Genomic DNA, 56,227 nt, shown 5'->3' with positions numbered 1-56,227 from the left:
CACTGCCCGCTGTCGAGGGCGAACCGCTCCTTGTAGACCGGCGAAGCGACCACCGGCACGCCGTCCGCGTCGCCGACGATGCCGCGCGAGAGCACCGCCGCGCCGCTGCACGGGTCCCAGTTGGACAGTGCGTACCACCGGTCGCCGGGCAGCCGGAAGATCGCCACCTGGACGCCGTCCAGCAGCGCGGCGACCCCCGAGTACTCCGGCACGACCTCCGCCGCGCACACCGCCGTCCAGGTTCGTTCGATCGACGTGGTCATCGCCGCACCTCGCTGTTCGAAAAGCCCGGAACTCCCAGCATGACGGGCACTTTCTGCTGCCGCTCCTCGCGGAACGAGATGGCCGGGTCGGGCGCGCCCGGCGCGTTGACGAAGGAGGTGAACCGGGCCAGCTTCTCCGGGTCCTCCAGGACGCCCTTCCACTCGTCGGCGTAGTTGTCGACGTGCTTGGCCATCGCCGCGTCGAGGTCCTCGCAGATGCCGAGGGAGTCGTCGACGATCACCGCGCGCAGGTGGTCGAGGCCGCCGTCCAGCTCCTCGATCCAGGGCGCGGTCCGCTGCAGCCGGTCGGCGGTGCGCACGTAGAACATGAGGAACCGGTCGATGGTCCGGATCAGCGTCTCGGTGTCCACATCGGACACCAGCAGCTCGGCGTGGCGCGGGGTGGTGCCGCCGTTGCCGCCGACGTAGAGGTTCCAGCCGTTCTCCGTGGCGATGATGCCGAAGTCCTTGCTCCGCGCCTCGGCGCACTCCCGGGCACAGCCCGAAACCGCCGACTTGAGCTTGTGCGGCGAGCGCAGGCCGCGGTAGCGCAGCTCCAGCTCGATCGCCAGCCCGACGCTGTCCTGGACGCCGTAGCGGCACCACGTCGACCCGACGCACGACTTGACCGTGCGCAGCGCCTTGCCGTAGGCGTGCCCGGACTCGAACCCGGCGTCCACGAGCCGACGCCAGATCAGCGGCAGCTGGTCCACCGTCGCGCCGAACAGGTCGATCCGCTGGCCGCCGGTGATCTTGGTGTACAGGCCGAAGTCGCGCGCCACCTCACCGATCACGATCAGCTTGTCCGGGGTGATCTCGCCGCCGGGGATCCGCGGCACGACCGAGTACGTGCCGTTGCGCTGCAGGTTCGCCAGGTACCGGTCGTTGGTGTCCTGCAGGGTCATCTGCTCGCCGCCGAGCACGTGCCCGTTGCCGAGGGTGGCCAGGATGGACGCCACCGCGGGCTTGCAGATCGCGCAGCCGCTGCCCGAGCCGTACCGGCCGATCAGCTCGCTGAACGTCGTGATCCGGGTGGCCTGGACGATCTCGAACAGCTCGGCGCGCGACTGCGGGAAGTGCTCGCAGACGGCCTTCGACTGCTCGACACCGGCCGCGCTGAGCAGCCGGCCCAGCAGCGGGACGCACGACCCGCAGGCGGTGCCCGCCCGGGTGCACGCCTTCAGCTTCGGGACGGTGTCGCAGCCGTCCTCGTGGATGGCCTGGGTGATCGCGCCCTTGGACACCGCGTTGCACGAGCAGATCTGCGCCGCGTCGGGCAGCGCGTCGACGCCGACCGCGGCGCCGCCGCCCGCCGGGGCGAGGATCGCGCCCGGCTCGGCCGGCAGCGGCCGCCCGACCAGCGCGCGGAGGGTGTTGTACTCGGTGGCGTCGCCGACGAGCACGCCGCCGAGCAGCGTCTTGCCGTCGTCGGTGACCACGAGCTTCTTGTACGTCCCGGCGACCGCGTCGTTGACGGCGACTTCCAACGCGCCCTCGGTCTTCGCGTGCGCGTCGCCGAAGGAAGCGACGTCGACGCCCATCAGCTTCAGCTTCGTGGACGTGTCCGGCTCCGGGAACGTCCCGGCACCGCCGGTGAGCTGCGCGGCGACGATCTCCGCCATCGCGTAACCGGGCGCCACGATGCCGTACACCTTGCCCTCGACCGCGGCGCACTCGCCGATCGCGTAGATCGCCGGGTCGCCGGTGCGGCAGGACGCGTCGGTCAGCACGCCACCGCGCGGGCCCAGCTCCAGGCCGGACTGCCGGGCGAGGTCGTCGCGCGGCCGGACGCCGGCGGAGAACACGACGAGGTCGACGTCGAGTTCGGTGCCGTTGCCCAGCTTGGCCAGCAGCCGCGAGCCGTCGGCCTCGATGGCGTCGGTGGACGTTCCCGTGTGGACGGTGACGTCCAGCGCCGTGATCATCCGGCGGAGCATCGACCCGCCGCCCTCGTCGACCTGCAGCGGCATCAGCCGCGGCGCCATCTCGACGACGTGCGGGGACAAGCCCATGTCCCGCAACGCCTTCGCGGCCTCCAGGCCGAGCAGGCCACCGCCGATGACGACGGCCGAGCGCCGGCCGCGGCCCGGCTTGTCGACCGCGGCCGCGCGGATCGCGTCGAGGTCTTCGATGGTCCGGTAGACGAAACAGCCGTCCAGGTCGTGCCCGGGCACCGGCGGCACGAACGGCCGCGAGCCGGTGGCCAGCACCAGAGCGTCGTACGCGACGACCGCGCCGGACGCCGTGGTGACCGTGCGGGCGTCCCGGTCGACCGATACGGCCGGCTCGCCGAGCCGCAGGTCGACGTGCTCGTCGCCCGCGTAGTCCGAACCGGGCAGGGCCAGCGTGGCCGGGTCCCAGGTGTCCACGTAGGACGTGAGCGCCACCCGGTCGTACGCCGGGCGCGGCTCCTCGGACAGGACGACGATGTGCCAGTTACCGGAAGGGTCTTCCGCGCGCACCGCCTCCACGAGCCGGTGGGCGACCATGCCGTGTCCGGCGACGACCAAGGTGGGCATCTCAGACCTCCGCTCCCGCGAGCGCCAGACCGCGCTCACTCGTGGGCTGTTCGGCGGGCTTGCGCAGGTAAACCGCCCAGGTGACGGCGAAGCAGAGCCCGTAGAAGACCAGGAATCCGATGAAGGCGGGCACCCCGCTCTTGGCGTCGGCGAACGACTGCCGGAACGCGAGGTTGATGAACAGGCCACCCTCGGCGCCGATCGCGCCGGCCAAGCCGATCAACGCACCGGAGAGGCGTCGCGCCTTGAGCAGCTCGGCCGCCTCTTCGGCGCCGTTCGCGATCGCCACCTTCGCCTTGGCGCGGAAGATCGCCGGGATCATCTTGTACGTCGAGCCGTTGCCGATGCCGGTGAGCACGAACAGCACGATGAAGGCGATCGTGAACAGCGCCAGGGACTTCGACGTCGAGGCGAGGATCAGGACGACCGTGGCCAGCGCCATCCCGATGAACGTGAAGAAGGTGATCTTGCCGCCGCCGATCCGGTCGGCCAACCAGCCGCCGGTCGGGCGCGAGAGCGAGCCGAGCAACGGGCCGAGGAACGTCACCGCGGCCGCCTGCAGCGGGGTGCGGCCGAACTGGTTCTGCAGCACCAGGCCGAAGGCGAAGCTGTAGCCGATGAACGAGCCGAACGTGCCGACGTAGAGGAACGACATCACCCACGCGTGCGGATCCTTGACGACCTCGCGCATCGCCTTCGTGTCGCCCTTCACGGTGGCGAGGTTGTCCATGTAGAAGTACGCGCACACCGCGGCGACGACGATGAGCGGGATGTAGACGTAGAGCACGATCCGCGGTGCGGTCGCCCCCGCCGTGCCGATCACCAGCAGGCCGATCAGCTGGATGGCCGCGACGCCGAGGTTGCCGCCACCGGCGTTGAGGCCCAGCGCCCAGCCCTTGTGCTTCTCCGGGTAGAAGGTGTTGATGTTCGTCATCGAGGAGGCGAAGTTGCCGCCGCCGACACCGCCGAGGGCCGCGACCAGCAGGAACGTGCCGAGTGACGTCCCGGGGTGCAGCACGATCGCGGCCAGGATGGTCGGGATCAGCAGCAGCGCGGCGGACACGACCGTCCAGTTGCGGCCGCCGAACTTCGCCACGGCGAACGTGTAGGGCAGCCGCATCAGGCCGCCGATCAGCGTCGGCGTCGAGACCAGGAGGAACTTGTCGGCGGCGGAGAAGCCGTAGTTCTTGCCCATGAACAGGACGATGACCGACCACAGGGTCCAGACGGAGAAGCCGATGTGCTCGGCGAAGACCGAGAACCACAGGTTGCGGCGGGCGATCTTCTTGCCCGTGGACTCCCAGAACTCCTCGTTCTCCGGTTCCCAGTGCTCGATCCAGTGCTTACCTTGGTGGGCCACGGCGTTCTCCTTCGTGCGGCGGTTCGTGGTCATTGCGCGGCGAGCCAGTTGGCGATGCCGCCGACGGTGTCGGAACACCCGCCGCATCCCGTCGTGGCCCGCGTGGCCCGCGCCAGTGCGGGGGTGTCGGTCGCCCCGGCCTTCCAGGCCTCGATGAGCCGGCCCTTGGTGACGTTGTTGCAGCGGCAGATCACGGCCGCGGCGGGCAGGTCGGCCGGGCTGGCCGCCGGGGTCGCGCCGGTGGGCAGCGCGCGGCCCAGCAGGACGCCGAGCCGGTCCTCGGGCAGCAGCGTGCCGCGGTCGTGGAACTGGGTGATCGTCGCGGCCGCGTCGGGCAGGCCGAGCAGGATCGCCCCGGTGACGCGGTTTTCGCGGACGACGAGCTTGCCGTACCGGCCGCCGGTGGGGTCGTTGAACGTCAGCACCTCGACGTCCGGGTTACCGGCGTCGAGCTGCGTCTCACCCAAGGCGGCGAGGTCGATGCCGCGGGCCTTGAGCCGGGTGACGGCGGTCGTGCCGCGGTAGCGGGCGGCCGCGTTCGTGCCGGTCAGGACGTCGGCCAGCACCGACGCCTGCTCCCACGCGGGCTGGATCAGCCCGGCCGGGGCGCCGGGGTGGCGGGCGCAGTCGCCGAGAGCGTGGATGCGGCCGTCGCTGGTGCGCAGGGTGTCGTCGACCAGGATTCCCAGGTCCACGTCGAGGCCGGCCTCGACGGCCAGGCTCGTCTCGGCGCGGACGCCGGCGGCGACCACGACCAGGTCGGCCGGGACGAGGCTGCCGTCGTCGAGCTTGAGCCCGTCGCCGGGCAGGTAGCGGGCGGCGGTGGCGCCGAACTTGAACGTCACGCCCATGTCGGTGAGCTGGCGGGCCAGCACGTGCCCGGCGGCCGGGTCGAGTTGGCGTTCCATGACGTGCCCCAGCGGGTGCACGACGGTCACCTGGTTGCCGCGCCCGGCCAGGCCGCGGGCGGCTTCGAGGCCGAGCAGGCCGCCGCCGAGCACCGCGACCGGCGCGCCGAAGCGAGCCGCGTCGAGGATCTTGGCGCAGTCGTCGAGGCTGCGGAAGGCGACCACACCCGGCCCGGCTTCGAGGCCCTCCACCGGCGGGATCCACGGGTTCGCGCCGGTGGCGAGGACGAGCGCGTCGTAGTCGATCGAGGAACCGTCGGCCAGCTCGACACAGCGCTTCTCGCGGTCGATGCGGGCGACGTCCACGCCGAGCCGCAGGTCGATGTTGTGGCGCTGAGCCCACTCGTCGTCGTGCAGGCGCACGCTTTCGGCGCTCATCCCGCCCGCGACGACGGCGGACAGCAGCACCCGGTTGTAGGCCGCGTGCTTCTCCGCGCCGAGCACGGTCAGCCGGACCCGCTCGGCGATCGGGTCGCGACGGCGGATCTCGTCGGCCAGCCGGGCGCCGGCCATGCCGTACCCGACGATGACGACTTCACGGGGGCTCATGCGGCACCATCCACAGTAGACAGGGAAACGGCACACACCTTGAACTCCGGCATCCGGGAGACCGGGTCGAGCGCCGGGTTGGTGAACAGGTTGGCGCGCTGCTCACCGGGGAAGTGGAACGGGAGGAAGATCAGGTCGGGCTTCAAGGACTGCGTGAACCGGACGCGCGCCACCGTTTCGCCGCGGCGGGACCGGACCACGGCCCGGTCGCCTTCCTCCAGCCCGGCACGCTTGGCGGTGTCCGGGTGGACCTCGACGAACACCTCGGGCACGACGTCGTTCAGCTCGCCGATCAGCCGCGTCTGCGCGCCGGACTGGTAGTGCTGCAGCACGCGGCCGGTGGTGGCCTGCAACGGGAACTCGTCGTCGGGCAGCTCGGCCGGGCCGGTGTGCTCGACCGGCACGAACCGCGCGCGGCCGTCCGGGTGGGCGAAGGATTCCAGGAACATCCGCGGCGTGCCGGGGTGGTCGTCCGCCGGGACCGGCCAGTGCAGGGCCTCGCCCGCGCGCAGCCGGTCGTAACTGACGCCGGAGTAGTCGGCGATGCCGCCCTTCGACGCGATCCGCAGCTCCTCGAACACCGTCTCGGCGTCGGCCGGAAACCGGTTTTCCGGCTGCCCCAGCCGGAGCGCCAGTCCGTTGAGGACGTCCAGGTCGGACCGGACGCCCGGCGGCGGCGTCAACGCCTTGCGCCGCAGCAGGACCCGGCCTTCGAGATTGGTGAGCGTGCCGTCCTCTTCGGCCCACTGGGTCACCGGCAGGACGACGTCGGCGAGCGCCGCGGTCTCCGACAGCACGAAGTCGGCGACGACCAGGAAGTCCAGTCCGGACAGTCGATCTTGGACTCGCTGCGAGCGCGGCGCCGAGACGACCACGTTGCTGCCGAACACCATCAGTGCCTTCGGGCCGTTCTCCTGGCCGAGCGCTTCGAGCAGTTCGGTGGCCGAACGGCCGGGGCCGGGCAGGCTGTCCGCGTCGACGCCCCACACGCTCGCGACGTACTCGCGCGCGGCCGGGTCGTCGAGCTTGCGGTAGCCGGGCAGCTGGTCGGCCTTCTGGCCGTGCTCACGCCCGCCCTGGCCGTTGCCCTGGCCGGTGAGGCAGCCGTAACCAGAGCCCGGCCGCCCGGGCAGGCCGAGGCTCAGCGCGAGGTTGATCCAGGCGCCGACGGTCGCGGTGCCGGTGGCGTGCTGCTCGGTACCCCGGGCGGTGAGGACGTAGGCGTTGCGCGCGGCAGCGAGTTTTTCCGCGGCGAGGCGCATGTCGGCGGCCGAGACGCCGGTGACGCGCTCGGCGCGCTCCGGCCACCAGCTCGCGGCGATCCGCCACATCTCGGCGAACCCGCTCGTCCGGTCGTCCACATAGGACCGGTCGAGGTGGCCGCTTTCGACGACGGCGTGCAGGATGCCCAGGGCCAGCGCGAGATCCGTGCCGGGTGCGGGCGCGAGGTGGAGACTGGCCAGCTCGGCGGTCGGGGTGCGCCGCGGGTCGACGACGATCAGGTCGGTGCCGCGCAGGTGCTGGGTGAACGGCGGCATCGTCTCGGCCGGGTTCGCCCCGGCGAGCAGCACGACGTCGGCGTTCTTCAGATCCGTGACGGGGAACGGCATCCCGCGGTCGGCCCCGAAGGCCTTGATCCCGGCGGCAGCGGCCGAGGACATGCAGAACCGGCCGTTGTAGTCGATCTGCGAGGTGCCGAGCGCGACGCGGGCGAACTTGCCGAGCAGGTAGGCCTTTTCGTTGGTCAGCCCGCCGCCGCCGAAGATCGCGACGCCGTCCGGGCCGTGTTCACCCTGGATTTCGGCGAGTTTCCGGGCGACGTGGTCGAGGGCGAAGTCCCAGCTGACCGGCTCGAGCGCGCCGTTCACGCGCAGCATCGGGGTGGTCAGCCGCCTCGGGCTCGTGAGGAGGCTGCCGGAGGTCCAGCCCTTCTGGCACAGCCCGCCGGCGTTGACCGGGAAGTCGCGCGGCGTGACGCGGGTGCCCTCGAGGCTCATCCCGCACTGCAGCGCGCAGTACGGGCAGTGGGTTTCGACCTGCGTCATCGGGCACCTCCTCGGCGGTTCGGGCTTGCCCTGACGCTAAGGAGGCCGTGTTAACCGGATTCGACCGAATGTTTCAGGCAGTTGACATTGCAGCGGTTTACGCGGCGCCCGGCCGGTGAGATCGGCGTCCACGGAGCGGGAGTCCGGAGGTCAGTGGCGCCTTGTCGGAAGTGACGCCGGAGGGCTTGCGACGTGGGTCACAGGGGGTCCCGGCCGGCCTGGTCGCCGAAACCCTCATCGGCCCCACCATCCCGAAGCCCGATTGTGACTACGGCCGGCTTCGGATCGGGGTGGGGAGGGGAGTCTGGGTGGGGTGCCCCGGTCACAAGACTCCGGAGACCTCGCGGGCCGCTGCGCGCAGGCCGTCCAGTGATGCCTGGGTCGACCTCGGGTTCAGTGCGTTGGACGCCAGGCGGAACAGGACCGCGCGCAGCAGCAGCTGTGGCCACTCCGGCAGGTGCGCCCAGCGTTCCAGCAGGTCGCGGCCCGCGCCGCCCCATGCCAGGGCGTCGACCGCGACGATTGCCGCGCCGTACTCGCCCGGGCGGTAGTACGGGACGAAGTCGACGACGCCCGGGATGTCGTCGCCGTCGAACAGCAGGCCTGCCAGCAGCTCGCCGTGGGCCACCTGGTGCGGGAGGGTGATGCGGCGGCGGGCGCCGGCGAGGACCTCGAACCAGCGGCCGCCCTTGGTCTCGTCCAACGGGACCTCGAGTTCCTCCCAGGCGATGCGGTCGGCGACCGCGTCGACGTCGGTGCGTGCGTCGAGGAAGTCCGGGCGCGGTAGGCCGGCCGTGGCCCGGTGCAGCTTCACCGCCGCCAGCACCGACGCGTCACCGCGGTGCTCCGGCGTGCCGGGGATGAACCGCGACGCCGTCCAGCCGCCGACGATCCAGCGGCCGTCGGTGGAGCGGACCGGCTTCCCGACCCGCAGCCCCGGCTCGCGGACGTAGTCGAGCGCGTGGGCGGTCCACAGCGTCTTGACCTTGTCGGTGACCGGCTTGAGCACGAGGTCGCCGCAGCGCCACGCCGTCGAGTCCGGCAGGCGTTCGCCGCCGTCGGCGGGGCCGCCGAAGGCCGCGCAGACGTGCGCCGGAGGACGTTCGAGGGTTGACCGCACGGCCGTGACGTTACCCGGCCGGGTGTTTCCCGAACGAGAAGACGCGCTGGTCACACAGGGTTTTGGAACAGGGATCCCGGCTCCGCCGAAACGCCGTGAAGGCCGCCTCCGAACCGGAGGCGGCCTTCACGGGCACCACTGTCAGTAGGTCGGCAGGCTCGGGTCGATCTGCTTGGCCCAGGCGAGCACGCCGCCGCCGAGGTGGGTCGCGTCCTTGAAGCCGGCCGCGTGCAGCGCGGCGAGGGCCTCGGCGGACCGGCCACCCGACTTGCAGTGCAGGACGATCGGCTTGTCCTGCGGCAGCTCGGCCAGCGCCTCGCCCGAGAGGATCCGGTCCTTCGGGATCAGCGTCGCGCCCTTGATGTTGACGATCTCGTACTCGTGCGGCTCCCGGACGTCGATCAGGGCGAAGTTCTCGCCGCTGTCGAACTTGGCCTTGAGCTCGGCCGGGGTGATGGTGCTCCCCGACGCCGCCTGGGCCGCCTCGTCGGAGACGACCCCGCAGAACGCCTCGTAGTCGATCAGCTCGGTGATCTTCGGCGTGTCCGGGTCCTTGCGGATCTTGACCTCGCGGTACTTCATGTCCAGCGCGTCGTAGCTGATCAGGCGGCCGAGCAGCGGCTCGCCGATGCCGGTGAGGAGCTTGATCGCCTCGGTCACCATGATCGAGCCGATGGACGCGCACAGCACGCCCAGCACGCCACCCTCGGCGCAGGAGGGGACCATGCCCGGGGGCGGCGGCTCCGGGTAGAGGTCGCGGTAGTTGAGGCCCTTGCCGTTCGGGGCGTCCTCCCAGAACACGCTGACCTGACCCTCGAACCGGAAGATCGAGCCCCAGACGTACGGCTTGCCCAGCAGCACCGCGGCGTCGTTGACCAGGTAGCGGGTGGCGAAGTTGTCGGTGCCGTCGACGATCAGGTCGTACTGCTCGAAGATCTCGAGCGCGTTCGACGAGTCGAGCCGGTCGGTGTGCAGGTGCACCTTGACCAGCGGGTTGATCTCGGCGATCGACTCCTGCGCGGACGCGGCCTTGAGCTTGCCGACGTCGGACTGGCCGTGGATGACCTGGCGCTGCAGGTTCGACTCGTCCACGACGTCGAAGTCGACGATGCCGAGCGTGCCGACCCCGGCCGCGGCCAGGTACAGCAGTGCGGGGCTGCCGAGGCCACCGGCGCCGATCACCAGGACCTTGGCGTTCTTCAGCCGCTTCTGCCCGTTCACCCCGACGTCGGGGATGATCAGGTGACGGCTGTACCGGGCCACCTCTTCCTTGGTGAGCTCGGCAGCCGGCTCGACGAGCGGCGGCAGTGCTGACATGGGTCCTCCATCTCGCGCGGATCGCGTCCATCCCACTATGCACAACGCGCGCGGGCAAATAAGCCTTCCCGCGTCCGGATGCTGGGACAGCTGCGTGGCCGGGGGCTATTGCGGAGTGGGGTTCGGCCAGGAGTTGGTCTTGCAGATGCGGCCGTCCTTGGCCACCTTGCCCTTGTCGCCGCCGGGGATGTCGTTGAGCATCGCGACGTAGTCGTCGTTGACGCCGAAGGACTGCTGCATCATCACCGGCGCCGGCTGGTCGGTGCCCCCGCAGCCGACGTGCTGGTTGCCCAGGGCGTGCCCGACCTCGTGGTTGATGGCGTACTGCCGATACCCGGTCATGTCGGGGCCGTAGGCCTTGGCGCCCCGCACCCAGCGGGCCAGGTTGATCAGCACGCGGCCGAGGCTCTTGCGGTAGCAGGAGGCCTCGAACTTGATCTGGAAGCCGCAGGCGTCCGGCCGGTGGGTGGTCTCCGGCGTGGTCAGGCTCACCCGGAAGGACGGGTTCGGGAAGTTGGCGTCCACCCGCTGGAACGCGATCTTGCCGTCCCAGGTCCAGCCCTGGGTCGGGTTCGACAGCGTGCCCTCGACGGTCGAGGCGAAGGCGTCGTCGCCGGCGTAGCTCGCCGGGTCGACGCCGTCTTCGACCTCGATGGTGTAGGTGTAGAGCTTCCCGTTGCCGATCTTCGGGCCGCTGCCCGGCACGACGTGCCACTTGCCGGCGCCGGCCTGGGTGAACGGGATGCCGTTCGGCAGGTCCGCGGTCGGCACCTTGAGGTCGACCGGAGTGGCCGGGTTCTCCGGGATGGGCTGCTCGCCGTTGCCGTCGATGGCGCCGCCGGAAGTGTCGCCGCCCGCCGACTCGACGCCGGGCCCGGCGGCACCCGCGCCCTGCTCGGCGATCGGCTGAGCCGGGCTGTTGGCGGTGTTGACCACGACGAGCACGGTCAGCACGACCAGGATCGGCAGCGCGTAGACGCGCCAGCCGTAGGTCTTCGTGAGCTTGGCGATGCCCGCCTTCGGCGCCGCCTCGGCCGGCTTTTCCCGCGGGGTTTCGACGTGCGGCTTCCAGGAGGCGCTCAGCGGCTCGGCACTCGTCCGCCGGCCACCCGGCCGGTAGCGGTCCTCCTCGACGCGCTGGGCCGGCGCCTTCGACGGGCGGTACTGCCCGGTGCGGGGGTGGTCCTCGGCGTCCGGCGTCCGGCGGGCCGAGGCGCGGTGGGGCGTCCGCCGATCTTCGGCTCGCGCGTCGTGCTTCACCCGGTCCACCGCACCAGGGTGCCACAGCGGCGAGGCACCGCTCTCGCCGACTGGCGGATCATCGAGTGAACTCGCCATCCCCCGATCGGGCTACCAAGTGCCCGCTTCCACGTGCTCCCACATGCCCAGCACGGCCTTCGCGACGACGACCGGGCGCTCCATCTGCGCCACGTGCCCGGTGCGCGGGAGCACCAGCAGCCGGGCACGCGGGATCGCCCGCGCGGTCCGGACCGCGCGTTTCACGGAGATGACCCGGTCCTCCCGGCCCCACACGACCAGCGTCGGCGCCTTGACGAGCGGCGCGACCGACCACAGCGACGCCTTTCCCAGCGTCGACCAGGCCCGGAAGATGGCGAACGTGCTGCGCGCCATCGCGGGCGCGGCCCAGGCGAACCCGGCGCGGGCGCCGTGCTCCTCAGTCAGCTCGTCGAGCCGGCTCTCCGGGAACCGCGACGGATCGGCGAAGCACAGCTTGATGACCTGCGCGGCGCGTTCCCGTGGCCCGAGCGCGGCCAGCTGGGCCCGCACGCGCGCGCCGACCAGCGGCAGGTAGGCGAACGCCATCCGCGGGTCCGACAGCCGCCGCGGGTCGAGGCGCAGGTCCGGCACGGCCGGTGAAATGAGCGTCAGCGTTTTCACGAGCTCCGGCTTCCGGGCCGCGACCAGCAGGGCGATCGCGCCGCCCATGGAGTTGCCGAACAGGTGCACCGGCCCACCGCCGGCGGTGACATCCGCGGCTTCGCCCCGGGCCGGGGGCTTCGCCACCCGGGCCCCCGAAAAGCCGGTTTCGATGTGCCTCGTGACGACGTCGGCGTGCGCCTGGAGCGTGAAGTCGAAGCCCGCTTCGGGCTCGGAGTAGCCGAAGCCGGGCAGGTCGAGGGCCGTCCCGCCGGCGACCGGCGCGAGCAGCGCGGCCAGGTCCGTCCAGTTCGTCGACGAGCCGCCGAGGCCGTGGACGTAGACGGCGGGCACGCCGTCCGGGCCCGGCGTGCGGCGGATGTGCAGCCGGGCGGTGCCGACCTCTTCGAACGCCGCCGGCCACGGCGGCGGGACGGGGTCCAGCGACGGCAGGGCCCGGTTCGACAGCGGCACGTGGGTCAGTGGCGGCCGGGCCCGCACGGAGGTCTTCACGAGTCCAGAATGCCCGACCCTTGGCGCGGCACACGTACCGGCGAGTAATCTTCAGGGCGACTTCACGCGGTGGCGACCCCGCCCGTCGAAGAAGCGATGACGGGAGGATGAGCATGACGGAGATGACGCGCCTGCAGCAACGTGGGGTGCGGCTGCCCCGGACCGAGCGCCGGGCTCAGCTCCTCGCCGCGGCGCAGCGGGTCTTCGCCGAGAACGGCTACCACGCCGCCGCGATGGACGAGATCGCCGAGGTCGCGGGCGTCTCGAAGCCGGTGCTGTACCAGCACTTCCCCGGCAAGCTGGACCTGTACATCGCGCTGCTGGAAAGCCACGTCGACGAGCTGGTCAAGCGCGTCCAGAACGCCTTGGACTCGACCACGGAGAACAAGCAGCGCGTCCCGGCGACGGTCGGCGCGTTCTTCGACTTCGTCAGCGAGGACGCGGGCGCGTTCCGGATGGTGTTCGAGTCCGACCTGCGCGGCGAGCCGGCGGTGCAGGAAGCGGTCGACCGGGCGACGTCGGCGAGCGTGGACGCGATCACGGAGACGATCACCGCGGACGCGGGCCTCGACGAGGACAAGGCACGGCTGCTCGCGGTCGGGCTGGTCGGGATGAGCCAGGTCAGCGCCCGGTTCTGGCTGGCCCACCACCAGTCGATGAGCCGCGAGGAAGCGGTTGCTCTGACGGCCAACCTGGCCTGGCGCGGCATCGGCGGCGGCTTCCCCCTCAAGGACGGCTGACGCTGACGCAGTGAATGACTCATTCCTGGCGTCGGACGACAGGAATGAGTCATTCACTGCGTCAGCCGGCGGCCACCCGGACCAGGGCGGAGATGCGGCGAGCCACCTCGAAGGGGCGTTCCTGCGGCAGCATGTGCCCGGCGCCCGGGAACCGGACGAACTCCGCGTGCGGCAGCTCGTCCGCGATCACCTTCGCGTGCGGCAGCGGGCACAGCCGGTCCTTCTCCCCCGCCAGCACCACCGACGGCACGTCGCACAACGCGCCCAGCCCGCCGACCCCGCGGTGGGCCGCGATCGCGTCCAGGAACATCCCCGCGCTCGCCGGGTGCGCGCACAGCAGCTGCTCGACGACGCTGTCCACCTGCTCGCGCCCCGGGCGGACGCCGAACACCAGCCGCCGGGCGCCGGAGCGGACCAGCCCCGGCCGCAGCCGCAGTGTGTCCGACCGCAACCGGGCCAGCAGCCGGGCGACCCGCGGCTCGAAGCGCGTCACGCTCCGCCCGACCAGCCCCGGGAACCCGAGCGTCAGCTGGTCCATGTCCCCCGACGACGTCGCGACGAACGCCGCGCCCGCCAGCCGCGAAGCCACCAGCGAAGAGTGCCGTTCCGCGAGCACCATCAGCGTCATGCCGCCCATCGAGTGCCCGGCCAGCACCAACGGCCCCTCCGGGACGCGGGCGGCGATCAGCTCGGCGAGGTCGTCGGCGAGCCGGGCGATCGTGGCGCCGCCGCGCCGGGCCGGCGCCGAACCGCCGTGGCCACGCAGGTCGTAGCGCAGCACGCGCAGGCCGGGGTCGAGGTACGGGAGCACGAAGTCCCACGTCCGGTGGTCCTGCGTCCAGCCGTGGACGAGCACCAGGGTCACCGCCGAGTCGGCCGGCCCGGACTGCGTGACGTGCAGGGCGGCCCCGTCGCTCGCGACGAACCGGTGCGCGGCCGACGGGTCCCGCAGCCGCGACGCGGTCGTCATCGGCCGGCCGGGAGCAGGAACGACTTGCGCCAGAAGTACTTCCCGGGCAGCCCGACCAGGCCGGACTCCTGCAGGAACGGCATGATCTTCTCCCCCGCCCAGGCGATCGTCCCCTGCCAGTGCGGGTTGTTCAGCGCCGCCTCGACGCCGTCGCGCGGCCGGATGCCGACCGCCTTGTAGACGTCCGGGTTGATGAACGCCCGCGTCACGAAGTAGGAGATGACCGCGATGATGAACTGCTGGTAGCCGATCTCGGCCTTCGACAGCTTCGCCATGCCGCGCGTGACCTCTTCGCGGGCGAAGGTGACGTGCCGGGCCTCTTCCAGGACGTGGATCCGGTTGACCATCCGGACCAGCGGCTGGACGCCCTCGTCGGTCATCTGCTCGCGCTGCAGCCGGTCCAGCACTTCCTCGGCGACCAGGACCGCGCCGTAGCGCGCCGGGCCGTAGGAGATCGTCGGCATGAGCTTCGCCAGGCGCCGCAGCCACGGCACCGGGCCGTAGGCGGGGCAGCCGATCCGCGACGCCATCCGCGCGAACATCGTCGAGTGCCGGCATTCGTCGGCGATTTCGGTGAGCGCGAACTGGGCGTGCGCGGACGTCGGATCCTGCTCGTAGACCTCCTTGAGCAGCATCTGCATCAGGAGGATCTCGAACCACAGGCCGGTGGTGGCGACGCTCGCGACCTCGTGCTTGCCCAGCTCGATGCGCTGCTCGGGGGTCAGCCTGTCCCAGAGCTCGGTGCCGTAGAGCGAAGAGCGCTCTTCGAGGATGAACCGCTTGCCCTCGACCAGGGGCGCGGTCCAGTCGATGTCGACGTCGGGGTCGTAGAACTTGTTCGCCGACGACTTCAGCAGGCGGTCCGCGGTCTTTTCGCGATCCGGTTCCTTCAGCGTCCGCGTCATGGCCGACACCCCTTCCGCGACATGTAACTTGAGGTAACAGTTACCTGTGCGTAGCATGACGCTCGTGATCGAACGTGTCAAGCGCTCCAGCAAGCAGGCCGGCAAGTCCTCCCGCAGCGAGGAGGCGACCGGCGACGCCCGGCGCGACCGCTGGCGCAAGCACCGGATCGCCCGGCGCAAGGAGTTCGTCGAGGCCGCACTGCGGGCGCTCGACACGCACGGCCCGGACCTGGGCATGGAGGACGTCGCCGCGGAAGCCGGCGTCACCAAGCCGGTGCTGTACCGGCACTTCGACGACAAGGCCGACCTGTACGTGGCCCTCGGCCAGCGCGGCACGGAAATCCTCTTCGAGCGGCTGATCCCGGCGATCAACGCCGAGCTGGCGCCGGTGCCGCGGATCCGGATGGCGCTGGACGCGTTCTTCACGGTGATCGAGGAGCACCCGAACCTCTACCGGCTGCTGGCGCACGGACGGCCGGAGAAGCCGGTGTCGTCGGACGTCGTGGCCGAGGACAAGGAACTGATCGCGACGGCGCTGACGGCGCTGCTCGGCGACTACATGCGGATGTTCAACATGGACTCCGGCGCGGCCGAGCCGTGGGCGCACGGCATCGTCGGCATGGTCCAGAACACCGGCGAGTGGTGGCTGGACCGCCGCTCGATGAGCCGCGACGCGGTGGTCGAGTACCTGACCCAGATCATCTGGGCGGCCATCGACGGCCTGACCCGCCAGAACGGCGTCGTCATCGATCCGAACCTGCCCCTGGAAGCCAACAAGGTGGTCCAGCTGGGCCGCGCCCCGGAGTCGTTGGAGGAAACGTCATGAGCGAGCACGACGAAGACGGTTACCGCGGTCCCGCCACCCTGGTGGTCGACGGCGTTTCGCTGCCGGTGACGGTCGACCTGCGCGGCTACTTCCAGCCGATCGACGGCTATTACCGCTGGTACGGCCGGGTGGCGGTGAACGAGGAGCTGACCCGCCTGGCGGGCGGCAAGAAGAAGGCCGTGTCGATCCAGGCGGGCTCGCATTCGGCCACCGGAGAGCTTTCCGACCCGGACCCGTGGGGCCGCTACCGGATCACGGGCACGAGCACGCCGCCGTTCCACGTCCCGACGACGCTGGAAGAGCTGAACGCCTGACGGCCTGACCACCCGACCGCCGGAACGCAGTGAATGACCCATTCACGGCGTTGAAGGCCTTGAATGGGTCATTCACTGCGTTGCATCCGGTCAAGAGAGGCGCGGGCCCGGCAGCTCCACGCCCGGGAGCCGGTCGAGACGACGACCGAGACCACCGGGTTCTCCCGGATCACGGCCGGCGTCCGGCCGCAGTCCTCGATCACGACGATCGGTTCGAAAGTGGTCACCGGCCGAAGCCAGGCAGCGGAAAAGCGACACCCCGAGCACAACACCACAATCCGGTGAAACCTCCGAGCACGCGAAAAGCCACCCCGGGAACGTCCCGAGGTGGCTTTTGCGGGCTGCTACGAGTCAGTCGCCGACGCCGAAGCCGACCTTGCGGACGTCGGAGGGGGCGATCTCGACGTACGCGATGCGGTCGGAGGGGACGATGTACTTGCGCCCCTTCTCGTCGTTGATGCGGAAGAGCCCGTCACCGGCCGTCAGGGCCTCGGCGACCAGCTTCTCCACCTCTTCGGGAGACTGGCCACTGGACACCACCAGCTCGCGCGGCGTGTCCTTGATGCCGATCTTGACCTCCACGTGGGACCTCCGCTGGAAATTCGTAAGGGATGTGCCGGCCAAGGCTAACCGAACCGGCTCGTTCCGGTGGCGCATGTCCGCGCCCGACCACGTCGTCACTTCCGGGTACTCCATCGGGTTCAGCCCAGGCCGAGCGCCTGCATGCGCTTCGTGTGCCCCTGTTGCAACCGCCGGAACAGCGCGGCAATTCCGGAGAGGTCGCCCGAGCCGCTGATGATGAGCTCGGCCAGCCCGTCGCGCTCGGCGACGACGTACTGGGCCTGGGTCAGAGCCTCGCCGAGCAGGCGGCGGCCCCACAGGGCGAGCTTGTCACGGGTCTTGGGGTCGGCCTCGATGCCGGCCGCGACCTCTCGTTCGGCGAAGGCCGAGTGGCCGGTGTCGGCCAGCACGGTCAGCACCAGGTCCTTGGTCTCCGCGTCGAGCCAGCTGGCGATCTCCCGGTAGAGGTCGGCGGCCAGCCCGTCCCCGACGTAGGCCTTGACCAGCGACTCCAGCCACGACTTCGGGGGCGTCGACGCGTGCCAGGCGTCCACCTGGGCGACGAACGGTGCCATCGCGTCCTCGATCTTGACATCCTGGGCGGCCAGGTGCTGGGCGAGCAGCCCGTAGTGACCGATCTCGGCGGCCGCCATGGTCGCCAGCGCGGCGCGGCCGGCCAGCGTGGGGGCGCTGCGCGCGTCCTCCGCCAGCCGGTCGAACGCGGACAGTTCGAGGTAGGCGATCACACCCAGAAGGTCGATTACGCCTTCGGAGATCTCTTGGGGCTCGGTCACGGGGGCAGGGTATCGCCGAAGCACCCGGGCGTGTCGGGACGAGACCGATCACACTGGTTCCGGCGTGCCGGGTACTGTCGAAAAACTGCTGACCAGGTACACTGGCGTTCGATATCAAGCTTCCGTACGCCATACCGGCGTCGGGAACAGGCAGGTCACGCGGCTTGCCGACGTACTGCAATGTGCGTGCACGCCTCTTCCGGCATTCCCGGGACGGACCGGTTCCGCGCTTGAAGATCAGCGCCAGGGACCAGGGTTTACTCCCGGTCGAGTGTCGAGCGGACCCACGGCTGTGCGCGCTGGTCACGAGAGAGGCGATCACCCTGACCGCAGAAATTCCCACAACCGAACAGACCCCCGCCGTCGCGCTGGAACACAGCGAGACCGGCCCGGCCGCGCTCGACACCTCACACCCGCTGCAGGCGGGCGTCGAGGTCGAGCCCGAGAACCCGACCTTCGCGTCCTTCGGCGTCAAGCCGGAGATCGTCAAGGCCCTGGGCGAAGCCGGCATCGAGCGCACCTTCGCGATCCAGGAGCTCACCCTGCCGCTGGCGATGGCCGGCGACGACCTGATCGGCCAGGCCCGCACCGGCATGGGCAAGACGCTGGGCTTCGGCGTCCCGCTGCTGCACCGCGTGCAGGTCCCCGGCGACGGCACCCCGCAGGTGCTGGTCGTGGTGCCGACCCGCGAGCTGTGCATCCAGGTCGCCAACGACCTCAAGGGCGCCGGCAAGCACCTGGGCATCCGCACCCTGGCCATCTACGGCGGCCGCCCGTACGAGCCGCAGATCGAGGCCCTGCGCAAGGGCATCGACGTCGTGATCGGCACCCCGGGCCGCCTGCTCGACCTGGCCGAGCAGCAGCACCTGGTGCTCGGCAAGGTCCGCGGCCTGGTGCTCGACGAGGCCGACGAGATGCTCGACCTGGGCTTCCTGCCCGACATCGAGCGCATCCTCCGGATGGTGCCGGACGAGCGGCAGACCATGCTGTTCTCGGCCACCATGCCGGGCCCGATCATCACGCTGGCCCGCACGTTCCTGCGCCAGCCGACGCACATCCGCGCCGAAGAAAACGACGCGAGCGCGATCCACGAGCGCACCACCCAGTTCGTCTACCGGGCGCACTCGATGGACAAGCCCGAGGTGATCGCCCGCGTCCTGCAGGCCGAGGACCGCGGCCTCACGATGATCTTCAGCCGCACCAAGCGCACCGCGCAGAAGGTGGCCGACGACCTGGTCGAGCGCGGCTTCGCGGCCGCCGCCGTGCACGGCGACCTGGGCCAGGGCGCCCGCGAGCAGGCCCTGCGCGCGTTCCGCTCCGGCAAGGTCGACGTCCTGGTCGCCACCGATGTCGCGGCCCGCGGCATCGACATCGACGACGTCACCCACGTCATCAACTACCAGTGCCCGGACGACGAGAAGACCTACGTCCACCGCATCGGCCGCACCGGCCGCGCGGGCCGGACCGGCGTCGCCGTCACCCTCGTCGACTGGGACGAGATGCCGCGCTGGAAGCTCATCTCGGACACGCTGGGCCTCGACAAGCCGGAGCCGGTGGAGACGTACTCGTCGTCGCCGCACCTGTTCGAGGACCTGGGCATTCCGGAGGGCACGAAGGGCCGGCTGCCGCTGGCCAACCGCACCCGTGCGGGCCTGGCCGCCGAGGAGGAAGAGGACCTGGGCGGTAAGAAGCGCGGCCCGCGTGGCCGGGGTAAGGCCGGCGAGGCCGCCGCGGAAGAGGCACCGCGCAAGCGCGCCCGGGCCCCGCGCAAGCGGACCCGTGGTGGTGCGCGCTCGGCCGAGGCGATCGAGGCCGCGGACAACGCGGCCGCCACTCCCGCGGACGCCGAGGCCGGTTCGTCGGAGGGCCGCACCCGCAGCCGCCGCCGCACCCGCAGCGGCAACGCCCCGGAGGCGACCGGCCCGGCCGTCGAGAAGGAGGCCGGCGAGAACGCCGAGCGTCCGGCTCGCCGGCGCCGCCGTCGCCGTCCGGCCGCGACGTCTGATACACCTGCTTCGGCAGACTGAGGCTTCTCCATCGGGGGTTCGGGTACGTGAGCGACGTCGAGAAGGCGGCTGAAGAGACGCCTGCCTACGGGTCCGAGGACGTACTCGAAGACGCTCCCGAGAGCACTCCGCCCGCCCCGCGGGTCAAGGCGCGTCGTTCGCCTTGGAACCGCGGGCGGGACCGGGTGATCGCCGCCCTGATCGCGGTGGTCGTGGTCGCCGTCGCGCTGGTCATCGGCGCGACGAGCGACAGCGCGGCCACCGACCGGACCGAGGCGGCACCGCCCCCGGCGCTGCCCGCCGCCCCGGACAAGGTGCCGGGATCCCTCTCCGAGATCTGGAGCGCCCCCAGCGGCGCGACGCCGGTCCCGGTCGTGGCCGGCGAATCGGTGGCCACGGCCGACGGCGGCGAGGTCGCCGTCCGCGACCCGCTGACCGGCCAGATCCGCTGGCACTACACGCGTGACCTGCCGTTGTGCACGCTGGACCAGGTGTGGGGGCGGCTGAACGCCGTCTACCACAAGAGCCGCAACTGCAGCGAAGTCACGCAGCTGGACCCGGCCACGGGCCGGATCACGGCGCAGCGCAACGGCAACGCGGAGCTGGGCACCCAGCTGATCGACGACGGCTCGCACGTGACTGCCACGGGCAAGAAGCTCCTCACGACCTGGCGCGACGACCTCGTACAGAGCGCCGAGTACGGCGAGGTCCCGGCGCTGGTCAACGCGGGCAAGCAGCCCCGAACGGGCTGCACGTACGGCACGCTCGCGGCGGCGTCGGGCAAGATCGGCGTGATCGAGCGTTGCCCGGGCGACCCGGCCGACCGCTTGACGGTGTACAAGGCGGCCCCGGAGAAAGACGACGAGCCGCAGGTCAGCTTCAGTTCGGTGCTGGCGGGCAAGCGAGCCCGCGTGATCGCGATGTCGGGCGACCTGACGGCGGTGGTCCTCCCGGACCAGAAGCTCCTGGTCGTCTACAACGGCGACGGCACCCAGCGTACGGCGTACCCGCTGGACGTACCGCCGGCAGACCTGGCGGCCGACCCACCGACGGGTGCCGAGGCCACCACCCAGACGGCGGCGAACATGTACTGGTTCAGTGGGTCGAAGGTGGTGGCCCTGTCCCGCGACGACCTGTCGCCGCGCTGGACGTTGAGCAGCGCGTTGGGCCCGGGAGTCACGTACGCCCAGCAGCTGGTGGTCCCGATCAAGGGCGGCTTGGCGGTGCTGAACGAGAACGACGGATCAACGATCCGCACGGTAGGGGTCGAGCGCCGCGGCTACCCGGGCGTGGTCCGGCTGGCCGCGGCCGGCCCGGTCCTGCTGGAGCAGCGCGGCCCCACCCTCACCGCCCTGAAGTAGAGCCTCGCCTGATGCCCGCCCAATTACGCGAGATGCCCCTCCAGTCACGCGGGCGGGAGGCGTGACTCGCGTGATTGGGGCCGGAACTGGCGTGCTTGAAGGCGGAACCCGCGTGATTGGGGGCGGGAGGCGGGTCAGGTGAGCCAGAAGAGGGTCAGGGCGGAGACCGTGAACAGGACCACCGCCACGCCGGCTCCGGCCGCCGGGGGGCCGTTGCGGCGGTCGGCGACTCGCTGAGCCAGCAGGGCGAGCGCCGCGGCCACCGGGTGGCCGACCAGCAGGGTTGCGCCGGGGCCGGGGGCGCCCGTGAACAGGCAGACGCCCGCCACCACGAGCACTCCGATCGCGAGGACCGTGAGCCCGGCCGCCAGCGAGCCGGTGAACCCCCGCCACCAGCGGCCGCGCTCTTTCGCGGGCTCGGTCGGCGCACTCGCCTCGATGTCCGGGGCGGTATCCCCCGGCTCGATCCGCTCGGGGGCGACCCGCTCCTGCTCCACGTTCGGCTCGCCGGCCGCACCGAGCGCCTCGGGTTGGGCAGCCGCAGCCTCGCGAAGCTCCCCGGATTGGGCAGCCCCAGCCTCGTGCGGTGCTGCCTCGGTGCGCTCCTGCCGCGGCGCGCCGACCTCCCGGGCCTCCGGGGCTGCTCTGCGCGCCGGCACCTGGGCGGCTTCGGGCTGTCCCGCGGGCAGCGGGACGGTCGCCAGTTCGTCGGTGTCCGGTGAAGCCACGTTCCCTCCCGTTCAGGGCGCGAGCAGGTCCCACGGCTGCGCCTGCGGGGCCGCTTCCTGGCCCGCCGCGCAGCTCGGCCTGAAGTCGCACCAGGCGCACCGCCGGTCCGGGCGGGGTGGGAACAACACGTCCCCGTCGCCGCCCGCGTCCAGGGTATCCGTGGCCAGCCGCAGGTCTCCCGCGGTCTCTTCCGCGCGCTGCAGGTGCCGCTGCAAGCTCTCCGGGGTGTGCTCCGCCGCCGCGATCGTGCCCGTCGGCAGGTGGTGCAGCTCCACCGTGGTGCACGGCATCCGCAACGTCCGCGCCGCCGCCACCGCGTACAACGCAAGCGCTTGCGACGCCCGGGCCTCGTACTCGTCCGGCGGACGGCGGCCCGTCTTGTAGTCCACGATCACCAGCGAGCCGTCACGGGCGTCGATCCGGTCCGTGCGGCCCTCGATGATCATCGACGGCCGCTCCCCCGGCGTCGAACTGACCGGCGCCGACACCCACCGCTCCAGCCCCACCGGGTCGTGCGAGACGTCGTTGTCCTCGACGTACTCCGCCACCCACCCCTTGGCCCGCGCCCGGTACCGCGCCGCCTGCTCTTCGGTCTCGAAGCCCGCGTCCTTCCAGAACTCGGCCACCAGCGCCACCGCCCGCTGCGGCACGCGCTTGAGCGCGGGCAGGTCGAACAGCGCCCGCAGCGCGTTGTGCACCACCGCGCCCAGCGTGCTGTGCGCCCACGGCCCGGTGCGCTGCGGGGTCGGCCGTTCGAGGTACGCGAGCCGGTACCGGCGCGGGCAGTCGTCGAAGGTCGCCAGCCGTGCCGGCGAGACCTTTGTGAGCCGCACCGGTTGCGCGACGCCGAAGTCGAAGCCCATCTGGTCCTTCACGGCGCCCACGCTACGCATCACCACCGACACTTTTTTCGGGGGTTCGGGTGGCGGAGCCCCCGACCTGGGGCGAAGCCCCAAATGACACAGCCACTTTTTCGGGGGTGCGGGTGGCGGAGCCCCCGACCTGAGGCGAAGCCCCAAATGACACAGCCACTTTTTCGGGGGTGCGGGTGGCGGAGCCCCCGACCTGAGGCGAAGCCCCAGATGTCACAGCCACTTTCCGCGCGGGGCGAGCTCGACCCCGCGCGGAAAGCCCCGCTACCGCACCACGAGCACGGTGTGCGTCCCGCCGGAAACGGTCAGCGGGCCCGCCGCGCGAAGCGGACGCCCGTCCAGCAGCACCACCCGGCCGCCGGGCACCACCAGCGAGCCCGACGTTCCCCGCGGCGCGGAAGCCGTCAACGAGAACACCGAACCCTGCTGAGACCACGAAGCCGACAACGCACCCTTCGGCGTCGGCACCGCTCCCCGCGCCCACGAAACCGAGCCCGGGTGCGGCGCAACCGTCCAGGTCGCGAAGCCCGGCGACGTCGGCGAGACGCCCAGCAGCTCGTTCGTCAGCGCCGGCACGACCCCGGTCGACCAGCCGTGCGCGGCCGAGGTGTACCCCTGCTCGTAGTGCGAGCCGCCCTCGCCGATGCCCTCCCACGCCGTGATTCCCGGGTCGTGCGTGGCCATCCAGCCGTACATCCGCTTGATCTGGTCGATCGCGGACGCCGTCTGCCCGGTCCGGAACCGCGCCTGCAGCTCCGGGAACGACGTGAACGCGTACACGCGCTTCGTGCCGTCGCCGACCAAAGTGTCGTTGTCCATGAACGGGTTCCCGTACGGCAACGCCCCCGCCGCAAGCCGCGCCAACGACGAAGCGGCCTGCGCGGGCGAAGCGATCCCCGCCAGGATCGCGTGACTGTTGCCGTCCTGGCCGTGGCGCACCGCGCCCGTCGCCGAGTCGAGGTACGCGCCCGCCGCCGGGTCCCACAGGTACTGGTTCACCGCCGCCGAGACGCCCGAAGCCCGCGAAAGCCACCGATCCGCGTCGGCCGGGTGCCCCGTCGCGCGCGCCAGGCCGGCAGCGCCTTGAAGTGCCCGGACGTACAACGCGTTGTAGTACGTCACCTCGCCCGTACGCGGCAGGAACGCGTAGTCGCCGTAGCCGCTTGTGCCGTTGAGCCCCTTCGCGAGCAACCCGCGCGAATCGGTCACCGACGGATACCAGCTGTCCAGCGCCTTCACGAGGTGCGAGTAGTACGAAGACGCGTACGCGGTGTCGCCCGTGTAGAGGACGTAGTCCCAGCTCGAGGTGACCCACCAGAGCGGATAGTCGAACAGCGGCAGCGTGTAGTTGTTGATCGACGCGGGCGGGATCCAGCCGTCCGCGCGCTGGTGGTCGGCCAGGTCGGCGAGGACGTTGCGCGCCGCCGTTCCGTCCTGGTGCGTCAGGTACTCCGTCAGGCCGGATACCGCGACGTCGCCGACGTACGGGTCCCGGTCACGCTTCGCGCCGTCGTGCAGGACCAGTTTCCCGTCCAGCGACGGCGAAAACGCGCCGCGAGGGTCCACATCGGACTCCCGGAAGGTGTCCATGCCCAGCTCGTTCGTGTAGGACGCCGCGTACCAGTATTGGTTGAGCTGCTCGTCGGACGACTCGAACCAGCCGCGGTAGCTCGACGGCGTGCCGAGGAACGGCGTGAAGTCGAGCGAGACGCCGCTGATGCGCACCTCGCCGGACGGCTGAGCCAAAGGCGCGTCCGACGCCAGCGCGTCGAGGCTGATCCGCAGGTAGCGGAAGCCGTGCAGGCCATCCGCGCACACCTGCGTACCGGCCAAGCAGCCCTTCGTGTCCCGCCACACCGTCGGCGTCGACGGCACGGCGTACTGGTCGGTGCCGGGCCCGCCGGAGAAGTCCGAGCGGGTGAAGTCGGAACGTTCGCCCAGGTACTGGCGGGTCTCCGAGAACGCCAGCCGGACGCCCGGCCGGTTCGCCGACGCGCCCGCGAACGCGATCTTCGGGTACCCCGCGACGACCTTGCCGAAGTCGATGACCGCCGACGGCACCGGCGGGTCGGCGACCACGCCGGGCCACACCTCGGCGACGCGGCTGAACTCGCCGGACGGGGTGTTCTGGTCCTTGGTCACGGTGATCCGGACCTGCGCGGTCGTGACCGGCCGGTCGAAGGTGACCGCGCGCTGCACCGCCGTGTTGCCGCTCACGGAGGCCGCGACCCGCCACGCGCCCGCGTCCAGCACCTCGACCGTGAAGTCCTGCGGCACGCCGTCCACATTGGACAGAACGGTGACGCCGGGCAGCGTGACCGGCGCGGCCGCGGTGATCGTCAGGACGTCGGGGTAGACGCCGATCGTGTCGTCGTTCCAGAACGTCTCGGTGTTGCCGTCGACGGCGTTGCCGGGGGCGTAGGTCCGGGGCTGGCCGTTCCCGCCGCTGTTCGGCGCGTGGAACGACGACGCGGCCGCGGTGGTGCCCGCGGGCCACACCGGCTTCGGCGGCGGCGCCTGCCGCTTCAGCACCGCGACACCCCGGCCGAGCAAGCCGTCCGGGTTCGCGACGTCTCCGGTGGTGGACAGCACCTTCACCGGCCGGACGTCCCGGCTCGAAGGGGCGACGACGTACTTCTGCCAGCCGGGCGCGGCATCGGCGGGCGCGGCGACCACGCCGCTCGCCACCAGCACCGTGACCGGCAGGACTGCTCTGAGCCACTTCATCGAGGCCTCCGCAGGCGCATTGAATCGTTTCAAACGCTGAGCTGAGATTCAATCTGCGATAGCGGTGCCAACGATGTCAACGGACCGGGCGCATCCTGTCCGGCAGGACAACCCGGGTGGCGGGTCAGTTCCCGCCGGCGATGAACCCGCGGACGGAGTTCGCGACGAGTTCCACGGCGATGGCCGCGAGCAGCAGGCCGGCCACCTTGGCCAGCAGCGTGATGCCGCTTTCCTTGATCAGCCGGATGACGAGACCGGAGTAGCGCATGCAGAGGTAGATGACGAAGTGCGTGGTGACGATCGCGAGCGCCAGGGCGATGTACGCGCCGATGTGCCCGTCGGCCTGCCGGACGAACACGATCGTCGCGGCGATCGCGCCGGGCCCGGCCAGCAGCGGGGTGCCGAGCGGCACGAGCGCGACGTTGACGTCCTCGGCCGCCGCCTCGGGCTCGTGGCCGTTGCTGGTGAGCAGCTGCAGGGCGATCAGCAGGAGCAGCAGCCCGCCCGCGCCCTGCAGCGCGGGGATACCGATGCCGAGGTAGGCCAGGATCGCCTGGCCCGCGACCGCGAACAGGCTGATGACCAGCAGTGACACCAGGACGGCCTGCCGGGCGGCGCGCGCCCGGGTCGCCACCGGCTTGCGGCCGACGAGGCTGAGGAACACCGGCACCGTGCCGGGCGGGTCCATGATGACGATCAGGGTGATCGTCGCGCTCATGAAGAGCTTCGCGTCGAAGACGTCGGCGAGCGCCATGTCAGCCCTTCACGACCTGGAACCCCGTGGCGCGCGAAGTGAGCTCCTCGAACTGCCCGGGGTCGGTCGTGCACTCGCCGAGCGCGATCGTCTTGTTGGTGCCGTGGTAGTCGCTGGACCCGGTGACGAGCAGGCCGAGTTCGCCGGCCAGCTCGCGGGTGCGGGCCCGCGTCGGCGCGTCGTGGTTCGGGTGGTCGGCCTCGACGCCGGTCAGCCCGCGCGCGGCCAGCCCGGCGAGGGTGTCCTCGCTGATCGTGGCACCGCGGCTGAAGGCGAAGGGGTGCGCGATGACCGTGACACCGCCGGCCGCGGCGATCATGTCGATGGCTTCCTCGACCGGTGTGTCGCGGCGGGCGACGTAGTACCCGCGGCGGGGGCTGAGGTAGTCGGCGAAGGCCTCGTCGACGGACTTGACCAGCCCGGCCCGGACCAGCGCCTGGGCCAGGTGGGGGCGCCCGGGCGGGGAATCCTCGGGCAGCAGGCCGAAGATCTCGTCGGCGTCGATCGGGAGGCCGTCGGCGGCCATCCGCTCGGCCATCCGCCGCAGTCGCGTGCGGCGCTCGAGCCGCAGCCGGGTCTGCTCGGTGACGACCGGCTCGGACGTCGGGTCGAAGAGGTAGGCGAGCAGGTGGACGCTGATCTGCCGGCCGGTCTCGGGGTCGATCGACACCGTCGACAGCTCGGCGCCGGGGACCAGCGTCAGGCCGGGTGACACCGCTTCGGAAGCGGGCGCCCAGCCCGCGGTGGTGTCGTGGTCGGTGATCGCGACGACGTCGAGCCCGGCTTTCGCGGCCGCGGCGACGAGCCCGGCCGGCGTGTCGGTGCCGTCGGAAGCGGTGGAGTGGGCGTGCAGATCGATGCGCATCGCGTCCATTGTCGACGATGCGCTGCGTCACACTGCGGCCGGGACACCCCGGCGCACGTCACCCGACCGGCTTCTTGCCCCGGGCGGCGCGCTGGGCCTTGATCATGGAGAAGCGTTCGGCCTGCTTCTGCTTGTCACCGAAGACCAGCTCGGAGATCGTGTCGTAGAACTCTTCGGGCCGCGGCAGGAAGTCGATCTTGTTCAGCGCCTGGATCTGACCGGCCGACTCGACCACCATCGTGCCGTAGCCCATCATGCGGCCGGTGGCCGTGCGGACGTAGCTGAGGTCGGTGACCTTGCTGATCGGCATCATCAGCACCTTGGTGGTGAACACCCCGGTGGTCATGACGAACCGCTTGTCGGTGACCACCAGGCGCTCGACCCACCACTCCATCACCACGTAGGCGAACCGCAGGACGACGAGCAGCGCGACGTACCAGAGGATGTTCTGGCCGATGTACAGCGCCGGTGGCAGCAGGTAGGACACCAGCACGCAGACGGCCAGCAGCGCGGCCGCCTCGAAGGTGTCCCACAGCAGCACCGCCCAGTGGCGGCGGATCCGGATGACCCGCCGCTCGGTGTCGAGGAGGTACTCGTCGGGGTCGCGTGGCGCGAACATGGTTCGAGGGTAGCCCCCGATCAGCCCTTGAACACGCTGCTGACGAAGGTGATCACCGATTCGGCCGAGCTGCGGAGGAAGTCGATGATGTTGCCGACGAGGCCGGCAGCCTGCCCAGGCTGGGCGATGACGAAGAACAGCACCAACGCGATACCGGCGAGGCCCGCAATCTTCTTCACGTTCACCGCGATCAAATCCCGTCTCTTACGGTGACACCGGACAACAGCAGAGAACTTGACTTTTTACGTTGTACCGCACTGAACAGGCGCAGGGGAGGAAAGTCCCGCGCTTGGGTCAGCACGCGGTCCGAAGTGTACCGTACGGCTACTCTCCGTGTACAGGACATCGGTTTTCACTTCGGTCACGTCTACCTTCGGGACATGGACAGCCTCCTCGGCACCACAATCCGCTGCGTCGGCGGGATCGCGTTCGACCCACGGGGCCGGCTGCTGCTCATCCGGCGCCGGAACAACCCCGGTTCGGGGCAATGGTCGCTGCCGGGTGGCCGAGTCGAACCAGGCGAAACGGACAAAGAGGCCGTGGTCCGGGAGCTTTCCGAGGAGACCGGGCTGGACGTGATTCCCGGCACACTGGTCGGTTCGGTACGGCGGGGGCCGTACGAGATCTTCGACTACGCCTGCGAGGTCGAGGGCGGAGTTCTCACGGCTGGTGACGACGCAGCGGAGGTGCGTTGGGCCGATGCGGCAGACCTTGCCGCGCTGGAGGCGGCCGGGGCGCTCGTGGAGCTCCTCTACGTCACCCTCCGCGACTGGAATGCGCTCCCGGACGCCTGACTACAGCGGCATCCAGGTCATCCGCTGCCCGTGCGGCGCGGTCCGCGCCAAGGCGTGCGCCTCGGGCTTCCCGTCCTCCCACCGCACGACGCCCAGCGTCGCGAGCCCGTCCGCGCCCGCGAGGTCGTCGCGGCCCGGCAGCACGAGCTCCAGCCCGGCCCCGTAGAACTCCTCCGAAACCCACCACACCGGCCGCGAGGCCGCCAGCTCGGCCAGCGCCGAGACGAACGCCGCCCGCTTCTCGGCCGGGAAGTACGCCAGTGCGTGACTCGTCAGCACCACCAGCGGCCCGGCCAGCGACTCCGCTGCCGTGGGCAGGTCGTCGACCCCGTCCCCGGCGATCAGCCGCGGCCGGTGCTTCGCCTGCTCGGCCGCCGCCGTGCGCAACAGCCTGATGCGGTCCGGCTGGTCCGCCCAGACGCACGCTTCCAGCCACGCCAGCTCGTCCTCGTCCGACAGGTCCACCGGTGCCCGGTCGAGGCCCGCCCGGTCGAGCAGCGCCAGCTTCTTCGGCAGCTTCGGCACCACCGCACCCGGCGCCAGGTCGAGCGCGCAGTGCAACCCGACCGCCGCCTTGGCCGGCCCCGCCGTCAGCTGGTCGCCACCGTCGCACTGGTAGCGGTAGCCGAACCGGTCCAGGCCCAGCAGCAGCCCCGCGCTGCAGCCGACCTCCAGCAGCGAAACCTTCCCGCCCGCTTCGCGAGCCGCGCGCGCGACGCCCGGGTACAGCAACGCCGCCCGGCGGACCTCGTTCGTCTGGGTGTAGCGCGCCGAAATCAGGGCCCGGGCCTTGTCGGCCCGCTCCAGCAGGAACGACCGGAACAGCGGCCAGGTCTCGGAGTCGACGCCGTCGAAGCCGCCCAGCGACGGGTAGTAGCGCGAGATCGGGTGGATCGGGTCGGCCTGCACGAGGCGGTGCGCGACCGCCATCAGCAGCGTCCCGCGCACCTCGCCGTCGCGCGCGACCGACAGCAGCCCGGCGACGTCGTCGTCCGCGGCGGCCTGCAGGGCGAGGTGTTCGTACAGCGGCGAGACCCCGCGGGCCTCGACTTCCGCGAACGTGCGGAGTATTCCCTTGATCGCGTCCAGGTCCATCAGAGCCTCATTCGTGCGGCACCGGCCGGCCCGGCTGCTCCCCGCCCCGAGTCTCCCCGTACGAGCGCTTCGGCACCATCACCTTCCGCCGGAAAGTGCACACGATCAGGCCGTCCTGCTTGTAGCCGCGCGTCTCGACGTACACCACGCCACGATCGTCCTTGGACTTCGACGGCGTCTTGTCGAGCACCTCGGTCTCGCCGTAGATCGTGTCGCCGTGGAAGGTCGGCTTCACGTGCTTCAGCGACTCGACCTCGAGGTTCGCGATGGCCTTGCCGGAAACGTCGGGCACCGACATCCCGAGCAGCAGCGAGTAGACGTAGTTGCCGACCACGACGTTCTTGCCGAAGTCGGTCGTCTCCTCGGCGTAGTGCGCGTCGAGGTGCAGCGGGTGGTGGTTCATCGTGATCAGGCAGAACAGGTGGTCGTCGTATTCGGTGACCGTTTTGCCCGGCCAGTGCTTGTAGACCGCACCGACCTCGAACTCCTCGTAGTACCGACCGAACTGCACTCGTTCTCTCCCGTTCCGCGTAACGCCGCTTGAGGCTGGTACGACACGCATCCGTAGTGAGGAGTACCCTCAACCATCGGTGTTCGCGCGTCAACGCGAGCCCCACCACTGTCGCACCCGGCCCGAAGGAGGTGAGGAACCCGATGAGTAGTGGCGATAGTCCGCTCCCTAGTAGTCCCAGCGTTCCCACCTCACCGGCCGGCCGGCTCATCTCTCGGTAGGCCTTCTCTCCCCCGGGAACGCTGGTGTGTCGCCGGGCGGACGCCTTTCCGCCCCTGGTCCGTCGTCTCGCACGACCACGCACGACACCAGGAGATCCCATGCCTGCCATTCCCTCGCTCGGCGGCCTTCGCGGCCGCGGCAACAAGAACGCCGTCCCGGTCCGCCCGATCCCGGTGCCGCTGTCCGCGTACGTCGTCGACTGCGCGGTGTACGTCGGCGGTGAGCGCCTGCCCGGCCGCTGGACCCACACCGAGGCGATCAAGGAGGTCCGGAAGCGGCACGAGGGGTTCGTCTGGATCGGCCTGCACGAGCCGGACGCCCAGCAGATCCAGGGCGTCGCGGACACGTTCGGGCTGCATGAGCTGGCGGTCGAGGACGCGCTCGAAGCGCACCAGCGGCCGAAGCTGGAGCGCTACGACGACACGCTGTTCCTGGTGGTCAAGACCGTGCGGTACGTCGAGCACGAGTCGCCGACCACGGCGAACGAGATCGTCGAAACCGGCGAGCTGATGGTGTTCCTCGGCCGCGACTTCGTGATCACCGTGCGGCACGGGAACCACTCGGGGCTGGCGCGGCTGCGCCGTGAACTGGACGAGGACCCGGAGCGGCTGCAGCTGGGCCCGTCCGCGGTCGTGCACGCCATCGCCGACCACGTCGTCGACCACTACCTCGATGTCACGGGCCGGATCGAGAACGACATCGACGTCATGGAGGCGCAGGTCTTCGCGCCCCGCTCGCAGGTCAGCGCCGAGCAGATCTACCTGATGAAGCGGGAGGTCCTCGAGCTGCGCCGGGCGGTGATGCCGCTGGCCACGCCGATCCAGCGCCTGGCCGAGGGCTACACGCGGCTGGTGCCGGACGACGTCCGCTCGTACTTCCGCGACGTCGCCGACCACCTCACGACGGTGTCCGAGCGGGTCGCGGCGTTCGACGAACTGCTGTCCACCCTGGTCGACGCGACCGTCGCGAAGATTTCGCTGCAGCAGAACACCGATATGCGCAAGATCACGTCGTGGGCGGCGATCATCACCGTGCCGACGATGATCGCGGGCATCTACGGGATGAACTTCGACTACCTGCCCGAACTGCACTGGAAGTTCGGGTACCCGCTGGTCATCACCGTGATCCTGGCGATCTGCCTGTTGCTGTACCGAATATTCCGGAAGAACGGCTGGCTCTAGGTCCCCTTTCTTTCCCACCGGATTCGGAGAATTCGTGATGCCTCGCATGCTGTCCAACTTGAAGTTCTGGGCGCTCGCGCTCAGCCTCGTCTGGATCTTCGTCATCACTTTCGTCATCGTCGCCGACCCGGGGTTCGCGCACGGCATGAAGTGACGTCCCGGGGTCGTACCCTGGGTCCATGCCGAAAGCGCTGGTCGTCTCCGACGAGGTCGACGAGCGGTTGTGGACCGACGCGGTCCGCGCCGTCTCCGTCGACCTCGTCATCGGCGCGGGCGACCTGCCCTACGACTACCTGGCGTTCCTGGCCAGTGCGCTCGACGTCCCGTGCGTGTTCGTGCCCGGCAACCACGACCCGGACCTGAGCGGCTACACCCGCTACGGCGGGCTGTCCATGAAGGACGGTTTCCCCGCGGCGTGGCCCGGCCCGGCGGGCGGCATCAACGCCGACGGCCGGGTCGTCGACGTCGCCGGGCTGCGGTTCGCCGGGCTCGGCGGCTCGATCCGCTACAACGACGGGCCGAACCAGTGGACGCAGCGCCAGCAGGCGCGGCGCGCCCGCGGCCTGGTCCGGCGCGCCCGGCTGCGGCGGTGGCGCGACGGGCGCGACGTCGACATCCTGCTGACGCACTCGCCGCCGCTGGACCTGGGCGACCGCCCGGATCCGCCGCACCGCGGGTTCAAGTGCCTGCACTCGACGATCGCGGCGCTGCGCCCGAAGTGGCTGCTGCACGGGCACATCCACCCCCACGGCGAGCCGGTGCCGGACCGGGTCGCCGGTACGACCCGGATCCGCAACGTGGTGGGCCACCGGATCATGGAGTTCTCATGAAAGAGACGGGATTTCCCCGCGCCGACGCGGAGAACGACTTCCTCCGCGCGCGCCGGGGCCAGGTGCTCTCGCGGCTTTCGACGTGGCTGCGCCGCGAACCCGACGACGTCAACATCATGCTGCCGTTCCACGAGGTGGTGGAGGCGCTCGGTTATCTGGGCGAGCACCGGATCGGGCTGCGGGTGATCAAGCTGGAGTCGATCGTCGGCACGGTCGACCGCAGCCGCGACTTCGACCGCCGCTTCCGCCCGACGTCGGCCCGCGTCCGCGAGCGCTGGGAACGCCTGGCCCTGGCCGCCCGCCGCGGCGAGGAGATCCCGCCGATCGAGGTCTACCGCGTCGGCGAGCTGCACTTCATCATCGACGGCCACCACCGCGTCTCGGTGGCCATCGCCCAGGGACTGTCCACAATAGAGGCAATGGTGACGGTGGTCCGCACCAAACTGGACCCGGGCGGCATCCGCCACCGCGGCGACCTGATCGTCAAGGACTACCGGAGGCTGTTCCTGGAGCGCGTCCCGCTGACCGGCCACGCGCGGGCATCGGTGATCGTGTCGGACCCGTGGGACTACGCGAAGCTGGGCGAGCACGTGGAGGCCTGGGGGTTCCGGCTGATGCAGGACGAAGGCAAGTTCTGCGACCGGGCGAGCGTCGCGCAGCGCTGGTTCGAGGAGGAGTTCGTGCCGGTGGTGGGCATGCTGCGGCAGGCGGGCCTGATCGGCGACCGGACGGACGCCGAGGCGTACATGTGGGTGGCGGCGGAGCGGTACCGGCTGATCCGGACCCACCGCTGGGACGACGAGGTGATCGAGAAGCTGCGGTCGCGGCAGTCCTAGAAGTGCTGTCCGGGGACCCACCTCCGCGGACAGCGCACCTAGAACGCCAGCCCCGGCGTCAACGCCAATTCCCGCACCTGCTCCAGAGTCAGCGTCGGCTCCGGGCGCTGCTTCGGCAACCCGACGCCGGCGCGCTCCAGCACTCCGCTGTTGTTCGACCAGAACTGCACGACCGCGTCCGGCGTGGCCAGTGCCACGCGGTGGGTCAGGATGTCGCCGGACCGCAGCGTCGACAGCCACAGCAACCCTTGCGGGGTCGGTTCCTTGCGGCAGAGGATCTCCTCCGGTTCTTCGCACGGCGGGCCGCCCGAGTTGGCGCTGGGCACGGTCAGGATGTAGACCGACCCCGAACCCCGTGCGTCGGTCACCCGGACCCCCATGTGGAACAACGCGTCCCGGGGCGCGTCGCCGGCCGGGTCGGCGATCAGGTGGAACGGGTCCGCCGGTGGGGTCTCCCCCGGGATCGTCAACCGGGTGATCTGCGCGTCCGGGGGGAGCAGCGAGCGCACCGCGCGACCCACCACGCAGCTCAGGCGATCGACCAGCGCCGCGCGCGTGTCCGACGCTGTCGGGCAGGGCGCGTTCGCGACCTCGCCCCGGTGCGGCAGCACCACCACCGCCAGCGCGAGTGCCAGCACGGCCACGGCCACCGCCACCGCCGCCGCGAGCAGGTGCTGCCGGCGGGACCTGCGGGCCGCGGCCAGCACCGCGGCCCCGGACAGGCCGATCGGGGGCTCGTCCTCGGTCACGTACGCCCTCAGCAACGACCGGACCTCTTCCATCACCACTCCTCACCGGTCGGCGACGGCAGGGCCGCACGCAAGGCTTCGACCCCGCGGGCCGTCTGGGACTTGACCGTGCCTTCGGCGACGCCGAGCAGCGAAGCGACCTCGCTCACCGGCAGGTCTTCGAGGAACCGCAGCACCACCATCGCGCGCTGCCGGGGCGTCAACCTGGCCAGCGCCCGCTCCACGTCGAGCCGCAAGGGCGTGTCCCGGCCCGGTGGCGACTGGCCCTCCGGCACCGAAGACGTCACGTACTCGCGCCCGGAAACCCGCCGCCCGGCCAGGAAGAGGTTCAGCAGGATGCGGCGCGCGTAGGCGTCGACCGTGCCCGGCCGGACCCGGCGCCAGCGCCGGTACAGCTGGACGAACATCGCCTGGACCAGGTCTTCGGCCGCGTACCAGTCCCCGCAGAGCGCGAACGCCACGCGGCGGAACCGCTGGACCCGCGCGGCGAAGTACTCGCTGAAATCGAGGTCTCTCGGCACGCCACCCCTCCTTCTCCCCCTTAGTAGTGCGCGGAGGCCCGGAAAGGTTCAAGCGTCCCCCGTGCGAGCTACGCGCAGGTGTCCTCCCGATGGTGACGCTTCCCGGCCGCCGGCTCCCTAGCGTTCGAGACAGCCGCGGGGAGCACGCCGCGGAGGAAGCGAAGGGGATCTCCATGCGGGTCGTTGGACAGCTGCTGGCCGTGGCCGCGGTCGCGTTCGTGGGCAGTCAAGGCGTGGCCGCGGCGGACAATCCGTGGCTCACCCTGATCTTCGGGAGCCTGACCGCCGTGCTCGCGGTGGTCGTCTACCGGTGGGTGGTGCGGCGGACCGAGCACCGGCCGGTCACCGAACTGGCCGGGCCGGGCGCCGGGCTCGCGGCCGGGCGCGGGGTGCTGATCGGGATGGCGCTCTTCGGAGCGGTCATCGCGAACATCGCCCTCCTCGGCGACTACCAGGTCCGCGGCTGGGGATCCGGTCCGGGCGCGGTGGGCCTGCTCGGCTTCATGGCCGCCGCCGCGGTGACGGAAGAGCTGCTGTTCCGCGGCATCCTGTTCCGGGTGGTCGAGAAGTACACCGGCACCGGGATCGCGCTGGTGGCGACCGGCGTGCTGTTCGGCCTCTCGCACCTGTTCAACGCCCACGCGAGCCTGTGGGGCGCCATCGCCATCGCCATCGAGGCCGGCGGCCTGCTGACCGCCGCGTACGTTGCCACGCGCAAGCTCTGGGTTCCGATCGGCGTGCACTTCGGCTGGAACTTCGCCGCGGCCGGGCTCTTCGGCACGGAGGTCTCGGGCAACGGCACCCCGCAAGGACTCCTGGACGCCGTGACGTCGGGGCCGTCGATCATCACCGGTGGCGACTTCGGTCCGGAAGGAAGCCTGTACTCGGTGCTGGTCTGCGTCCTGGCGACGTGCGCGTTCCTGTGGCTGGCCCGCCGCCGCGGCCACCTGGTCCCCCGTCGCAAGCGCGCCGAGCGGGCCGACGCCGTCACTACACTCGCCCCGTGATCGATCACCGGCGGCTCCTGGCGCGCTGGCGCCGGCTCGACCCCGTGCTCCGCGATCTCCCGCTCGGCCTGCTGTTCCTGGCGGCGGCGTTCGTCCCGGCGCTGCGGAACCACGGGACGGAGCTCGGCGGCCTGCCGAACCGGCCCTTCGACGCACCGGCCATCGGGGTCCTCCTCCTCGAAACCCTCCCGCTCGCCGTGCGCCGGCGGTGGCCGGCGCTGTGCCTCGCCCTGGTCTCGCTCGGCTTCGCCCTCGACCAGCTCCGCGGCTACCACTCGGTGGCGGGCACCGCGCTGGCCGTCGCGCTGGTGAGCGCGGGCGCCCACGTGAACCGGCGCCGGGCCACCACCGCGCTGCTGTTTTCCGCCGCGTACGTGCTGCTCGCGGTCGTTCTCTTCCGGTCCGGTTCCGAGCCGCTGGTCGAGTTCTTCACGTTCTACCTGCTGCTGGTGTTCGCGTGGGGTCTCGGCGCGTGGCTGCGCTCCACCCGGGTGGCGGAAGCGGACCGCCGCCGCCGCGTCGCCGAGGACACGCTCGCCGCGGAACGCACCCGCATCGCCCGTGAGCTCCACGACGTCGTCACCCACCACGTGACGGCGATGGTCGTGCAGGCCGAGGCGGCCCGGTACCTGACCGCCGCGCCGGACCGGCTCGACCGGACCCTGACGGCGATCACCGGCACCGGCCGGCGGGCCATCACCGACCTGCGGCACCTGCTCGACCTGCTCAACCCCGACCACGGGCCGGAGGCCAGGACGCCGTCCCCTGGCGGGCTCCTCGCGCTCGTCGAGCACGCCCGCGAGGCCGGGCAGCCGGTGGAGTTCACCGAGGAGGGCACGCCCGCCGAGTCCGCCGGCAGCGCCGACCTGGTGGCCTACCGGGTCGTGCAGGAAGCCCTGACGAACGCCCTCAAGCACGCCCGCGGCAGCCGCACCTCGGTCGAGGTGCACCACGGCGAACGCGAGATCGCCGTGGCGGTCAGCACGGCCGGTTCCGGGAGCACCTCGCCCGGCGGGAGCGGCCGCGGTCTCGCCGGGCTCCGCGAACGGGTCGGCGTCCTGGGCGGCGACTTCAGCGCGGGCCGCGACGGCGCCGGGTTCACCGTGTGCGCCCGGATCCCCACCGGGAACCCGGCGTGAGCGCGCCGATCCGGGTCCTGGTCTGCGACGACCAGATGCTGATCCGCACCGGGCTGGTCACGATCATCGGGGCCCAACCCGGCTTCGAGGTGGTGGGCGAGTGCGGCGACGGCCGGGCCGCGGTCGACCTCGCCCTCCGGCTGCGTCCGGACGTCGTCGTGATGGACGTGCGCATGCCGGTGCTCGACGGCATCGAGGCCACCCGCCTGCTGGCCGGGGCCGGGGTGGCGCACCCGGTCAAGGTGCTCGTGCTGACGACGTTCAACCTCGACGAGTACGTCTACGAAGCGCTGCGCGCGGGCGCGAGCGGGTTCCTGCTCAAGGACGCCCCGCCGGACCGGCTGCTGCACGGGATCCGGACCGTGGCCACGGGCGCGGCGCTGCTGGACCCGGAGGTGACGCGCCGCCTCGTCGGCCGGCACGCCGCCCGGATCCGGCCCGTCCCCGGCGCCGCACCGGAGGTCCCGCTGACGCCCCGCGAGCTGGAGGTCCTGCGCCTGCTCGCCGAGGGCCTCTCCAACAGCGAAATCGCCGAGCGGCTCGTGATCAGCCAGGAAACCGTCAAGACGTTCGTGTCGCGCATCCTCACCAAGCTGGACCTGCGCGACCGCGTCCAGGCGGTCGTCTACGCCTACCGGCACGGCTTGGCGACGTGAACGGGCCTCCGGGGAGGCCCGTTCACGCACGGGGAACTAGATGTGCACGGCGCCCGGCGCCGCTTCACCCTTCGGGACGCCCGGGCGCAGCAGCAGGCCGCTGAGCACCGCGCCCGCCACGTAGATCACCGCGGCCCAGGTGAACGCCGTCGTGTAGCTCTCGATCGCCGCCTCGGCCGCCAGCTGCGGCGTCGGGGCCTTGCCCGCGATGTAGTCCGCGGCCGCGTTGCCGGCCAGCGTGCTCAGCAGCGCCGTGCCGATCGAACCGCCGACCTGCTGCATCGTGTTGACCGCGGCCGACGCGACGCCCGCGTCGTGGGCCTCGACGCCGAACGTCGCGACGCTCATCGCCGGCGCCATCGCCAGCCCGATGCCGAAGCCCATCACCAGCAGCGGGCCGAGGACGCCGGAAGCGTACGTGCTGTCCAGGCCGATGCCGCTCAGCCAGAACAGGCCGCCGGCGGCGATCGCCATGCCGGTCGGCACCAGCGGCCGCGGACCGAACCGCGGCAGCAGCACGGCCGTCGCCGAGGTGGCGGCCAGCATCAGCGTCGCCACCATCGGCAGGAACCCGAGGCCGCTCTGGATCGGCGTGAACTGCAGGTTCTGCTGCACGTAGAACGTCAGGAACAGGAAGATCGCGAACATCCCGATGGCGAGCAGGAACATCGCCAGGTACGAGCCGCCGCGGTCCCGGTCGAGCAGCACGCGCAGCGGCAGCAGCGGGTGCGCGACGCGCTGCTGCAGCCAGACGAACACGCCCAGCAGCGCCACCCCGGCGACCAGGAAGCCCCAGACCGACACCGACGACCACGAGTCCGACTCGGCGTTGGCGAAGCCGTAGACCAGGGCGAACAGACCGGCCGACGCCGTCACCGTGCCCGGCAGGTCGAGCTTCGGCCGCGGGCCCGCGTCCCGCTGGTTGCGCAGCAGCACCGAGCTGCCGGCGAACGCCATGACGGCGAAGATGATGTTGACGAACATGCACCAGCGCCAGTCGAGGTACTCGGTGAGCACGCCGCCGAGCAGCAGGCCGACCGCCGCGCCGCCACCGCCGATGGCGCCGAACACGCCGAACGCGCGGCCGCGTTCCTTCGGGTCGGTGAACGTCGTGGTCAGCAGCGAAAGCGTGGCGGGCGCGAGCAGCGCACCGAACACGCCCTGTGCCGCCCGGGCGATCAGCAGCATCTCGATGTTGGTCGCGAAGCCGCCGAGCGCGGACACCGCGGCGAAGCCGGCCAGGCCGACGAGGAGGGTGTTCTTGCGGCCGAAGAGGTCGGCGAGCCGCCCGCCGAGCAGCAGCAGGCTGCCGAACGCGAGCGCGTAGGCCGTGACGACCCACTGCCGGGCGTCGTTGGAGAAGCCCAGGTCGACCTGGGCCGAGGGCAGCGCGATGTTCACGACGGTCGCGTCGAGCACGACCATCAGCTGCGCGATGCCGATCATCACCAGGATCAGCCAGCGTCTGGCGTGGTGCGGGTTTTCGCCGGCGCGCGTGTCCCCCGACGGCGCGACGGCAAGTGTGGACTCGGGCATGGAGTGTCCTCACAGAAAGTGATCAAAAGACTATGTGGAGTAGGTATCTCCCCTTACTCGCCCCAAGGTACACAAGAACCGGAGAGGGCGCCTCTACTTCTGGGGTTAGACTGGGTGCATGGCACGGGACGCTGGTCCCGCCGCACCGGCGCGGCCGCTGCGGCGTGACGCTGAACTCAACCGCCGTCGCATCCTGGCGTCGGCCCGCGAGGTGTTCGGCCGGCGCGGGCTCGAAGCCACGCTGGACGACATCGCGCACCACGCCGGCCTCGGCGTCGGCACGGTCTACCGCCGCTTCCCCAGCAAGGAACACCTGGTCGAAGCGATGTTCGCCGAGCGGATGGAGGAGATCTCCACGCTGGCGGAGGAAGCGCTGAAGGCCGAAGACGCCTGGCAGGCGTTCGTCGACTTCACCTGGAAGTCGATCGAGCTTCACTCGGGCGACCGCGGGCTGCGCGAGATCATGCTGTCGAACAAGTTCGGCCACGAGCACGTGGCCGAGGAAAAAGCGCGCTTGGTGCCGTTGATCACACGGCTCGTCGAACGGGCCCAGGAGGCGGGCGGCCTGCGCGCCGACTTCTCCGCCACGGACACTCCGCTGCTGCACATGATGATCGGCTCGGTGATCGAGTTCACGTCGGCGGTCGAGCCGGACCTGTGGCGCCGCTGCCTGGCAATGCTGCTCGACGGCCTGCGCGCCCGCCCCGGCGAGCCGTCGAAGCTGCCGAGGCCCCCGCTCGGCGTGGACGAGGTCGACGAGGCGATGTCCTGCTGGCGACCCTGACCGGAGGCCGCACGGAGATCCGGCAGCAGCAATGCAACAGGACCTCCAGCACACGACCGCACCACAGGCCCGCCCTTGGGCCACACGCCCCTGCCGGACCGATACGCACGCCGAGCAGCACAGCGCCGGCGACCCCCTCGGATCACCGGCGCAGCGAACAATGCGGCATCACTCGGACGGAATGATCGCCCACATGATCAGGTAGGCCACGAACTGCGGCCCCGGCAGCAGGCAGGACAGCACGGCCAGCAGCCGCACGGTGCCGGGCTTCATGCCGTACCGCTGCGCCAGGCCCGCGCAGACGCCGCCGATCATGCGACCGTGGCGCGGACGGGACAGTCGTCGGGTGACCGGTGCGCTCATCGTCGTTTCCTTTTCCTCGAAGTTCCGATACCTCCACTTCACCACCGGAGTACCCGCTTCCGCATCGCTCGCGCGATGGATCGCTCCCTTAGGGGACGGCAAAGCCGAAAATCGTTCAGGATGGCGGCGAAATCCGCGCGCACCCTCCGAAATCCGCCTGAACTGCGGGTTCGCCCGGGGCATTCCGGAGAATATTGAGAGATGTCCCCGTCAGGGCTGGTTTTTCCGCGCGATGTGGTGATACTTGCTCCCCGTGTACCCGCGTCCGAAAAGCTTGGCCGTTGCGATGCTCTGTGCCCTCCTCGCCGGGGGGTGCGCCACCACGCAGGCCGCGCCCGAGCGCGATTCCGGGCCCACGCCGCTGACCGCCGCCGACGCGCTCGGCGACTTCGGCGACATCGACTACTGCAGCCTGCTGAACGTGCCCAAGGTGGCGCCCGGCGCGGTCGCCGTCCCGACGTACGAGAGCTGCCACGCCACCGCCGGCCCGCGCACGATCCTCATCGGGCCGCTGGCCTTCGACTCCGACCCGAACCTCAAGCCCTACGACTACCCCGGGCCGGTGCCCGACGGCGTCGCGATCCAGCAGTCGATGTTCAACGACCGCAGCGCCTGCACCCGCGCGATCACCTTCGCCGACGGCAACCGGCTCGACCTCTCGGTCACCGACGACGCCGGCGACCAGGACGCCCGCTGCGGTGTCGCGGACGCCACCGTCGGCTCGGCGCTGGCCGCGATCACCGCGCACAAGGTCGGCAGGCTGACGTTCCCGGACCACTCGTGGGGCCGGGTGGCGCCGTGCGTCCTGCTCGACAACCACGACCTCGACGCGGCCGCCGGCCCCGGCAGCCGGCCGGCGACCGGGCTGTCCGGGCACAGCTGCATCCGCGGCAAGGTGAGCTTGAAGCTGACCGTGGAGACGGCGGCGCCGGACGGCCCCACCGAGCAGCTCGGCGGCCACGACGCCCGCGTCCGGGTGGCCGGCGCGTTCTGCCTGGTCGACACCACCCAGCCGACCCCGGGCCTGCCGGCGCGCCGAGAACTGGCCGAGATCAGCGTGGTCGAGACGGCCGGGGCGGCGGGCGACGGCACCTGCGCACTGGCCCGCGCCGCGGCGGCGGCGATCCTCCCCCGGCTCCCCGCCCCCGGACAGCCGTGAAGGCCACCCCGGTTTCCCGGGACGGCCTTCACGGACTCCGGACTCAGTCCTCGTAGGTGAGGTTCTTGCCGTTCGACGGGTCGAACAGCTTGATCTTGTCCGCGTCGTACCAGATCTCGAGGTCGGCGTTCTCCGCCGCCGCCGACTCCGCCGAAAGGCGGGCCACGACCTGGGACTCCGCGCCCGGCACGTCCGCGGACCCGCTGTCCGCGGCCAGTTCGGCCAGCTCCGCGGCGGTGGCGGCTTCGCCCTCCAGCGTGAAGTGGGCGAACTTCTCCGAGCCCATCGACTCGAGCACGTCGATGTGCGCGGTGAACGTGCCGCCGCCCGTCTTCTGCCCGGCCTCGACGAGCGCCGCGTCCTCGAAGTGCTCCGGCCGGATGCCGACGATGACGTCGCGGGGCGCGTTCGCCCGCTCCACCAGCTGCCGGACGCGGTCGGTGAGCGGCGTCGTGCCCAGTGCGCTGCGCAGCTCGTTGTTCTCCAGCGTCGCCGGGACGAAGTTCATCGACGGCGAGCCGATGAACCCGGCCACGAACAGGTTCGCCGGGTTGTCGTAGAGGAACTGCGGCGAGCCGATCTGCTGCACGTACCCGGCCCGCAGCACCACGACCCGGTCGCCCAGGGTCATGGCCTCGGTCTGGTCGTGCGTCACGTACAGCGTCGTCGTGCCGAGCTGCTTCTGGATCTTCGACACCGACGTGCGCATCTGGCCGCGCAGCTTGGCGTCCAGGTTGGACAGCGGCTCGTCCATCAGGAACGCCTTCGGGTTGCGGACGATCGCCCGGCCCATCGCGACGCGCTGGCGCTGGCCACCGGAGAGGTTGGCCGGCTTGCGGTCCAGGTGCGCGGTCAGGTCGAGGATCGTCGCGGCTTCCTCCACCTTCGCCCGCACGGTCTTGTCATCGACCTTGGCCAGCCGCAGCGGGAAGGCCATGTTCTCCCGGACGCTCATGTGCGGGTAGAGCGCGTAGGACTGGAACACCATCGCGATGTCCCGGTCCTTCGGGGCCTTCTCGTTGACGCGCTGCCCGTCGATCCGCAGCTCGCCGGAGGAGATGTCCTCCAGGCCGGCCACCATGTTCAGCGTCGTCGACTTCCCGCAGCCGGACGGGCCGACCAGGATGATGAACTCGCCGTCGGCGATGGTGATGTCCACTTCGGACACGGCGAGGGCGCCGTCGGGGTACTTCTTCGACACCTTGTCGAGCACGATCTCTGCCATAGCGCTACCCCTTCACCGCACCGGAGGTCAGCCCCGCCACGATGCGACGCTGGAAGAACAAGACGAAAACGATGATCGGGATGGTGATGACGACCGCGGCCGCGCTCACCTGCCCGGTCGGGTCCTCGAACTGCGAGGACCCGGTGAAGAACGACAACGCGGCCGGCACCGTGCGCGACGCCGTGGTCGACGTCAGCGAGATGGCGAACAGGAAGTCGTTCCAGCAGAAGATGAACACCAGGATCGCCGTGGTGAACACGCCCGGCGCGGCCAGCGGCGCGATCACCCGGCGGAACGCCTGTGCCGGCGTCGCGCCGTCCATCTTCGCCGCCTTTTCCAGCTCCCACGGGATTTCCCGGAAGAAGGCCGACAGCGTGTAGATCGACAGCGGCAGCGCGAACGTGATGTAGGGCAGGATCAGCCCCGGCCACGTGTCGAACAGCCCGATGTTCCGCTCGATGTTGAACAACGGCGTCACCAGCGACACCTGCGGGAACATCGCGATCAGCAGCGACAGCCCGACGAGCACCTGTTTGCCGGGGAAGTCCAGCCGGGCGACCGCGTACGCGGCCATCGTGCCCAGCACCACCGCGATCACCGTCGAGATGATCGCGATGCCGATCGAGTTGACCAGCGCCAGCAGGAATTCCGACGTCTGGAAGATGTCCGCGTAGTTCTGCCAGGTCCACGCCTGCGGGATGAAGCTCCCGTCGGTGATCGTGTCCTTGGTCTTGAACGACAGCGAAACCACCCAGAGCACCGGCACCAGCGCGAACACCAGCACGAGGATGTCGACGAGGCCCCACCTGACCTTGCGGCCCGTCGTGACGGTTCCCATCGTCATCAGCGCTTACCCCCGTTGTCCGATCCGGGTGCGGCCGTGCCGAACACCTTGATGAAGATGAACGCGATGATCGCCACCGTGATGAAGATCAGCACCGCCATCGTCGAACCGATGCCGAGGTTGAGCCCCTTCACCAGGTTGTCGTAGGTCTGCATGGACACCGATCCGGTGTCCTGCGCGCCGTTGGTGAGCACGTAGATGTTGTCGAAGATGCGGAACGCGTCGAGCGTGCGGAACAGCAGCGCCACCAGGATCGCCGGCTTCATCACCGGCAGCATCACCTTCGTGAACCGCTGCCACGCGCTCGCGCCGTCCATCGCCGCCGCCTTGAGCAGGTCGTCCGGCACCAGCGCCAGGCCGGCCATCAGCAGCAGCGCCATGAACGGCGTGGTCTTCCACACCTCGGCGCCGATGATGATGAACAGCGACGGCCACTGCTCGGTGAGCGGGGCCGCGTCGGCGGCGAGGAAGTTCGCCAGGTAGCCGGTCTTCGGCGTCCACGCGTAGTACCACGAGAACGCCGCGACGACCGTGACGATGCCGTACGGGATCAGCGCGACGGTGCGGACCAGGCCGCGGCCGACGAGCGTCCGGTGCATGATCAGCGCCAGCGCCATGCCGAGCACGAATTCGATCGCCACCGACACGACGGTGAGGAGCATCGTGGTGCCGAACGCCGTCCACCAGTACGAGCTGGACAGCACGGCGGCGTAGTTGTCGAAGCCGACGAACTGCTGCTGCGCCGGGAACCGCAGGTCGTACCGCTGCAGCGACAGCCAGACCGAGTAGAGGATCGGGTAGCCGGTGACCGCGATCATCACGATGAACGCGGGCGCGCACAGCCACAACCCGAGCCGCCGCTCGGCCTTCTTCCCTTCGGAGAGGGCGGGTTTGCCCTTCTTGCCGGAGGTCGCCTCCCCGGCGACCGTGGCCCCGGCGGTGCCGGCCGGGGTCGAGTCCTGGACGGTCACGGGATCACTCCCTTCGACTGGAGCGCGTCACCGAGCTGCTCCCGCAGCTTGGCCGCGGTGGCCTGCGGGTCGATCTCCGACGGCGGCGAAAGGATCTTCGACATGACCGTCGAGGCGTTCTGGTACGCCGGGGTCAGCGGGCGGACCGCGGCGGACTTGAGCGCGGCGAGGATCGCTTCGCGCATCGGGTACTGGCTCGCCATGTTCGGGTTGTCGGCCGACGCCGGCTTGCCCGGGTCGAGCGGAACGTCGTTGTGGTACACCGATTCGATGCTCGGCGGCACGCCGTCGTTGATCGCGGAGATCTTCTGGCTTTCCGGGCTGCGCAGGCACAGCGCCGCCTCGAACGCCTCCGGCTTGTGCTGCGAGTAGGTGCTCACCGCCAGGTCGAACCCGCCGATCGTGGTCCGCGCCGGCATCCCGGCCTGAGCCGCCGGGTAGACCGCCCACTTGAAGTGCGCGAGGTCCGCCTTCTTGTCCTTGGCGTAGGCGGCGTAGACGTACGGCCAGTTGAGCTGGAACGCGGCCTGGCCGCGCTGGAACGCCTGCCGGATGTCGTCTTCCTTCATGTTGCTCAGCGACGGGTCGGTGAGCCCCGAGGTCGACACCTTCTTGAGCAGTTCCAACGCCTTCACGGCACCGTCGTCCATCACCACGGACTTGCCGTCGTCGGACAGGATGTGCCCGCCCATCGACGCGACCAGCGTGTTGTAGAAGACGACCAGGCCTTCGTACTGCGCGCCGGTGAACACGATTTCGTAGGGCTTGCCCTGTCCCTTGAGCTCCTGGGACTTCTGCATCATCTCGTCCCAGGTCGCCGGCGGCTTCGGCGTCACCCGGTCGTCGTACCAGAGCAGCTGCACGTTGGTGTTCTTCGTGGCCGCGTACAGCTTCCCGTTGTGGGTCGCGGTGTCCAGCGGACCCTGCAGCACGCCCTGCGACGCCGCGGCCTTGTTCTGGCCGGTCCATTCCTCGGCCCAGCCGGCTTCGGCGAACTCCGAGACCCACGTGACGTCGAGGCCCAGGATGTCCATCGCGGTGTCACCCGCCGCCAGCCGGCGCGCCATCTGCAGCCGCTGGTCGTCCGCTCCGCGCGGGAGCTTGTTGTAGACGATTTCGTACTTGCCGGCGGCCTTCACGTTGCAGCCGTCGACCACTTTCTGGAAGTTGTCCTCGGGCGACATGTAGATGTTGATCTTCAGCCCGGAACTCGTCCCGCACCCGGCCAGCACGCCGGTCACCAATGCCCCTGCCCCCAGCAGGATGGCGGTGCGGCCGGGCGACCGTCCTCGTTTGCCCGCGCCGATCCTCTTCCCCATAAGGCCTCCTCACCCGCGTGCACGCCGGTTACCGCGGTACCCGGTGGGCACCGCGACGCGATGAGGCGAAACCGCGCCAGCACCCCGACGTGCTAGTGCTCGGGCCGCCGCGCTGGTGGGGCGAGGCCGCCCGACTGGTGTCGGCCAACTTATGCCGGGCGATCACACCCCGCAAGCAGTATCGGTAACGATTCAGCCCACCGCGCGTCGAATCGTGATTTTTCCCTGATAACAGAGGGGTTTTCTAGGGGTGGGCCGACGGCGGTTTGAGGGCCAGTCTGGCCAGCAGTTCCCGGCCTCGTTCGGCCGAGCGCGGCTGGCACAGGACGTCGTACCGGCCGGCGACGAGCTGGCTCGCCGAGGAGAAGTCCCGGCGGCGGCCCCGCGACATGCTGTACCCGATCGCGGCGAACATCAGGCCGGACAACACCCCGAGCACCAGCCCGGTGAGCACCTGCAGCACGAACCCCTGGTTGACGAACAACCCGAGCAGCAGCCCCGCGAACACGCCGAACCACGCCCCGGACATCGCGCCGGTGGCGAGCACACGACCCCAGGTGAGCCGCCCGATCACGCGCTCCACCAGCATGAGGTCGACGCCGACGATCGTGACGTCACCGACCGCGAACTCGCTCTCGGCGAGGAAGTCGACGGCCTGCTGCGCCTCGCCGTAGGTCGCGTACGACCCGATCGGCCAGCCGGTCGGCGGGGTCGGCAGCCGCGGGAGGCCACCGGGCGCCCGCCCCCCGCCAAAGGGACTACTCACCATCATCACCTGCGCACTCGTGGGTCCGGGCGTCCATCTTGTCAAGAACACCCGGACCGTGCGAGCCGCTTACCCCGAAAGGCCGGGCGGTCGATTGTCGACAGAGCGACAAACGTCGTTCAAGACCGCGATTTGTACTCCCTCAGCAGCCCCCGGCTGATGATGGTCTTCTGGATCTCGCTGGTGCCTTCGCCGATCAGCAGGAACGGCGCCTCGCGCATCAGCCGCTCGATCTCGTACTCCTTCGAGTACCCGTAACCGCCGTGGATGCGGAACGAGTCCTGCGTGACCTCCGCGCAGTACTCCGACGCGATCAGCTTCGCCATCCCGGCCTCGACGTCGTTGCGCGCGCCGGAGTCCTTGAGGCGGGCCGCGTTCACCATCATCAGGTGCGCCGCCTCGACCTTGGTCGCCATTTCGGCCAGCTTGAACGCGACGGCCTGGTGCTCGGCGATCGCCTTGCCGAACGTCTTGCGCTGCTGGGCGTACTCCACCGCGAGCTCGAACGCCCGGATCGCGATGCCGCAGGCGCGCGCCGCGACGTTGACGCGGCCGACCTCGACACCGTCCATCATGTACGCGAAGCCCTTGCCCGGCGCCTCGCCGAGCACCATGTCCGCACCGATCTTGTAGCCGTCGAAGACCGCTTCGGTCGTGTCGACGCCCTTGTAGCCCATCTTGTCGATCTTGCCGGGAATGGTGAGCCCGGGCGCCACCTCGCCGAAGCCCTCCGGCTTCTCGACCAGGAACGTCGTCAGGTTCTGGTGCGGCTTCTCGGCGCCTTCGTCGGTCTTGACCAGCAGCGCGATCAGGTTGGACGAGCCGCCGTTGGTCAGCCACATCTTCGAGCCGTCGATGACGTAGCCGTCATCGGTCTTCTTCGCCTTGGTCTTGATCGCGGCGACGTCCGAGCCGAGGTCGGGCTCCGACATCGAGAAGGAGCCGCGGACCTCGCCGGTGGCCATCCGCGGGAGGAAGTGCTGCTTCTGCGCCTCGGTGCCGTGGCGGGAGATCATGTGCGCCACGATGAAGTGGGTGTTGATCACGCCGGACACGCTCATCCAGCCCCGCGCGATCTCCTCGACGACCAGCGCGTAGGTCAGCAGCGACTCGCCGAGCCCCCCGTACTCCTCCGGGATGGTGATCCCGAACAGGCCCATCTCCTTCATGCCCGCGACGATGTCGGCGGGGTAGGTGTCGGCGTGCTCGAGCTCCTGCGCGTGCGGGATGACCTCCTTGTCCACGAACTGGCGGACGGTCGCGAGGATCTCCGACTGCACGTCGGTCAGGCCGGCGGTCTGGGCGAGACGGGCCATCACGGCTCCCTTTCCGGAGTAGGACGCCGCTCCCGGCGCTGGGTTACCGGTGAGTATGACCCGAAAGCCGTCACGCTGCTATGAGGGCGCTCACGCTCAGCGGGCCCGGCCCCGTAAAGTGCGGCGGGGAGGGGAGAGATCATGAGTTACCCGCACGACCCGAACAACCCGTACGGCCAGCAGCCGCCGCCTTCGGGCGGCTACCAGCAGCCCGGTTACGGCCCGCAGTACCCGAGCGGTGGCTACCCGCAGTACCCGGGCTACCCCGGGATGCCGGGCCCGCCGCGCGAAGGTTCGGGCCTCGCGGTCGGTGCGCTCATCTGCTCGATCCTCGGCATTTTCCTGTGCGTGCTCGTGACCATCGCGGGCATCATCATGGGCCACATCGCCTACGGCAAGGCCAAACGCGGCGAGGCCGAGGGGCAGGGCGTCGCGATGGCGGCGATCATCATCGGGTACGTCGGGATCGCCCTCGGCATCGGCCTCACCATCCTGTTCATCTCGATCGCCGCCGCCAACGGCGCCTTCCACTGAGCGCCGAGCCGGTGCCCGGCCCGCACCGAGGGGACCCGTCATGACCGACCCGTCCGGGGACAAGGACCACCCGGTCGCCGACCCGACCGTGGCGTACGACCCGCCGGCGGCGGATCCGGCGCCGTACGAGCCGGAGAGCTACGACCCGCCTTCGTCCGACGCCACCATCGCCGCGGCGGCACCGGCGGACACCGCGGCCGCCGATACTTCGACCACCGAGGCCCCGGCTGTCGAGACCTCGGCCGCCGAGACTCCGGTGGCCGCGGACACGACCGTCGCCGCCGAGCAGCCCGGTCACCTGCCGCCCGGCGGGTACGAAACCCCGGCAGCCTCGGACACGACCGTCGCCCCGGAGCAGCCCGGCCAGCTGCCGCCCGGCGCGTACGAGACCCCGGCCGCTTACATCCCCGGCACGCCGTTCGCCGCCCCGGGCGAGCCGCAGCCGGCGTACCAGCCCGCGTTCCAGCAGCCCTATCAGCAGCCTTTCCCGCCGGGCTACGGGCGCCCGTACGCTCCGCCAGCGCCGTTCGGGCAGCCGTACCCGGGGCAGCCGCACGCGCAGGACAACGCGCTGGCGATCGGCGCCCTCGTGTGCTCGATCCTCGGCTTCTGCTCCGGCGTCACCGCGCTCGCCGGGCTCGTCATGGGCCACATCGCGCTGAGCAAGACCAACCGCGGCGAAGCGGGCGGCCGCGGGCTGGCCACGGCCGCCGTGATCGTCGGCTACGTCGTGATCGCGCTCTGGGTCGGCTTCTTCACCACCCTGATCATCCTCGGCACGAACGGCTACCTGAGCAGCTAGTCCGCCGCCGGCAGCACCGCGTCGCCGGGGCTGCGCGGCGACGGCGTCGCGTGACCGTTCACCTCCGGCTTCGCCTCGGCCGCTTCCGGCTCGGCCTCGGGTTGTTTCGGAGCCGGGGCGGCCGATTTCGGCGTCTGCGCGTCGAGGAACCGCAGCAGCTCCACCGGGAACGGCAGCACCAGCGTCGAGTTCTTCTCCGACGACACCTGCACCACCGTCTCGAGCAGCCGCAGCTGCAGCGCCGCCGGGGTGTCGGCCATCTGCGCGGCCGCCTGCGAGAGCTTGTACGACGCCTGCAGCTCACCGTCGGCGGAGATGACGCGCGCGCGCCGTTCCCGCTCCGCCTCGGCCTGCCGCGACATCGAGCGCTTCATCGCCTCCGGCAGCGCCACGTCCTTGATCTCGACGCGGTCGATGTGGATGCCCCAGTCCAGCGCCGGGCTGTCGATCATCAGCTCCAGGCCCTCGTTGAGGCGCTCGCGGTTGGAGAGCAGGTCGTCGAGCTCGCTCTTGCCGATGATCGAGCGCAGCGACGTCTGCGCGACCTGGCCGACCGCCGACCGGTAGTCCTGCACGTTAACCGCCGCGACGACCGGGTCGATGACCTTGAAGTAGACGACGGCGTCGACGCGGACCGTGACGTTGTCGCGCGTGATGCCGTCCTGGGCGGGGATCGGCATGGTCACGATCTGCATGTTGACCTTCTGGAGCCGGTCCGCGAAGGGCACCAGCACCTTGAGGCCCGGTTCCGCGACCCGCGACCGCACCCGGCCGAACCGGAAGACCAGACCGCGTTCGTACTGCTTCACGACGCGCACGCTCGACGCGAGCCAGACTCCGCCCGCGAGGACGACGGCGCTGAGGATCTCCACCAGCATGACTGCTCCCGGGGTTGCGTTTTCCCCTTGAAAGCCCAGCGTACGCCCGTGTCGACCACGACGAAACGCGCTGGACGCGGCGGCCAGACTGGGGTGGTGAGCCAGCTCCGCATCCCGCCGCTGTTCGCCGCCCGCGCGCCCCGGGTGCTCGGCGACGGCGCCGTCGGGTGGCTGGCCGCCCTGCCGGCGCTCGCCGCGGAGTACGCCCGGAAGTGGGGCTTGACGTTCGAGGGCGAAGCGATGCACGGCTACGTCGGCGTGGTGCAGCCCGCGCGGCGGCCCGACGGCACGCCGGTGGTGCTGAAGCTGGGCTGGCGCGACACCGAATCCGCCGACGAGCCGCTCGCACTGTCCACATGGGCCGGCCGGGGTGCGGTGCTGCTGCTGGATTCCGCGCCGGACGACGGCGTCCTGCTGCTCGAACGGCTCGACGCCGGGCGCACCCTCGACGACCTCCCGCTGCGTTCGGCGATCCCGCTCATCGGTGGCCTGGCGCAGCGCTTGGCCGTTCCCGCACCGGCGTCGATGCGGCGGCGGCTGCGTTCCGAGGCGGCGCGGTTGACCGAAGAACTGCCGCGGCGGTGGGCGGCGCTCGGCGAGCCGTTCGACCGGCGGCTGGTCGCCGACGCCGTCGCGATCTGCCGCGAACTCGGGCCGTCGGCGGGTGAACTGCTGGTGAACGAGGACCTGCACTTCCAGAACGTCCTCGCCGGTACGCGGGAGCCGTGGCTGGTGATCGACCCGAAGCCACTGGCCGGAGATCTCGAGTGGGGCGTCATCCCGCTGTTCTGGAACCGCTTCCCCGAGTCCACACTGGACGATCGGTTCGCGCTGATCGTCGCATCGCACGAGCTGGACCCGGCGAAAGCGCGGGCCTGGACGCTCGTGCGGGCGGTGCAGAACTGGATCTGGATGCTCGAGGAGTACCAGGAGTCCGGCGAAGACAGCGACGACCCGGCGTTCATCACAGTGACATCCGGGGCTTCGCCCCGAGCCGGGGGCTCCGCCACCCGGACCCCCGAAAGAAGTCCGGTGGCGGAAATCGCTCCCTGGGCAGCCAGCCGATAGTGTCAGCGCCATGGCCGGGGTCAACAGGGTTTTCGCAGCTCAGCTGTCCGGGTTGCCGGTATTCGGCCCGGACGGCGAGTCGATCGGCCGCGTCCGCGACCTGGTCGCCGGGCTGCGCCTCGACGCGCAGCCGCCGCGGATCCTCGGCCTGGTCGTCGAGCTGAGCACCCGGCGGCGCGTCTTCGTCCCGATGCTGCGCGTCACCTCCATCGAGCCGTCCGCCGTGACGCTCGCCACCGGCTCGGTCAACATGCGCCAGTTCAACCAGCGGCCCAACGAGGTCCTGGTGCTCGGCCAGCTGCTCGACGCGCACGCCACCCTCGCCGGGTCGGACACGCGGATCACCGTCGTCGACGCCGGGATGGAACCGACCCGCACCCGCGACTGGGTCCTGGCCAAGCTCGCCATCCGGGAGCGGCGGGTGGGCCTGGGCCGCCGCCGCGCGCCCATGCAGGTGCTGCCGTGGCCGGAGGTGGCCGGGCTCGGCCTGACCGACCTCACCGGCCAGCCCCAGGGCGCCGGGCAGCTGCTCATGCTGTTCGACACGATGCGCCCGGCCGACATCGCCGCGACCGTGCGCGACCTGCCGCTCAAGCGGCGGCACGAGGTCGCCGACGCGATGGACGACGAGCGCCTCGCCGACGTCATCGAGGAACTGCCGGACGACGACCAGAAGGAACTGCTGGCCTACCTGGCCGAGGAGCGCGCGGCCGACGTCCTGGAGGCGATGAACCCCGACGACGCGGCCGACCTGCTGGCCGAGCTCGCGCCGGCCGACCAGAGCCGGCTGCTGGAGCTGATGGAGCCGGAGGAGTCCGCGCCGGTCCGGCGGTTGCTGGAGTACTCGTCGGACACCGCGGGCGGCCTGATGACCCCGGAGCCGGTGGTGCTGACGCCGGACACGACGATCGCCGAGGCGCTGGCCCACATCCGCAACGCCGAGCTGCCGCCGGCACTGGCCAGCATGGTGTTCGTCTGCCGGCCGCCGACCGCGACGCCGACCGGGCGCTACGTCGGCGTCGTCCACTTCCAGCGGCTGCTGCGGGAGCCGCCGGCGGAGCTGGTGGCCAGCGCCGTGGACACCGGGCTCCCGCCGCTGAAGCCGGGGGCCCCGCTGGCCGAGGTCACGCGGTACTTCGCGGCCTACAACCTGACCTGCGGGCCGGTCATCGACGCCGAGGACCACCTGATCGGCGCGGTGACCGTCGACGACGTCCTCGACCACCTGCTGCCCGAGGACTGGCGGGAAACCGGGCTGCACGACACCTTGGAGGAAGACCGTGCCTGAGCTGACTTCGGGACGGCGGCTCGACCAGCCCCGCGGCCAGAACCGGTTCAGGCTGAACATCGACCCGGACACGTTCGGCCGGCTGTCCGAGCGGCTGGCGCGGTTCCTCGGCACCGGGAAGTACCTGTTCTGGCAGACGCTGATCGTCATCGTGTGGGTCGTGCTGAACATCACGGCGGTCTCGCTGCAGTGGGACCCGTACCCGTTCATCCTGCTCAACCTGGCGTTTTCGACGCAGGCGGCGTACGCGGCACCGTTGATCCTGCTCGCGCAGAACCGGCAGGACGACCGCGACCGCGTCTCCCTGGACGAGGACCGCAACCGCGCGGCCCAGACGAAGGCGGACACGGAGTACCTGGCCCGCGAGCTGGCCGCGCTGCGCCTGGCGGTCGGCGAGGTGGCGACGCGCGACTACCTCCGCAGCGAGCTGGACCGGCTCCGGGAGGACCTGTCCATCCAGCCCAGGAAGTCCCGCACTCCTACCGGCTCGTAACATGGACGGGGTGACCAGCACCCAGCAGCTCCCCAGCGTCGACGACGTCCGCAGCGCGCTGAAGAGCGTGCAAGATCCCGAGATCCGGAAACCCATCACGGACCTGGGGATGGTCAAGGACGTGGTCGTCGGCGCGGACGGCGTCGTCACGGTCGGCATCTACCTCACGGTGGCGGGCTGTCCCCTGAAGGCGACGCTGACCAACGACACGCAGGCCGCCGTCTCGAAGCTCCCGGGCGTTTCCGACGTCCGCGTCGAGCTGGACGTGATGAGCGACGAGCAGCGCACCGAGCTGCGCAAATCCCTGCGCGGCGACGCGGCGGAGCCGGTGATCCCGTTCGCCCAGCCGGGCTCGATGACCCGGGTGTACTGCGTGGCGTCGGGCAAGGGCGGCGTGGGCAAGTCGTCGGTGACGGTGAACCTGGCGGCGGCGATGGCCGCGCGCGGTCTCTCGGTGGGTGTCGTGGACGCGGACATCTACGGCCACTCGATCCCCCGCATGCTGGGCGCGCGCGAGAAGCCGACGAAGGTCGACACGATGATCATGCCGCCGCAGTCCCACGGCGTGAAGGTGATCTCGATCGGCATGTTCACCCCGGGCAACACCCCGGTGATCTGGCGCGGCCCGATGCTGCACCGGGCGCTGCAGCAGTTCCTGGCGGACGTCTTCTGGGGCGACCTGGACATCCTGCTGCTGGACCTCCCCCCGGGCACGGGCGACATCGCGATTTCGGTGGCCCAGCTGATCCCGAACGCGGAGATCCTGGTGGTGACCACCCCCCAGCAGGCGGCGGCCGAGGTGGCCGAGCGAGCGGGCGCGATCGCGCTGCAGACGCGTCAGCGCGTGGCGGGCGTCATCGAGAACATGTCCTGGCTGGAGCAGGCCGACGGCTCCCGGCTCGAGATCTTCGGTTCGGGCGGCGGTGCGGCGGTGGCTTCGTCGTTGTCGAAGTCGATCGGGTCGGAGGTGCCGCTGCTCGGGCAGGTCCCGATGGACCCGAGGGTGGTCGCCCAGGGCGACGCGGGCACGCCGATCGTGCTGTCCGAGCCGGAGGCACCGGCCTCGGTGGTGCTGAGCGACGTGGCGAAGAAGCTTTCGGTCCGGGCGCGCGGGCTGGCCGGGATGATGCTGAACGTGACCCCGGCGGGCCGCTGAGCAGGCGCTGGCGCCGGCCGGCTGCTCCGGTTCGCGCTGGGGAGAGCCGCTCATTTTCGTCGGCGGGGGTCGCCGGGCGGTGCGCTTACGGCGTGACAACGGCGCATCTCCGCCGCACGTCGCACGCGGGCCGGCTACCGGCTCGCTCAAGGTGAGCCACGGTGTTGTGGAGCATCGCCCCCACCACCAAAAACTCCCCCGCCCTCCCTGGGGGGCGTCCCCAAGTCCAGTCTATCGGGGCACTCCGACGGAAAGCCCGAAAAGGGCGCCGCTCGCCCAGCTTCTCCACAACACGGCCGCCTTGTGGATGGCGCGAGCGATCCCGTCGGCGGCTCCTGGCAAACCGGACTCGGACTACGTGGCGTCCGGGTCGATCGGCGGGCGCTCGCCCGGCTTGAGCGGCTCCGGCGGGGACTGCGTCTGGCCGGCCAGGTAGCCGTTCGAACCGTTGGCTCCGTTGGCCGGCGTGCTGCTGCCGTTCGTGATGCCCTGCAGCCCGAGCGGGTCCGCGTCGCCGTCGAACAGGTGCTGCGTCACGACCCGCTTCGGGTCGAAGTTGCGCAGCCCGCGCAGGTCCTCCAGCGGCTTGCGGAGCTGGTCGAACTCCGGGCCCATCTCCTCGCGGAGCTGCTCCTTCGCGCCGGTCGCGAAGTCGCGGACCTGCTTCATGCTCTTCGCGAGCCAGGACGCCGCCTCCGGCAGCCGTTCCGGGCCGAGGATGAACAGACCGGCGATGATGAGGACGAGGATCTCCCCCCATCCGACACTGTCGAACACCCGTCTACCTCCACTCGGAACCTACCCGCCCAGGGTACCCGCCACCCGCCGCGCTCCGGCAGGCCGAACGCGGGAACTCAGTCGGAAGCCAGGGTTACGTCCACGACGAAGCCGGCGCCGTCACGCGCCAGCGACACCGGGACCACTTCGCCGACGTCGTGCGCGCGGACCGCGACCGTCAGTTCCGCGGAGTCGCGGACGAGCCGGTTGCCGATCTTCGTGATCACGTCGCCCTCCTTGATGCCCGCGTTCGCGGCCGGGCCGCCGGGGGCGACGTTCTTCACCTGCGCGCCCATCGCGGACGAGCCGGCGACCGTCGACGACGCGTTGATGCCGATGTCCGCGTGCTGGACCTTGCCGTCCTTGATCAGCGCCTTCGCGATCTTGATCGCGTAGTCGCTCGGGATGGCGAAGCCGATGCCGATGCTGCCGCCGTCCGCGCCCGCCGAGCGGATCGACGAGTTGATGCCGACCAGCGCGCCGGTGGAGTCGACGAGCGCGCCGCCCGAGTTGCCGTGGTTGATCGCGGCGTCGGTCTGGATGGCCTCGTAGGTGACCGGCGCGGCGCCGTTGTCGCCGCCCGCGGTGATCGGCCGGTTCAGCGCGCTGACGATGCCGGCGGTCACCGAGTTCTGCAGCGCCAGCGGCGAGCCGATCGCCATCACGGTGTCGCCGACCTGCAGGTCCGCGGACTTGCCGACCTGCAGCACGGTCGGGTTGGTGACGTTGACCTTCACGACGGCGAGGTCGGTCTTCTGATCGGCGCCGACCAGCTTGGCCTCGGTGCGGGTGCCGTCGATGAAGACGGCCGTGACCTTGACGCCCGGGTCCGCGGCGGCGGAGGCGATGACGTGTTCGTTGGTGAGGATGTAGCCCTGCGGGTCGATCATGACGCCGGAGCCCTGCTCGCCGGACTCGGCGCCGGGCTTGAAGACCTCGAGCGAGACGACGGCGGGCGCGACGCGCTTGGCGATCTCGGCGACGGACCCGGCGGGGCGTTCCTTGCCGGCTTCGGCTTCGGCGATGGTGGCGGAGCCGGTGAGCTCGGTCCCGGTGTCGGCGACCCACCAGCCGACCAAGCCGCCGACGGCGCCGACGAGCAGCGCGACGACGCCGAGCAGGACGAGTGCTTTCGGCTGCACACGCCGTCCGAAGAGCACTTCGGGCAGGCTGAGCAGCGCACCGGGCGGCCGCTTGGCGGGCTTCGCGTCGTCTTCGGCGGCCACGGCGGGCCCGGCGAGCACCGCGGCGGCCCCGGGATCACGCCAGGGATCGCGAGTGCCGGTCCACAGGGGCGGTTCGGCGTCGGGCGCGTCACCGACGGCTTCCCGCGGCCGTTCGAGCAGCACGCCTTCGGCCCCGGGCGGGCGCCGGAAAGCCTCGGCGAGCGATTCGGGCGCGGGCGGGGCGAGGTTGACGCCGTTGGTCTTCCGCGGGGAGTAAAGCTGGTCGAACGCACCATCGACCCCCTGCGGCCTGCCGAACACGGCGGCCTGCGCCGGATCGACGGCCGGCCGCGCGAGCGGCCGCGGGCCCAGCCGGTCGGCCTCGGCTTCGGCCTCGCGTGCGCCGGGCTGCTCGGGATTCACGTTCGGCTCGGTCATCATTCCCCGGTGCAGAAGATCAGGTGGCTGGGCGTGACGATACCCAAGCCCAGTGCTCCGAGTCTGCCGGTCCAGGGGTGAAGTGGCTGTTTCTTGAGCCACTTGTCCACAGGGTCACGGCGATGTGGACAAAACGGCCGGGAGGGGCTTTGAACGGGGCTTTTCGTCGGAGGGGGCCGATAGGCTGGACAAGGGCACGCCCCCCAGGGAGGGCGGGGACTGCGCTGGCGGGGACTGCGCTGGCGGGGACTGCGCTGGCGGGGACTGCGCTGGCGGGGACTGCGCTGG

Annotated in this window: 56 protein-coding genes (1 of these 56 only partly in view); 20 read left to right on the top strand and 36 right to left on the bottom strand. The window is 70.8% G+C overall.

Translation table 11 applies throughout. The annotated features are described in order from the left end of the window. The 9 genes from nirD to ISP_RS05635 all read right to left on the bottom strand — a co-directional run. Positions 1-263, bottom strand: partial view of a nitrite reductase small subunit NirD gene (nirD, locus tag ISP_RS05675; protein ID WP_013223030.1) — the 5' portion only. 79 nt of this gene lie to the left of the window's left edge; only the first 263 of its 342 coding nucleotides appear in the window; it begins with the start codon at positions 261-263; its stop codon lies beyond the left edge, outside the window. Next, the gene (nirB, locus tag ISP_RS05670) at positions 260-2,782 is read right to left on the bottom strand and encodes a nitrite reductase large subunit NirB (RefSeq protein WP_013223029.1); all 2,523 of its coding nucleotides are present in this window, start codon (positions 2,780-2,782) and stop codon (positions 260-262) included. The genes nirD and nirB overlap by 4 nt, the downstream gene beginning before the upstream one ends. A 1-nt stretch (position 2,783) precedes the next feature. Further along, complete coding sequence (locus tag ISP_RS05665; protein ID WP_013223028.1) at positions 2,784-4,175, bottom strand: nitrate/nitrite transporter; 1,392 nt, start codon at positions 4,173-4,175, stop codon at positions 2,784-2,786. Continuing rightward, the gene (locus tag ISP_RS05660; RefSeq protein ID WP_013223027.1) at positions 4,172-5,599 is read right to left on the bottom strand and encodes an FAD-dependent oxidoreductase; all 1,428 of its coding nucleotides are present in this window, start codon (positions 5,597-5,599) and stop codon (positions 4,172-4,174) included. The genes ISP_RS05665 and ISP_RS05660 overlap by 4 nt, the downstream gene beginning before the upstream one ends. Next, positions 5,596-7,644 (bottom strand): molybdopterin oxidoreductase family protein, encoded by a 2,049-nt coding sequence (locus ISP_RS05655; RefSeq protein WP_013223026.1) that lies wholly within the window; start codon positions 7,642-7,644, stop codon positions 5,596-5,598. Before ISP_RS05655 ends, ISP_RS05660 begins: the two co-directional genes overlap by 4 nt. Positions 7,645-7,966: 322 nt before the next feature. Continuing rightward, a complete protein-coding gene (locus ISP_RS05650; protein ID WP_013223025.1) occupies positions 7,967-8,764 on the bottom strand; it encodes a TIGR02569 family protein in 798 nt (265 codons plus the stop codon). Between the two features lie 141 nt (positions 8,765-8,905). Further along, complete coding sequence (gene moeZ, locus ISP_RS05645) at positions 8,906-10,081, bottom strand: adenylyltransferase/sulfurtransferase MoeZ (protein WP_013223024.1); 1,176 nt, start codon at positions 10,079-10,081, stop codon at positions 8,906-8,908. Positions 10,082-10,186: 105 nt separating this feature from the next. Continuing rightward, complete coding sequence (locus ISP_RS05640; protein ID WP_013223023.1) at positions 10,187-11,350, bottom strand: DUF3152 domain-containing protein; 1,164 nt, start codon at positions 11,348-11,350, stop codon at positions 10,187-10,189. Between the two features lie 81 nt (positions 11,351-11,431). After that, positions 11,432-12,472 (bottom strand): alpha/beta fold hydrolase, encoded by a 1,041-nt coding sequence (locus ISP_RS05635; protein WP_013223022.1) that lies wholly within the window; start codon positions 12,470-12,472, stop codon positions 11,432-11,434. 113 nt (positions 12,473-12,585) lie between these two features. On the opposite strand from ISP_RS05635, the gene ISP_RS05630 reads away from it, so the two are divergent. Next, entirely contained in the window at positions 12,586-13,212 is a 627-nt protein-coding gene (locus ISP_RS05630) for a TetR/AcrR family transcriptional regulator (protein ID WP_013223021.1), read from the top strand. A gap of 61 nt (positions 13,213-13,273) precedes the next feature. On the opposite strand, the gene ISP_RS05625 is transcribed toward ISP_RS05630, so the two are convergent. Next, complete coding sequence (locus ISP_RS05625) at positions 13,274-14,182, bottom strand: alpha/beta fold hydrolase (RefSeq protein WP_013223020.1); 909 nt, start codon at positions 14,180-14,182, stop codon at positions 13,274-13,276. Beyond that, positions 14,179-15,087 carry an AurF N-oxygenase family protein gene (locus tag ISP_RS05620; RefSeq protein ID WP_014466629.1) on the bottom strand — a complete coding sequence of 303 codons (909 nt, stop codon included), beginning with the start codon at positions 15,085-15,087 and terminating at the stop codon, positions 14,179-14,181. Before ISP_RS05620 ends, ISP_RS05625 begins: the two co-directional genes overlap by 4 nt. A gap of 55 nt (positions 15,088-15,142) precedes the next feature. Here ISP_RS05620 and ISP_RS05615 point away from each other — a divergent pair, with 55 nt between their 5' ends. Both ISP_RS05615 and ISP_RS05610 read left to right on the top strand, forming a co-directional pair. Next, the gene (locus tag ISP_RS05615) at positions 15,143-15,913 is read left to right on the top strand and encodes a TetR/AcrR family transcriptional regulator (protein ID WP_013223018.1); all 771 of its coding nucleotides are present in this window, start codon (positions 15,143-15,145) and stop codon (positions 15,911-15,913) included. Then, positions 15,910-16,227, top strand: a complete 318-nt coding sequence (locus tag ISP_RS05610) for a DUF4873 domain-containing protein (RefSeq protein WP_013223017.1) — start codon at positions 15,910-15,912, stop codon at positions 16,225-16,227. Before ISP_RS05615 ends, ISP_RS05610 begins: the two co-directional genes overlap by 4 nt. Positions 16,228-16,295: 68 nt before the next feature. Here the strand turns inward: ISP_RS05610 and ISP_RS05605 are convergent, their stop codons facing one another. The 3 genes from ISP_RS05605 to ISP_RS05595 form a co-directional block, all read right to left on the bottom strand. Next, the gene (locus ISP_RS05605; protein WP_014466628.1) at positions 16,296-16,454 is read right to left on the bottom strand and encodes a hypothetical protein; all 159 of its coding nucleotides are present in this window, start codon (positions 16,452-16,454) and stop codon (positions 16,296-16,298) included. 124 nt (positions 16,455-16,578) lie between these two features. Continuing rightward, positions 16,579-16,809: a DUF3107 domain-containing protein gene (locus ISP_RS05600; protein WP_013223016.1), complete on the bottom strand. Its 231-nt coding sequence runs from the start codon at positions 16,807-16,809 to the stop codon at positions 16,579-16,581. A 119-nt stretch (positions 16,810-16,928) separates the two neighbouring features. Beyond that, positions 16,929-17,582 carry a ferritin-like fold-containing protein gene (locus tag ISP_RS05595; protein ID WP_013223015.1) on the bottom strand — a complete coding sequence of 218 codons (654 nt, stop codon included), beginning with the start codon at positions 17,580-17,582 and terminating at the stop codon, positions 16,929-16,931. Positions 17,583-17,812: 230 nt separating this feature from the next. Between ISP_RS05595 and ISP_RS05590 the strand changes: the two genes are divergently transcribed. Next, complete coding sequence (locus ISP_RS05590) at positions 17,813-19,609, top strand: DEAD/DEAH box helicase (RefSeq protein ID WP_013223014.1); 1,797 nt, start codon at positions 17,813-17,815, stop codon at positions 19,607-19,609. Positions 19,610-19,635: 26 nt separating this feature from the next. Then, positions 19,636-20,949 carry an Rv3212 family protein gene (locus tag ISP_RS05585; protein ID WP_187324690.1) on the top strand — a complete coding sequence of 438 codons (1,314 nt, stop codon included), beginning with the start codon at positions 19,636-19,638 and terminating at the stop codon, positions 20,947-20,949. 134 nt (positions 20,950-21,083) lie between these two features. Here the strand turns inward: ISP_RS05585 and ISP_RS05580 are convergent, their stop codons facing one another. From ISP_RS05580 to ISP_RS05550, 7 genes are all read right to left on the bottom strand, one after another. Next, positions 21,084-21,677, bottom strand: a complete 594-nt coding sequence (locus ISP_RS05580; RefSeq protein ID WP_013223012.1) for a hypothetical protein — start codon at positions 21,675-21,677, stop codon at positions 21,084-21,086. Positions 21,678-21,689: 12 nt separating this feature from the next. Beyond that, positions 21,690-22,541 (bottom strand): RecB family exonuclease, encoded by an 852-nt coding sequence (locus tag ISP_RS05575; RefSeq protein ID WP_034286316.1) that lies wholly within the window; start codon positions 22,539-22,541, stop codon positions 21,690-21,692. A 273-nt stretch (positions 22,542-22,814) separates the two neighbouring features. After that, positions 22,815-25,277, bottom strand: a complete 2,463-nt coding sequence (locus tag ISP_RS05570) for an alpha-L-rhamnosidase-related protein (protein ID WP_013223010.1) — start codon at positions 25,275-25,277, stop codon at positions 22,815-22,817. A gap of 124 nt (positions 25,278-25,401) precedes the next feature. Further along, positions 25,402-26,031 (bottom strand): MarC family protein, encoded by a 630-nt coding sequence (locus ISP_RS05565; RefSeq protein ID WP_013223009.1) that lies wholly within the window; start codon positions 26,029-26,031, stop codon positions 25,402-25,404. A 1-nt stretch (position 26,032) separates the two neighbouring features. Continuing rightward, entirely contained in the window at positions 26,033-26,905 is an 873-nt protein-coding gene (locus tag ISP_RS05560) for a PHP domain-containing protein (protein ID WP_013223008.1), read from the bottom strand. A gap of 49 nt (positions 26,906-26,954) precedes the next feature. Beyond that, complete coding sequence (locus tag ISP_RS05555; RefSeq protein ID WP_003095467.1) at positions 26,955-27,515, bottom strand: PH domain-containing protein; 561 nt, start codon at positions 27,513-27,515, stop codon at positions 26,955-26,957. 20 nt (positions 27,516-27,535) lie between these two features. Continuing rightward, entirely contained in the window at positions 27,536-27,700 is a 165-nt protein-coding gene (locus ISP_RS05550) for a hypothetical protein (RefSeq protein ID WP_162472554.1), read from the bottom strand. A 195-nt stretch (positions 27,701-27,895) separates the two neighbouring features. Here ISP_RS05550 and ISP_RS05545 point away from each other — a divergent pair, with 195 nt between their 5' ends. Continuing rightward, the gene (locus ISP_RS05545) at positions 27,896-28,309 is read left to right on the top strand and encodes an NUDIX domain-containing protein (protein WP_013223006.1); all 414 of its coding nucleotides are present in this window, start codon (positions 27,896-27,898) and stop codon (positions 28,307-28,309) included. Here ISP_RS05545 and ISP_RS05540 read toward each other — a convergent pair whose 3' ends face one another. Next, entirely contained in the window at positions 28,310-29,404 is a 1,095-nt protein-coding gene (locus tag ISP_RS05540) for a DUF2332 domain-containing protein (RefSeq protein WP_013223005.1), read from the bottom strand. It lies immediately after the preceding gene. Positions 29,405-29,411: 7 nt separating this feature from the next. Then, positions 29,412-29,915: a MaoC family dehydratase gene (locus ISP_RS05535; protein ID WP_013223004.1), complete on the bottom strand. Its 504-nt coding sequence runs from the start codon at positions 29,913-29,915 to the stop codon at positions 29,412-29,414. Between the two features lie 320 nt (positions 29,916-30,235). Between ISP_RS05535 and corA the strand changes: the two genes are divergently transcribed. The 3 genes from corA (at position 30,236) to ISP_RS05520 (ending at position 32,984) form a co-directional block, all read left to right on the top strand. After that, positions 30,236-31,318 (top strand): magnesium/cobalt transporter CorA, encoded by a 1,083-nt coding sequence (gene corA / locus ISP_RS05530; protein WP_013223003.1) that lies wholly within the window; start codon positions 30,236-30,238, stop codon positions 31,316-31,318. Between the two features lie 179 nt (positions 31,319-31,497). Beyond that, entirely contained in the window at positions 31,498-32,148 is a 651-nt protein-coding gene (locus tag ISP_RS05525; RefSeq protein ID WP_013223002.1) for a metallophosphoesterase family protein, read from the top strand. Then, on the top strand, positions 32,145-32,984 hold the full coding sequence (locus ISP_RS05520) for a ParB N-terminal domain-containing protein (RefSeq protein ID WP_013223001.1): 840 nt from the start codon (positions 32,145-32,147) through the stop codon (positions 32,982-32,984). Before ISP_RS05525 ends, ISP_RS05520 begins: the two co-directional genes overlap by 4 nt. Before the next feature lie 38 nt (positions 32,985-33,022). On the opposite strand, the gene ISP_RS05515 is transcribed toward ISP_RS05520, so the two are convergent. Together ISP_RS05515 and ISP_RS05510 are read right to left on the bottom strand one after the other, a co-directional pair. Beyond that, positions 33,023-33,766, bottom strand: coding sequence for a hypothetical protein (locus tag ISP_RS05515; protein WP_013223000.1), 744 nt, complete (start codon positions 33,764-33,766; stop codon positions 33,023-33,025). Further along, entirely contained in the window at positions 33,766-34,254 is a 489-nt protein-coding gene (locus ISP_RS05510; protein WP_013222999.1) for a SigE family RNA polymerase sigma factor, read from the bottom strand. Before ISP_RS05510 ends, ISP_RS05515 begins: the two co-directional genes overlap by 1 nt. A gap of 173 nt (positions 34,255-34,427) precedes the next feature. On the opposite strand from ISP_RS05510, the gene ISP_RS05505 reads away from it, so the two are divergent. The 3 genes from ISP_RS05505 to ISP_RS05495 are packed head-to-tail and all read left to right on the top strand — an operon-like array spanning position 34,428 to position 37,056. After that, entirely contained in the window at positions 34,428-35,261 is an 834-nt protein-coding gene (locus tag ISP_RS05505) for a CPBP family intramembrane glutamic endopeptidase (protein WP_013222998.1), read from the top strand. Next, complete coding sequence (locus ISP_RS05500; RefSeq protein ID WP_013222997.1) at positions 35,258-36,400, top strand: sensor histidine kinase; 1,143 nt, start codon at positions 35,258-35,260, stop codon at positions 36,398-36,400. The genes ISP_RS05505 and ISP_RS05500 overlap by 4 nt, the downstream gene beginning before the upstream one ends. Then, entirely contained in the window at positions 36,397-37,056 is a 660-nt protein-coding gene (locus ISP_RS05495; protein ID WP_013222996.1) for a response regulator, read from the top strand. The genes ISP_RS05500 and ISP_RS05495 overlap by 4 nt, the downstream gene beginning before the upstream one ends. A gap of 36 nt (positions 37,057-37,092) precedes the next feature. Here ISP_RS05495 and ISP_RS05490 read toward each other — a convergent pair whose 3' ends face one another. Then, positions 37,093-38,592, bottom strand: a complete 1,500-nt coding sequence (locus ISP_RS05490; RefSeq protein WP_013222995.1) for an MFS transporter — start codon at positions 38,590-38,592, stop codon at positions 37,093-37,095. 118 nt (positions 38,593-38,710) lie between these two features. Here ISP_RS05490 and ISP_RS05485 point away from each other — a divergent pair, with 118 nt between their 5' ends. After that, a complete protein-coding gene (locus ISP_RS05485; protein ID WP_013222994.1) occupies positions 38,711-39,376 on the top strand; it encodes a TetR/AcrR family transcriptional regulator in 666 nt (221 codons plus the stop codon). A gap of 168 nt (positions 39,377-39,544) precedes the next feature. Here the strand turns inward: ISP_RS05485 and ISP_RS05480 are convergent, their stop codons facing one another. Further along, entirely contained in the window at positions 39,545-39,739 is a 195-nt protein-coding gene (locus ISP_RS05480; protein ID WP_013222993.1) for a PspC domain-containing protein, read from the bottom strand. A gap of 286 nt (positions 39,740-40,025) precedes the next feature. On the opposite strand from ISP_RS05480, the gene ISP_RS05475 reads away from it, so the two are divergent. Next, the gene (locus ISP_RS05475) at positions 40,026-40,898 is read left to right on the top strand and encodes a hypothetical protein (RefSeq protein WP_013222992.1); all 873 of its coding nucleotides are present in this window, start codon (positions 40,026-40,028) and stop codon (positions 40,896-40,898) included. A 43-nt stretch (positions 40,899-40,941) separates the two neighbouring features. On the opposite strand, the gene ISP_RS05470 is transcribed toward ISP_RS05475, so the two are convergent. From ISP_RS05470 to ISP_RS05445, 6 genes are all read right to left on the bottom strand, one after another. Next, positions 40,942-42,123 (bottom strand): ABC transporter ATP-binding protein, encoded by a 1,182-nt coding sequence (locus ISP_RS05470; protein WP_013222991.1) that lies wholly within the window; start codon positions 42,121-42,123, stop codon positions 40,942-40,944. A gap of 4 nt (positions 42,124-42,127) precedes the next feature. Continuing rightward, on the bottom strand, positions 42,128-42,967 hold the full coding sequence (locus ISP_RS05465) for a carbohydrate ABC transporter permease (protein WP_013222990.1): 840 nt from the start codon (positions 42,965-42,967) through the stop codon (positions 42,128-42,130). Further along, a complete protein-coding gene (locus tag ISP_RS05460) occupies positions 42,967-43,938 on the bottom strand; it encodes a carbohydrate ABC transporter permease (RefSeq protein ID WP_013222989.1) in 972 nt (323 codons plus the stop codon). The genes ISP_RS05465 and ISP_RS05460 overlap by 1 nt, the downstream gene beginning before the upstream one ends. After that, on the bottom strand, positions 43,935-45,257 hold the full coding sequence (locus tag ISP_RS05455; RefSeq protein WP_013222988.1) for an ABC transporter substrate-binding protein: 1,323 nt from the start codon (positions 45,255-45,257) through the stop codon (positions 43,935-43,937). The genes ISP_RS05460 and ISP_RS05455 overlap by 4 nt, the downstream gene beginning before the upstream one ends. Before the next feature lie 244 nt (positions 45,258-45,501). Next, positions 45,502-46,029, bottom strand: coding sequence for a YflT domain-containing protein (locus ISP_RS05450; protein WP_034286307.1), 528 nt, complete (start codon positions 46,027-46,029; stop codon positions 45,502-45,504). 113 nt (positions 46,030-46,142) lie between these two features. Beyond that, positions 46,143-47,339, bottom strand: a complete 1,197-nt coding sequence (locus ISP_RS05445; protein ID WP_013222986.1) for an acyl-CoA dehydrogenase family protein — start codon at positions 47,337-47,339, stop codon at positions 46,143-46,145. A 141-nt stretch (positions 47,340-47,480) separates the two neighbouring features. On the opposite strand from ISP_RS05445, the gene ISP_RS05440 reads away from it, so the two are divergent. Continuing rightward, the gene (locus ISP_RS05440; RefSeq protein WP_013222985.1) at positions 47,481-47,873 is read left to right on the top strand and encodes a DUF4190 domain-containing protein; all 393 of its coding nucleotides are present in this window, start codon (positions 47,481-47,483) and stop codon (positions 47,871-47,873) included. A 40-nt stretch (positions 47,874-47,913) separates the two neighbouring features. Next, the gene (locus ISP_RS05435) at positions 47,914-48,675 is read left to right on the top strand and encodes a DUF4190 domain-containing protein (RefSeq protein WP_013222984.1); all 762 of its coding nucleotides are present in this window, start codon (positions 47,914-47,916) and stop codon (positions 48,673-48,675) included. Here the strand turns inward: ISP_RS05435 and ISP_RS05430 are convergent. Further along, complete coding sequence (locus ISP_RS05430; protein ID WP_013222983.1) at positions 48,672-49,553, bottom strand: slipin family protein; 882 nt, start codon at positions 49,551-49,553, stop codon at positions 48,672-48,674. The genes ISP_RS05435 and ISP_RS05430 overlap by 4 nt on opposite strands. 93 nt (positions 49,554-49,646) lie before the next feature. On the opposite strand from ISP_RS05430, the gene ISP_RS05425 reads away from it, so the two are divergent. From ISP_RS05425 to ISP_RS05410, 4 genes are read left to right on the top strand one after another with little or no spacing between them, the layout of a single operon-like run. After that, positions 49,647-50,621, top strand: a complete 975-nt coding sequence (locus ISP_RS05425; protein WP_013222982.1) for an aminoglycoside phosphotransferase family protein — start codon at positions 49,647-49,649, stop codon at positions 50,619-50,621. A gap of 10 nt (positions 50,622-50,631) precedes the next feature. Then, positions 50,632-51,909: a magnesium transporter MgtE N-terminal domain-containing protein gene (locus ISP_RS05420; RefSeq protein WP_013222981.1), complete on the top strand. Its 1,278-nt coding sequence runs from the start codon at positions 50,632-50,634 to the stop codon at positions 51,907-51,909. After that, positions 51,902-52,402, top strand: a complete 501-nt coding sequence (locus tag ISP_RS05415) for a DUF1003 domain-containing protein (RefSeq protein WP_013222980.1) — start codon at positions 51,902-51,904, stop codon at positions 52,400-52,402. The genes ISP_RS05420 and ISP_RS05415 overlap by 8 nt, the downstream gene beginning before the upstream one ends. 10 nt (positions 52,403-52,412) lie before the next feature. After that, a complete protein-coding gene (locus tag ISP_RS05410) occupies positions 52,413-53,558 on the top strand; it encodes an Mrp/NBP35 family ATP-binding protein (protein WP_034286318.1) in 1,146 nt (381 codons plus the stop codon). A 354-nt stretch (positions 53,559-53,912) separates the two neighbouring features. Here the strand turns inward: ISP_RS05410 and tatB are convergent, their stop codons facing one another. Both tatB and ISP_RS05400 read right to left on the bottom strand, forming a co-directional pair. Beyond that, positions 53,913-54,335 carry a Sec-independent protein translocase protein TatB gene (gene tatB / locus ISP_RS05405; RefSeq protein WP_013222978.1) on the bottom strand — a complete coding sequence of 141 codons (423 nt, stop codon included), beginning with the start codon at positions 54,333-54,335 and terminating at the stop codon, positions 53,913-53,915. A gap of 77 nt (positions 54,336-54,412) precedes the next feature. Then, complete coding sequence (locus ISP_RS05400) at positions 54,413-55,942, bottom strand: S1C family serine protease (protein ID WP_034286309.1); 1,530 nt, start codon at positions 55,940-55,942, stop codon at positions 54,413-54,415. Positions 55,943-56,227 lie beyond the last annotated feature (285 nt).

The organism is Amycolatopsis mediterranei (assembly GCF_026017845.1).
Classification (GTDB): domain Bacteria; phylum Actinomycetota; class Actinomycetes; order Mycobacteriales; family Pseudonocardiaceae; genus Amycolatopsis; species Amycolatopsis mediterranei.
Note: the sequence above shows the minus strand (reverse complement) of the source record. Positions and strands in the feature narration are given on the sequence as shown.

Coding starts and splice junctions, on each gene's coding strand:
- nirB (WP_013223029.1), bottom strand. CDS start 2,782: ATGCCCACCTTGGTCGTCGCCGGACACGGCATGGTCGCCCACCGGCTC.
- ISP_RS05665 (WP_013223028.1), bottom strand. CDS start 4,175: ATGACCACGAACCGCCGCACGAAGGAGAACGCCGTGGCCCACCAAGGT.
- ISP_RS05660 (WP_013223027.1), bottom strand. CDS start 5,599: ATGAGCCCCCGTGAAGTCGTCATCGTCGGGTACGGCATGGCCGGCGCC.
- ISP_RS05655 (WP_013223026.1), bottom strand. CDS start 7,644: ATGACGCAGGTCGAAACCCACTGCCCGTACTGCGCGCTGCAGTGCGGG.
- moeZ (WP_013223024.1), bottom strand. CDS start 10,081: ATGTCAGCACTGCCGCCGCTCGTCGAGCCGGCTGCCGAGCTCACCAAG.
- ISP_RS05630 (WP_013223021.1), top strand. CDS start 12,586: ATGACGGAGATGACGCGCCTGCAGCAACGTGGGGTGCGGCTGCCCCGG.
- ISP_RS05625 (WP_013223020.1), bottom strand. CDS start 14,182: ATGACGACCGCGTCGCGGCTGCGGGACCCGTCGGCCGCGCACCGGTTC.
- ISP_RS05620 (WP_014466629.1), bottom strand. CDS start 15,087: ATGACGCGGACGCTGAAGGAACCGGATCGCGAAAAGACCGCGGACCGC.
- ISP_RS05615 (WP_013223018.1), top strand. CDS start 15,143: ATGACGCTCGTGATCGAACGTGTCAAGCGCTCCAGCAAGCAGGCCGGC.
- ISP_RS05610 (WP_013223017.1), top strand. CDS start 15,910: ATGAGCGAGCACGACGAAGACGGTTACCGCGGTCCCGCCACCCTGGTG.
- ISP_RS05575 (WP_034286316.1), bottom strand. CDS start 22,541: ATGGGCTTCGACTTCGGCGTCGCGCAACCGGTGCGGCTCACAAAGGTC.
- ISP_RS05570 (WP_013223010.1), bottom strand. CDS start 25,277: ATGAAGTGGCTCAGAGCAGTCCTGCCGGTCACGGTGCTGGTGGCGAGC.
- ISP_RS05565 (WP_013223009.1), bottom strand. CDS start 26,031: ATGGCGCTCGCCGACGTCTTCGACGCGAAGCTCTTCATGAGCGCGACG.
- ISP_RS05560 (WP_013223008.1), bottom strand. CDS start 26,905: ATGGACGCGATGCGCATCGATCTGCACGCCCACTCCACCGCTTCCGAC.
- ISP_RS05555 (WP_003095467.1), bottom strand. CDS start 27,515: ATGTTCGCGCCACGCGACCCCGACGAGTACCTCCTCGACACCGAGCGG.
- ISP_RS05545 (WP_013223006.1), top strand. CDS start 27,896: ATGGACAGCCTCCTCGGCACCACAATCCGCTGCGTCGGCGGGATCGCG.
- ISP_RS05540 (WP_013223005.1), bottom strand. CDS start 29,404: ATGGACCTGGACGCGATCAAGGGAATACTCCGCACGTTCGCGGAAGTC.
- corA (WP_013223003.1), top strand. CDS start 30,236: ATGCCTGCCATTCCCTCGCTCGGCGGCCTTCGCGGCCGCGGCAACAAG.
- ISP_RS05525 (WP_013223002.1), top strand. CDS start 31,498: ATGCCGAAAGCGCTGGTCGTCTCCGACGAGGTCGACGAGCGGTTGTGG.
- ISP_RS05520 (WP_013223001.1), top strand. CDS start 32,145: ATGAAAGAGACGGGATTTCCCCGCGCCGACGCGGAGAACGACTTCCTC.
- ISP_RS05515 (WP_013223000.1), bottom strand. CDS start 33,766: ATGGAAGAGGTCCGGTCGTTGCTGAGGGCGTACGTGACCGAGGACGAG.
- ISP_RS05505 (WP_013222998.1), top strand. CDS start 34,428: ATGCGGGTCGTTGGACAGCTGCTGGCCGTGGCCGCGGTCGCGTTCGTG.
- ISP_RS05490 (WP_013222995.1), bottom strand. CDS start 38,592: ATGCCCGAGTCCACACTTGCCGTCGCGCCGTCGGGGGACACGCGCGCC.
- ISP_RS05485 (WP_013222994.1), top strand. CDS start 38,711: ATGGCACGGGACGCTGGTCCCGCCGCACCGGCGCGGCCGCTGCGGCGT.
- ISP_RS05480 (WP_013222993.1), bottom strand. CDS start 39,739: ATGAGCGCACCGGTCACCCGACGACTGTCCCGTCCGCGCCACGGTCGC.
- ISP_RS05475 (WP_013222992.1), top strand. CDS start 40,026: ATGCTCTGTGCCCTCCTCGCCGGGGGGTGCGCCACCACGCAGGCCGCG.
- ISP_RS05470 (WP_013222991.1), bottom strand. CDS start 42,123: ATGGCAGAGATCGTGCTCGACAAGGTGTCGAAGAAGTACCCCGACGGC.
- ISP_RS05465 (WP_013222990.1), bottom strand. CDS start 42,967: ATGACGATGGGAACCGTCACGACGGGCCGCAAGGTCAGGTGGGGCCTC.
- ISP_RS05455 (WP_013222988.1), bottom strand. CDS start 45,257: ATGGGGAAGAGGATCGGCGCGGGCAAACGAGGACGGTCGCCCGGCCGC.
- ISP_RS05450 (WP_034286307.1), bottom strand. CDS start 46,029: ATGATGGTGAGTAGTCCCTTTGGCGGGGGGCGGGCGCCCGGTGGCCTC.
- ISP_RS05445 (WP_013222986.1), bottom strand. CDS start 47,339: ATGGCCCGTCTCGCCCAGACCGCCGGCCTGACCGACGTGCAGTCGGAG.
- ISP_RS05440 (WP_013222985.1), top strand. CDS start 47,481: ATGAGTTACCCGCACGACCCGAACAACCCGTACGGCCAGCAGCCGCCG.
- ISP_RS05435 (WP_013222984.1), top strand. CDS start 47,914: ATGACCGACCCGTCCGGGGACAAGGACCACCCGGTCGCCGACCCGACC.
- ISP_RS05430 (WP_013222983.1), bottom strand. CDS start 49,553: ATGCTGGTGGAGATCCTCAGCGCCGTCGTCCTCGCGGGCGGAGTCTGG.
- ISP_RS05420 (WP_013222981.1), top strand. CDS start 50,632: ATGGCCGGGGTCAACAGGGTTTTCGCAGCTCAGCTGTCCGGGTTGCCG.
- ISP_RS05400 (WP_034286309.1), bottom strand. CDS start 55,942: ATGATGACCGAGCCGAACGTGAATCCCGAGCAGCCCGGCGCACGCGAG.